Here is a 55,678-nt window from a genome sequence, read left to right as displayed (position 1 = left end):
CGGGCGTGGGCTCGCGGTGCAACAGCGCGGCCGCTGCGCCGTTGTCCTTCAGCGTGGCGGTCAACTGCGCCAGCGCCTCGGGCGTCCATTCCTTGTCGTCGTGCGCGAGGGTATCGATCAGGTCAAGGTTGAACTCCGACACCAGGTAGGGCAGGCGCTCGGACAGGCTCACCACGGACACATTGCTGGCGGCGGCCAGGCCCTTCTGGCTGCGGGCGTTCAGCGTCACCAGGCGGCGCTTGATGGCGGCCAGGTTGGTCTCGATGGCCTTGTCATCCGAGGGCGACAGTCGGCCCAGGTCGGCGGCCACGATATCGGCCATGCGGCCCAGGTTCACGACGCTCAGCCACGGATGCGCGGCGAACTGCGCGCCAGGATTGCCGCCCTGCAGCGCAATGCCATTCAGCGCGCCATCCAGCGGCCGGGCGGCATCGATCTCGACGATGCGGATGTTGCTGCGGCGCGCGACCGGGAAGAGCGGGTCATCCGCCCACAGCGAGCGCAGGCCCACCACGGCGTCGGCCGTGCCGGCCGCCTTGGCCAGCGCGGGGCCGCCGCGGCCACCGAAATACGAAGCCAGGCGGGTGGGCGGCAGGTTGGCGGGCGCGGCGCGCTCGACACGGATCCTGGTGCCCTTGGCCAGGCTCTCGGTCAGGGCGTGCACCACGGGATGCGCGGTCAGCACGGTGGCCGAGGCGTCGCTGGCGGCCGGACCGCTGGCCTGCGCCGCAGCGCGCGAAGCGCGCGTCGCACGGCCTTCCTGGGCATGGGCGGGCACGGCGGCGGCCGCGGCGCCCAGGGCCAGCGCGACCACGGCAGCCAGGCGGCTCAGGGAGAGGGGGAAAGTCTGGGAAGTCATCCTGCATTTCCTTTCAAGCTGGGCAGGACGCCGCGCGCCACTGCCGAGGCCGCAAACAAGACGCCTGCGACCAGAATGATGGCCGCGCCCGAAGGCACCGGCAGTTCGAGTTCGATGGGCAGCATGATGCCGGCCAGCGTGCTGATCGTGGCCAGCAGCACCGACAGGCCGAAGAAGCCCTTGAGCGATTGCGACAGCAGGCGCGCGGCCGCGGCCGGAATCACCAGCAGGGCGCCGACCAGGATGGCGCCGATCACCTTGACCGAGGCCACCGTCACCAGCGTGACCAGCACCACGAAGAGATAGTCCATGGCCTTGACCGGCACGCCGCGCACGGCGGCCAGCTGCGGATTGAAGCTGGCCAGCATCAGGCGGTTGTAGTTCGGCAGCGCCAGGGCCACCGTCAAGAGCGCCACGCAGGCCAGCACCGCCAGATCCTGGCCGTTGACGGTCAGCACCGAGCCGAACAGCACGTTCTCCAGGATATGGATATTGATGCGGCCGGCCAGGATCAGCAGCAGGCTTGCGCCCAGCGCCAGCGACACCGACAGGAACACGCCGATCAGCGTGTCGGGCGTCAGGCCCGTGCGGTTGCGCAGGTAATTCAGCAGGATGCCGAACATCAGGCAGTAGCTGAACAGGCTGCCGTAGGGACCGGTGTAGGGTTCGCCCAGCAGGATGCCGATGGCCACGCCGGTCAGCGCCGCGTGCCCCACGGCCTCCGAGAAGAAGGCGTAGCGCTTGACCACCACCAGCGTGCCCAGGCCGCCCAGGATCGGCCCGATGATGAGCCCGGCCAGCAGGGCATTGACCACGAAGCCATAGGTGAGGGAATCCGGCAGCATGCCGGCTTGCGCCCAGCCCTGGATCAGTTGGCGCAGGGTATCGAAGAAAGCGCTCATGCCGCGCGCTCCTCGGCCACGTCACCCACCAGCGGCCGCGTGGAGAACAGCGCCAGCAGCCGGTCAGGCGTCAAGACCTGCGCGGGCGGACCGTCGCACAGCACCTGGCGGTTCAGGCCGGTGACGCGATCGGCCAGACGGCCCACGGCCGCCAGGTCGTGCTCCACCCACAAGACGGTCACGCCTTCGGCGCGCCAGTCGGCCAGCAGTTGCTCGAACACGCGCATGCCGGCCTCGTCCAGGGCGGACATGGGTTCGTCCAGGATCACCAGCGAGGGCATGGGCACGAGGCCTTGCGCCAGCAGCACGCGCTGGCGTTCGCCGCCCGAGAGCGCGCCCATGCGGCGATGGCGCTTTTCCAGCATGCCCACGCGTCCCAGCGCGGCGTCGATGTCCGCCGAGCGCGTGCGCGACAGTCCCAGGAAGGCCGGGCGGCGCTGGCACATGGCGGCCATGAAGTCGTTCACCGTCATGGGCAGGCCGCGATCGAACTCCAGCGCCTGCGGCACGTAGCCGATGACGCCCGCGCGTTCGCCAGGCCAGGTCACCGACAGCTGGCCGCGGTGCGGCATCTGGCCCAGCAGTGTCTTGATCAGCGAGCTCTTGCCGCCGCCATTGGGGCCGACCAGGGCATGCACGCTGCCGGGCGCGACCGTCATGCTGACATCGCGCAGGATGGGCGTGCGGCCCAGGACCAGCGAGATCTGCCTGAACGCCAGCGCCGGGCCGCGCGGGCCGGCGGGCAGGTCCTGCGTCATGCGCCGGCCTCCTTGATGGCGCGCACGACGGTGTCCAGGTTCTGCTTCATCTCTTTCTCGAACTGGTCGGCGCCGTATTCACCATAGGAAATGTGCGACAGCGAATACAGCTTCACGCCGGTCTCGCGCTGGATGGTCTCCACGTAGGCCGAGGGGAAGTTCAGCTCCGAGAAGATCACCTTCACGTTCAGCTTGTTCAACTGGTCGACGGTGGTCTTCAATTGAGCCGGGCTGGGCTCGATGCCATGGGCGGGCTCGACCACGGCCGTCACTTCCAGGCCGAATTCGCGCAGCAGGTAGTCATAGGCGCCATGGATGGTGGCCACGCGCAGGTCCGCATTCGGGGCCGAGACCAACTGGCCCAGGGCATCGGCGCGCAGCTTGCGCAGGCGCTGCCCATAGGCGCGGGCATTGGCGGTGTAGGTCTGCGCATTGGCCGGGTCGATGCGGCCCAGCTCGCGGGCGATGGTGTTGACCTGGGCGATCGAGGCGGTGATCGACAGGAAGGTGTGCGGGTTCACCACCTTGCCCGAGGCGTCCCCGCCCCGCGCGGCCATGCCGACGGCGGCCAGCAGCGGCACCTGGGCATTGGCTTCGATGACGGGCATCTTGGGCTTCTCGCTGGCGGCGATCATGCGGTCGGCGAAATCGTCATGGCCGATGCCGTTCAGCACCACCAGGTCCAGCGAGCCGATGCGCTTGATGTCCTCGGCGCGCGGCTCGTACGCGTGCGGATTGAAGCCCACCGGGATCAGCGGCACGACCTCGGCCTTGTCACCCACGATGTTGGCGACGTAGCTGTAATAGGGATGCAGCGTCACGCCGATGCGCAGGCGCTTGTCGGCCGCCTGGGCGGGCCCGGCCACGGTGAACGCGGCGGCAAGCAGCAGCAGGCTGGCCAGTTGCCGGGCGCGGCGGCGCAGGAACATCGGGATAGCGGTGAATGCGTGCATGGATCTCGGGTATCGGAAGGAACGCGGAAGACGGGAGCGGGGAAGGGGGCGGCGATGGCCTGCTAGGGCCGGCCCTGGCGGGTGACGCCGCTGTCGAACTGCGCCACCACCTGGCGCCAGCCGGCGGCGGCCAGTGCGGCGTCGCTGGCGGGATCGGGCAGGCTGGCCGAGGCCTCGCGGCTGAGCCAGACGTCGGGCTCGCCGTGGGGCAGGCCGTGGCTGGCGCCGGCGTGGCCGTGGCCGTCGGTGGCTGGCGCGGCAGTTGCCGCCGACGGCACACGCAGGATGAAGGAGCCCGCCACCTCGGTGTCGGCGCTACGGCCCACGTAGAGCGTCTGCGCGGCTTGCGGCTGGGCAGTCCAGGCATGGCCGCCCCGGACGGCGGTGCTGTTGTCGACGACGAAGGGAGGCACGCCCAGCTCGGCCAGGCCGGCCACGCCGGGCAGCGCGCCCTCGGCCTGGGCGGCGTAGCGGATTTCCTCGCTGGCCACGCGCAGGTCGGCATAGATGCCCTGCTCGGCAGGCGTCAGCGCGCGGCGCGCATCGATCTGGTTGGCCGAGACCGCCTGGGTCTCGACGGCTGCCGGACGCAGCCCGATGTAGCTGGCGGCCAGCGCGACGATCAATGCGCAGGCGCCCAGGACGGCAAGGGTTTCATGGCCGGCGCCTGCCGGCCGTATCACTTGGGTGGACGGCATGCCTTACTGGATGTCCACGTGGTCGATTTCCACCACGTGGCCAGGGCCTGCGTCGAACAGCACGTAGAAATCGCCCTCGGGACGCTTGAACGTCAGTTGCGAATTCTGGTCGAGCTTGCCGGGCACCAGGATCTGCTCGTCATAGGAAATGACGTCCATGGTGACACCGGGCGCGCCGCTGCCGTCGGAGAAGCCGCCGGTGCACTGGATCTGTTCGTTGGCCGCGGACTTGCACTCGGCCATGGGGTTGTGGGCCAGCGCCGGCGCGCCGGCGCCCAGCAGGGCGAGCAGGGCGGCCGCGCGCAGCAGGGCGGGACGAAGGGAAGTCAGGAAGGTGTTCATTGCTTGGCTCCTTGCGTGTTCAGCCATGCGACGGTGGTCGGGGAGGCCGCGGACAGCGGCCACGGCGCCTGGTGCATGCTGCCGTCCCAGCCTTCCGCGGTCAACCAGAGCTCGTCGTCGGGCTTGGTGCGGGCGGGAATGGGCACGGTGGCGAATGCGCGGTGCGGGCCGCCGAAGAAGATGGCGCCCGCGGCGCGCAGGCTGCGGGGCTTGCCGACGCGCAGGTAGACCGCGCGGATTTCATTCTCGCAGCCCTGGCACAGCGCCATCGTGAAGGTCTTCACCCTGCCGGCCGGGTCGGACTTGGGGGCGCCCACTTCGAACTCGGCCATCTGCATCTTCCAGGTGCCCACCTGGACTTCACCGGCAGGACGCTGGCCCAGGCCGGCCGCGCCGCGGAACAGCGCCAGCTGGTCGAAATAGGGCTGCAGATAGAGGAGGGGCAGGACGAACAGCAGCCCGCTCAGATAGAAGCGGTAGCGGCGCCAGAGGCTGCCGGTGGGCGGCGCGGGATTGAGCGTGGCGGTCTTGCTCATGATTGCGGACCTGCTTGGAAAAAGACGGGGAGGGCGGCGTGCGTGGGGCTCGTCATTCGGTCACCTCGCGCGCGGTCGCGGCGCCCGGGACCGGATCCGCGGCACGCGCGGGTTTGCCGGCGGGACGGCGGGCCGTCTGGGGACGTTCGCCACGCACCGCCTTCACGGTGGCCTGGGTCGTGCGCTTGGTCCAGATCAGCAGGCCGCTCAGGCTCATCATCGTGAGCAGCAGGCCGAAGAGGAACCAGACCAGCTTCAGCCAGAAACCGCCGAAATCCCCCGTGTGCAGCGGGCGCATGGACTCCGTGAAGAACTCCAGGCCGTTGCGGTCCGACAGGCGGCGCAGGTCTTCGGTCTTGCCGTCATAGGGATTGATCTGCGCGTACTGGTACATCAGCGGGTAGGCGCCGCGCCCGGCCACGGTGACCGGGTCGTAGGCATTGCCCGAGAAGAAGATCTGCTGCGTTTCCATGCCGGGCAGGTCGCGTTCCGCGTTCGCCACGACCTGGTCCAGCGACAGGCGCGGCACGGCTTCGCCCGGCGTCTTCACCGTCGGCACCTGGTCGCGCGCCACCACGGCGGGAATGCCCTGGGTGGAAATGGTGGTGTGCGTATCGCCCAGGATGGCCTGCACCAGGAACCACATGGCGCTGATGGAGATCAGCAGCACGAACCAGATCGACCACAGGCCCGCCAGGCGATGGAAGTCGCCCCAGAAGATCCGCGAGCCCTGGCCGGTGCGCAGGCGCGGCTTCTGGAAATAGGCGCGCCAGAAACGCTTGTAGACCACCAGGCCCGTGACCAGCGACACCAGCATCGGGATGGACAGGATGGACACCAGGTACCAGCCCCAACTGTAGCCGTTGGTGAAGGGGATGAGCAGCCAGCCGTGCAGCGCCCGCATGAACTGGCGCAGGTCGAACGACAGGGCAGGGCCCTGCACGGCGCCGGTGTAGGGATTGACGTACAGCGAGGTGCTGCGCGCGCCCGGATAGGTGACCGAGGCGGTCAGGGCGAACTGCGATTCCTCGGGCCAGGAGAGGCGGTTGATGTGCGCCTGCGGTTCCTGCTTCCTGATGGTGTCCAGCAGTTCCTGGTAGCCCATGCGGGGCGTATTGGCGTCCGGCGCCTGGGCACGCACCGCAGGGTGCACCAGCCAGACGATTTCCTGGCTGATGACTGCGATCGTGCCGGTGGCACAGATGAAGAACATGAAGAGCCAGATGGGCAGGGCCGCCCAGCTGTGAACGAGGAACCAGAGTTTTGAGCGCGACGGTTTGGACATGGGATTTTGCGTGAACGCGCGAATGAAACGCGGCGTAGCCACGGCCGGCCCTGCACGTTTCGGCTGAAACGCGGCGCATTCCTGACCGTGAATAATCTGCAATTGTTGCAAATAGATCGCATTTCGGCAAACGATTTCTTAACGAATCTTGAGGAAACCCCGCTTGAATCACCAAGCATGGTGCATGCTTGCCACGGCAACTGATATGGTGTTTTCCCGCCTTCTTGATTCTGTTCTGCGGCGACTCGGCCCCCTACAATCGCGGCATGCCAACCCGGAGCAGCAGATGACAAGGCTGAGGAGGTGGGGCTGCCCGGACACCGGGCGCCTGGAGAAGAGACAGCAGCGCTGCGCCAGCCTGGCCGCCGCGCTGGCGGGCATGCTGGCAGCGTTGCTGGCGCTGGCCTGTGCGCCGGCCGCGGCGCAGGACCCGCGTATCGACCCCGACCACGCCTTGCCCGTGCTGTCCGACACGCCGCGGCCGCCGGCCGGTGACGACGAACGCGGCCTGCGCGCGGGCACCATGGCCGCTCGCCTGGCCGCCTGTACCGGCTGCCATGGCGCCCTGGGCGGCGGCAGCGCGGATGGTTATTTCCCGCGCATCGCCGGCAAGCCCGCCGAATACCTCTACAACCAGTTGACCGGTTTTCGCGACGGCCTGCGGCCTTACCGCGCCATGGAGGTGCTGCTGGCCCACCAGTCCGATGCCTATCTGCGCGAGATGGCGCAGTGGTTCTCGGCGCAGGCGCCGGCCTATCTGGCGCCGCGCAGCACCGCGGCCCCCTCGCAGGCCCTGATGATCGCGCGCGAGCTGGTGCTGCGCGGCGACGCCTCGCGCGGGCTGCCGGCCTGCGTGGCCTGTCATGGGGCGGCGCTGACGGGCGTGCTGCCTGCCTCGCCCGGCCTCATCGGCCTGCCGCATGACTACATCGCCGCGCAGTTCGGCGCCTGGCGCACCGGCACGCGGCGCGCGCTGGCGCCCGACTGCATGGCGGACATCGCCGCCAAACTGCGGCCCGACGAAGTGGCGGCGGTCTCCGCCTGGCTCTCGTCGCAGCGCATGGCGGGCGCGCCGCCGCCCGAGCCCGCGCCCGAGGGAAAGCTGCCCATGGCCTGTGGCAGCCAGCCCGGTCCTCATGCCGGGGCAGGGGGGCAGCCATGAGTCCCGCCGTCTCTCGTACCGCGCGCCGCATCGGCCTGGCCTTGCTCATGCTGCTGCTTGCGCTTGCCGGCCTGGGCTATTGGCTGGGCACGCGCGAACCCGCCGACCCGCCAGCCCGCGCGGCCGCTGCCGCGCCTGGCACGGCGCATGGCCCCGACGAATCAGGCCAGATCACCCGCGGCCGTTACCTGGCTGCGCTGGGCAACTGCATGGGCTGCCACACCGCCGCACGCGACCCGGGCCAGCCCTCGGGCCGCGGCGCCCTGTACGCAGGCGGCGACGCGCTGGTCACACCCTATGGCCGCTTCCATGCGCCCAACCTGACCCCCGACCGCGAACACGGCCTGGGCAACTGGACACAGGACGATTTCTGGCGCGCGCTGCGGCACGGCAAGCGTCCGGACGGCAGCCTGCTGTATCCGGCATTTCCCTACACCAGCTACCGCCACCTGACGCGCGCCGACGCCGACGCGCTCTTTGCCTACCTGCAGTCGCTGCCCGCCGTGCCGCGCCCGAACATCGATCACGAACTGTCCTTCCCGTATTCCCTGCGCCCCTTGCTGGCCTATTGGCGCGCGCTGTATTTCCGCGCCGACGCGCCCTTGCCATCGGCAGGCGACACCGAGGCGTCGCCGCAATGGCTGCGCGGCCGCTACCTCACCGAAGGCCTGGCCCACTGCGCCGAGTGCCACACGGCGCGCAATCCATTGGGAGCCTTGCGCGGCGACGCGCCCTTGGGTGGCGCGATGATGCCGGGCCAGGGCTGGTATGCGCCGCCGCTGACGGGCGAGCCCGGCACGGGGCTGGGCAACTGGGCGGAGCAGGATATCGCCGAACTGCTGCGCACCGGACTGTCGCAACATGGCTTCGCGGCCGGCCCCATGGCCGAGTCGGTGCGCAACGGCTTCCAGCATGCTTCCGAGGCCGACGCGAAAGCCATTGCGCATTACCTGAAGCGCCTGCCTGCCGGGCCGCCGCCCGCGCCGTCTGCCGTACCGGACTACGGCGTCATGGCCCAGGGCCGCAAGCTGTATGAAGGGCTTTGCCTGCAATGCCACCAGGCCAAGGGCGAAGGACTCATGCCGGCCTGGCCCGCTCTCGTCGGCAATCCCGGCGTGCTGGCAAAGGCACCCGACAACCTGATCCGCCTGGTGCTGGATGGCGGCTTCGCGCCCGCCACCCCCGCCCATCCGCGCCCGCACGGCATGCCGCCTTTCGGCCCGACACTGAGCGACGCGGACATTGCGGCGGTGGCCACCTACGTGCGCAACAGCTGGGGCAACAGCGCCAGTCCGGTCACGCTGCCCGAAGTCCGGCGCGTGCGCGACCGCCTGCGTTGAGCACGGCCACGCAGCGGGAGCCGGCGGCATGAAACGCTACGAAGCCCTGGCCGAGGACATCGCGCAATCCATGCGCCAGGGCGTGCTGGCGCCGGGCGACCGGCTGCCGTCGGTGCGGCAGGCCAGCAAGCAGCGCTGCGTCAGCCCGTCCACGGTGTTCCAGGCGTATTACCTGCTGGAAGCGCGCGGCCTCATCCGCGCCCGCGCGCGGTCGGGCTATTACGTGCTGGGCCACGCGGCCGTCTGGCCACCCGAGCCCGACGCCGCGCTGCCGGCGACAGGCACGCGGGCGGGCGCGGAGATCGGCCATGCCGCCTCCGTGGAAGTCAGCGACCGCGTGTTCGACGTGCTGGAAGCCAGCCGCGCGCCTGGCGTGGCGCCCCTGGGCTCCGCCTTTCCCGAGGCCGGGCTGTTTCCCCTGCAACGACTGGGGCGGCTGTTGGCCCACGCCGGCCAACGCATGGACCCGGCCAGCACGCTGGATGACCTGTCGCCCGGCAATGCCCGGTTGCGCCGCCAGATCGCCTTGCGTTACCTGGCGGACGGGCTCACCGTGCATCCCGACGAGATCGTGGTCACCAACGGCGCATTGGAAGCCCTGAACCTGTGCCTGTCCGCCGTCACCCGGCCCGGCGACACCGTGCTGCTGGAGTCGCCCACGTTCTATGCCGCCCTGCAGGCGCTGGAACGCCACGGCCTGCACGCGGTCGAGGTGCCCACGCATCCGCGCGAAGGCATGGACCTGGCCGCATTGGCGCAGGCCCTGGCGCAGCACGCGCCGGCTGCCTGCTGGCTGATGACCAATTTCCAGAATCCGCTGGGCAGCCTCATGCCCGAGGCGAAGAAGCGCGAGCTGGTGGCGCTGCTGGCGCGCCACGGCGTGCCGCTCATCGAGGACGACGTCTATGGCGAACTGTATTTTTCCGTGCGCCGTCCCTTGCCCGCCAAGGCCTACGACAGCCAGGGGCTGGTCATGCACTGCGGCTCGTTCTCGAAATGCCTGGCGCCGGGCTATCGCGTGGGCTGGGCCGCGCCCGGGCGTTTTGCGCGCGCCGTCACCCGCCTGAAACTCAGCACCACGCTGGGCACCTGCGCGCCCGCGCAGGCGGCGCTGGCGGCCTATCTGGAGAAGGGCGGCTACGACCGCCACCTGCGCCGGCTGCGCGATACGCTGGCGGCCCGCCAGCAGGCCTTCGTGCAGGCCGTGGCACGGCACTTTCCCGAAGGCACGCGCGCGACGCGGCCCGAGGGCGGTTATTTCCTGTGGCTGGAACTGCCGGCCGGCGTGGACGCGCTGATGCTGCACCGCCACGCGCTGGCGCAGGGCATCAGCGTGGCGCCCGGCCCCATCTTCTCGGCGCAGGACCGCTACCGGCACTGCCTGCGGCTGAACTACGGCCATGCGGACGGCGCGCTGGATGCCGTGGAAACCCTGGGGCGCATGGCCCACGCCCTGGCCGGCCAGCCCAGGCGACGACCCGCATGATCCCCCCCGCGCAATTGCCACCAAAGCGCCACCGGTAGAAACCGAATCCCCCACGTGACGGCGGTTTCCCAGGGAGGCCGCGGCGCAGGCGAAATATGAAATTACCCTTGCTTGCCGATGCATAAACCGCTGTCCTCGCGGCGCGCGGACACTGCAATCTCCATCGCGCGAACGGCGTTCCTGCGCGCGCGCCGCAACAGGAGGCAGGCATGACACTCTCGCTCAAGCAGCACCACATCGCCATACTCGCGCTCGACGGCTTCGAGCAATCCGAACTCGAGTCTCCCCGTGACGCCCTGAAGGCCGCCGGCGCGAAGGTGTCGGTCGTGTCGACCGAGACGGCCCCCATCCAGGGCATGAAGCACGACGAAAAGGGCAGCAAGGTGCCGGTGGACCTGACCTGGGCGCAAGCCGACCCGGCCGATTTCACCGGGGTGATCCTGCCTGGCGGCGTGGCCAATGCCGATGCGATCCGCACGGATGCCAAGGCCCAGGCTTTCGTGCGCGCCATCGACAAGATGAACAAACCCCTGGCGGTGATCTGCCACGGCGCCTGGCTGCTGATCTCCAGCGACCTGGCGCGCGGCCGTACGCTCACCAGCTGGCCCTCGCTGCAGGACGACCTGCGCAACGCCGGCGCGCAATGGGTCGACCAGGAGGTCGTGCAGGATGGCAACTGGGTCAGCAGCCGCAAGCCGGACGACCTGCCCGCGTTCAACGCGGCCTTCATCCGGCAGTTGAGCGGCCCCCACGCCTGACGTCCGGCCAGGACGCGCCGGACAGCGGGAAGCGACTGACATGGCGGCCTCCCTGCGACACGCGGCGCGGGAATCGCGCTACAGTGGCCGGGCCTCGTGCCCGACCCCGCGCCGTCTTGTCTTCCGATACCTCACCTCCCTCCCTGGCCAGCCGCCACGACATCGACCCCTCCATCCCGGCGTTCATCGACGCCCTGTGGCTGGAACACGGCCTGTCGCGCAATACGCTGGACGCCTATCGCAACGACCTGGCGGGCTTCGATCTGTGGCTGCGCGAGGCCGGGGCAGGGGGCTTGCCCCAGGCCAGGACGGCGGACATCGAGCGCTGGTTCGCCGCCATGCATGCGCAGACCCGGCCCACCACCGCCAACCGCCGACTCTCCACGCTGCGGCGCTATTTCCAGTGGGCGCTGCGCGAACACCAGGTACAGGCCGACCCATGCCTGACCCTGCGCTCGGCCAAGCAGCCGCCACGCCTGCCCAATACCTTGTCGGAAGCGCAGGTGGAAGCCCTGCTGGCCGCGCCCAGGCCCGAGACCGAACTGGGCCTGCGCGACCGGGCCATGCTGGAGACGCTGTATGCCACCGGCCTGCGCGTCTCGGAACTGGTCAACCTGGGCCTGCTGCATGTCAGCCTGAACGAAGGCGTGCTGCGGGTCGTGAACGGCAAGGGCGGCAAGGACAGGCTGGTGCCGCTGGGCGCGGAAGCCGCGCACTGGATCGAACGCTATACCGCGCACGCGCGGCCCTTGCTGCTCTCCGGACGGCGCAGCGACGCCTTGTTCGTCACCGCACGCGGCGATGCCATGACCCGGCGCAATTTCTGGCTCATCGTCGACAAGCATGCACGCCAGGCGGACATCCACGCCCCGATCTCGCCGCACGTGCTGCGCCACGCCTTCGCCACCCACCTGGTCAACCACGGCGCCGACCTGCGGGTCGTGCAGTTGCTGCTGGGCCACGCGGACATTTCCACCACGCAGATCTATACCCACGTGGCACGGGAACGGCTGAAGCTGCTGCACGCCCAGCACCACCCCCGGGCCGGGGCGCCTGCCGTGCCGGCCAGCGACGACTGATCCGGTTCCTGGCCGCGGCTGGCGCCAGCCTTTGTTCAGGAACCTGTCAGCCTTTCCCCGGTCTTACCCCCCTGACGCGGGCCCCGGCCGCAAGCCGGCGCGCAACGCCAGGCATCCCGCCCGGCGCGCCCACCCGCGGCAACTCTCAGAAGCAGGAGCACACACATGAACAGCCAGGACAAAGCCGCCATCGACAGCGTGTTTGATCGTCTCAAGGGCGTGCAGGCGCAAGGCGGCGCGCGCGATACCGAGGCCGAGGCGGAAATCCAGGCCCGCATGGACGCCCAACCCGGCGCCGCCTATTACCTCGCCCAGACGGTGGTGATCCAGGAGCAGGCGCTGAAGGCAGCGCAAGCGCGCATCGCCGACCTGGAAACGGGCAAGGGCGCCGCCTCCGGCGCCGCGGGGGCTTCCGGCCTGGGCCGCCAGTTCTCCAGCGACCGTCCGGTGCCCGGCGGCAATGCGGCGGTTCCGCCCGCGCAGGCCCCAGCCGCCAACCAGGGCCTGTCCGCCAATGCGGGCTTTGGCCGCAGCGCCGGCGGTGGCGGCGGCTTCTTGGCCGGCGCCATGCAGACCGCGCTGGGCGTGGCCGGCGGCCTGATGCTGGGCAACTTCCTGGGCGGTCTGCTGGGCGGCAATGACGCCCAGGCAGCCACGCCCGAGGCCGATGCCGGCGCGCAAGACGCGCAGGATGCCGCGCCGCCCGCCGAGGAAGGCTGGGATGACGGCGGCGGCGATTTCGGCGGCGACATGGGCGGCTTCGACGACATCTGAGCCTGTACCCCTGGCTTGGGGCGGCGCCGTGCCGCCCCAGGGGGCAAGGCCTTATGCCAGCGCCACGCCACGCGCCGGGTCCAGCCTGAACTGCGCCAGTTCCTGCGCGCTGCATTGCCCGATCAAGGCCGTTTCCCAAGCCAGATAGGCCCGCGCCGCGTCCAGGTTGCCGTCGTGCCGGTCGTGGACGAAGAACAGCGTGTCGATGGCCGCCCGGTCATCCGGCACGCCGGGACTGGCAGCGCGAGGCAGGCCGCTTGCCTGCCACGCCGCCCATGTCGTCCAGCCCTGGACGTTGGCGCCAAGCGCCTTGAGCGTGGCTGCCAGCAGCGCGGCCACGGCGGCATCGGGCGCAAGCAGCAACACGCTTGATTCTCCCTGCAAGGCTTGGGCCGCCCGGCTGCGCGTCGTCCAGACAGCCCCGGCCGGATGCGCGCGGCGATACGCGAGGCTGCCGCGCGCATCCAGGATACGGGGCAGGGCCTGCGCGCGCAGATCCCCGGCCTGCCATTCCCCAGGCGCCACAGGCAGCCGCGCCGCCTGCCTGTGCGGCACGCGCAAGGCCGCATGAATGCCATCCTCGACGACCGCCGATTCGAATCCCAGCCTGCGCAGCCACGCTGCCGCCAACGGGGCGCGGATGCCGTCGTCGTCCAGCAGCAGCACGCGTGCGTGGCGCACGGCGATGTAATGGTCGGTGGCCTGCACCAGCTGGCCGCCGGGCGCATGACGGGCGCCCGGCAGGGTCGCCGCCGCGAATTCGCTGTCCGTCCGGACATCCAGCACGTAGGTCGTGCGCGTGGCGTCGTCCAGCCAGGCCTGGGCCTGTGTAACGTCCAGGCCGGGAACGCCGTATGTCGAGGCGAGCGCCCTGGCACGCACCTGGCCGCTCAAGACAGCGCTGGGCCGCGCCGGCACCTCGCGCGTGCTGCCACGTTCCAGCGCGAAGCCCGCCAGCTGCCATCCCTGCGTGCCGTTCTCCAAGGCATACACCGGGTTCGGCAGCCCCAGGTCGCGCAAGGTCTGCGCGCCGATGATGCTGCGGGTGCGGCCCGCGCAATGCACCACGACGGGTTCGTCCGGCCCGCTCAACAGCGCGCCGATGCGCAAGGCCAGCTCGCCGTTGGGCACCGGAATGGCGCCGGGGATCGTCTGCTTGCGGTGCTCCGCCAACGTGCGGCCATCCAGCAGCACGTGGACACGCCCCTCGGCCTGCCAGGCCCGCAGCGTCTCGGCGCTCACCTGCGGGGTGCCCGCGTGGTGCTCCACCAGTTCACCGAAAGTCTTGGACGGCACGTTCACGCCCTTGAAGAGCGTGTGGCCGGCGGCCTGCCAACCCGGCGCGCCATCCTGCAGCAGGTGCAGGTTGCCATAGCCCTGGACTGCCAGGGCCGCCGCCGCAAGCTCTGCCACGCCGTCGCCGTCATCCAGCAGCACCAACCGTGCGTCCAGCCTGGGCAGCAGGGCGGGCGCCTCGATTTCCAGGCGGCTATAGGGCAGGTTCACCGCCAGGAAGGGATGGCCTTCGCCGTACTGGCCATGCTCGCGCACGTCCAGCAAGGCGATTTCCTGGCCATCGGCAAGCCAGGCGGAGACGGTATCCGCGTGAAGATAAGCAGTCATGGAAGGGATCGGGGTTCGGCGATGAAAGGTCAATAGAGGTAGCTGACGGGCGGCGCCACGTCGTTCAGCAGCGCGTTGCCCACTGCCTTGAGCTTGTAGGCCACCGGGTCGTGCGTGGCGTGGGTGCGGGCATTGCGCCAGTGCCGGTCGAAATTGTGTTCGCGCAGCGTGGTGGCCGCGCCGCCCACGTCGAATAGCGCCTGGCCCGCATGCAGGCCGGCCTGGGTGGCGATCACCTTTGCCTGCGCCGTCACGACCGAGGCATGCGCCGCCAGGCGGGCCACGTCCTCGGCCGAGGCCTCGTCGCCAAAGCGGGCGCGGGCAGCGGCATCGACCTGGTCGGCGGCATGCAGCGTCAGCGCGCGCGCCGCCTCGGCCTGCGCCGAGATGTCGCCCAGCACCTGCAGCACGTAAGGATCGTCCTGGGGCTTTGCCACGCCGCTTTCCTTCACGCCGCGCAGGCCGCGCCGGCCCCATGCCACCGCATCGCGCAGCGCGGCCAGCGCAATGCCGACCTGGATGCCGCAATGGACGATCTGGGAAGCCGCCCCCGTGTGATGACGTTCGGTGGACCAGCGCTGCGTGCGCAGCACCTCGTGCCCGGCCACGGCCACGTTCTCGAAGTGGCTCGTGCCGCTGACCGTGCCCCGCTGGCCCATGCCGTCCCAGTCGTCCAGCAGGCGAATGCCCTCGCGCCCGGCGGGCAGCACCACCAGGACGCTGTCGCCGGCGTCGTCGACAGCGGTCACCTTGACCAGGTCGCCGATCAGCGCGCCGGTGCTGTAGTGCTTGATGCCGTCCAGGCGATAGCCATTCCCCTCGCGCCGCAACAGCGTGCGCACCTCGCCGCGCACGCCGGTGCCACGTTCGGCCGAGGCGCCGCCCACCAGCACGCCGCCGGCGATCCGGCCCAGGTAATCGTCCACCTGCGCGGGCGTGGCCATGAGCAGCGTGCGTTCCACGAAGACGAAATGCGGCAACAGGGCCTGGGCCACGCTGGAATCGCCCGAGGCCAATGTGATGACGAGCGTCGCCAGGTCCCGCACGCTGCCGCCTGCGCCACCCAGGCGAGCGGGCACGCGCAGCGCGCCCAGCCTGTCGGCGCGGATGCGCGCATAGGCGTCGGCATAGGCCTCCCGGGCCGGCTCGCCCGCAAGGTCACGCGCGGCAGCATGGGCGGCCAGGTCGCGGGCCAGGCGCTCGGCCCGCGCCAACAGGGACGCCGGCGACAGGACCGCGTTGCGGGCGGCCCTTTCCTCGACCTCGGTCACGGCGCTCATGATTGCAGCCACGCGTCGGCCAGCGTGGAATAGAAGGTCAGCGGTCCGGCGCGCAGCCCCTGCAGCCGCTTGTTGTAGATGCCGTAGAACTGCAGTTCCAGCAGGGTGATGGAGGCCACATCCTCCTGGGCGATGCGCTGCATCTCGAAGATGTGCGCCTTGCGCTTTTCCACGTCGCCTTCCTCCTGCATGGCTTCGATGGCGCGATCCATCTCGGGCGAGCTGTAGCCCGAGCCATTGCTGGACGGCGAGCCCGGCTTGATGTTCTTGCTCCAGAAGCGGCGCTGCACGCCGATCTGCGGATCGGGATAGCACGAGTACCACATGGACGAGGTGTCGAACTCGTAGTCGGTGAACAGCTTGCGCACATAGGTGCCCAGGTCGTAGTTGATCAGCTTGACCTCAACGCCGATCTGCTTGAGCTGCTGGCGGAACAGTTCGCCCGCCCGCACGTACACCGGACCGTAGGGCGCGCAGGTCACGTGCGTGATCGACAGGCGCACGCCGTTGGCGTCACGCTTCAGGCCCGCGTCCTCCAGCAGTTGCTCTGCCTTCCTCGGGTCGTACTCGTATTGCGGCAGGTCCGGGTTGTGGAAGGCTTTCTGGTAGCTCGGCACCGGGCTGGTCGCCACCGTGGCCAGGCCGTACCAGACGTTCTCGGCCAAGGCCTTGCGGTCGATGGCATGGGCGAAGGCCTTGCGCACGCGGATGTCCCGGAAGCGTTCCTGGCGCCAGTTGAAGTCGAAGAAGAAGATGGGCGCCGGGGCCTGCCAGCCCTCGGTGTTCACCACCAGCGACGGATTGGCCGCCAGGCGCGCCACGTCGCTTTCCGGCACGGGGTTGTTCGCCGCCAGCAGGATCTCGCCGTTCTCCAGCGCCACGGCGCGGGCGCCCGCATCGGGAATGGCCTTGAAGATGACGCGGTCCAGGTAAGGCTTGCCCTGGTCCCAGTAGTTGGGGTTGCGCTCGAGCAGGATGTGGCTGCCGCGCACCCACTCCTTGAAGACGAAGGCGCCGGTGCCGATGGGCTTGCTGTTCCAGGGGTTGGTCAGCGGATTGGTGCCCTCGTACAGGTGCTTGGGCACGATCTGCGTCTCGGTGCCGAACAGCGCCGACCAGATGACTGGCGAAGGACCCGACAGGTTCAGCACCACGGTGTGCGCGTCCGGCGTATCCACCGAGGTGACCTTGGCGAAGGTGGAGCCGCCACGCGGGTGGGTCTTCTTCACCACGTTCAGGATGGAGTACTGCACGTCCGCCGACGTGAAGGGCACGCCGTCGTGCCAGGTCACGCCACGGCGCAGGCGGAAGGTGATCGTCTTGCCGTCGGCCGACTGTTCCCATGATTCCGCCAGCTGGGGCTGGGGCTTGAAGTCGCGGTCATAGGTGACCAGGCCGTCGAAGATGCTGGCGGAAATGGGCAGCACCGGCGCGGAGATGTTGATGCCGCCCACCAGGCCCGCCGAGGGTTCGGGGCTGACGTTGGCGATGAGCGTGCCGCCGCGCACGGGCTGGCCGGCGGCCGCGGCCTGGGCGGCCAGGGCCGACGGCAGCATGCCGGCGCCCATGCCTGCGGCAAGCAGTTCCAGGAAATGGCGGCGGTTGAAAGCGGGACGATCGAAGGACATGTCTTTACCTTGTGGAAACGCGGGGAGGGCGGGCGCGTGTCGGAGCAGGAACGGGTGGATCAATAGGAGAACGTCAGCGGCGGCGCCTGGTCGTTGAGCAGGTAGTCGCCCACGGTCCTGAACTTGTAGGCCAGCGGGTCGTGGGTGGTGTGGGTGCGCGCGTTGCGCCAGTGGCGGTCGAAGTTGTGTCCGCGCAGCGTGGTGGCCGCGCCGCCCACGTCGAACAGCGCCTGGCCGGCGTGCAGGCTGGCGCGCGTGGAGATGATCTTGGCCTGGGCCGTGGCGATCGACGCGTCGATGGTCAGGCGCTCGATGTCCTCGGGCGACGCCGTGCCGAATCGCGCGTCGGCGGCGGCATCGATCCGGGCCGCGGCCGCACGCACCATCGCCTCGGCGGCGGCGGCCTGGGCAGCGATGCCGCCCACGGTCTGCAGGACATAGGGGTCGTCCTGGGGACGCGCCACGCCACTTTCCTTCACCGCGCGCAGGCCGCGCCGGCCCCAGTCCACCGCGTCGCGCAGCGCCGCCTGGGCAATGCCCGCGTCCACGGCGCAATGGAAGATCTGGGCCAGCGCCCCCGTGTGGTGGCGCTGCGCCAGCCAGGGCTGCATCAGCAGGATCTCGTCAGCCTCGACACGCACACGCGCCAGCCGGGTCGTTCCGCTGGCGGTGCAGCGCTGGCCCATGCCGTCCCAGTCGTCGATGCGCGTGACGCCCTCCCGGTCCGCCGGAATCATCGCGGCCACCATGCGGCCTTCGTCATCCAGGGCGCGGATCTTCAGGATGTCGGCGAACAAGGCGCCCGTGCTGTAGTGCTTCAGGCCATCCAGCCGATAGTGATCGCCGTCGCGGACCAGGCGCGTGGCCAGCTCGCCGCGCGTCTTGCCGCCGCGCTCGGCGGCCGCGGCGCCGAACAGCGTGCCGCGCGCGGCCTGGGGCAGGTAGCGCGCCTGCTGGGCGGGCGTGCCCATCAGCCGCAGCCGTTCCAGGAAAACGAAATGCGAGAGGAAGGCCTGCGCGACATTGCTGTCGCCGCGCGCCAATGCCAGCGCCACGTCGACCATCTGGACCACGCTGCCGCCCGCGCCGCCGTGCTCGCGCGGCACGCGCAGCGCGCCGATGCGCTCGGCGCGCAAGCGCTGGAACGGCGCATGCGGCAGCGCCCGCTGCGCATCGCGGTGCGCGGAAGCGCTCGCCAACGCCTGGGCCAGCCCCTGGGCAGCCAGCACCAGCGCATCCGCCTGCGGGGCATCGTCGGGATCGGAAGGCGCCGCGCTCAGACGGCGATGGACAGCTTGGGCGTGGGACATGGATCGGCCTGCGTAAGAATGCGGACGGGAAGGGGCCGCAACGCAGACGGCGTCGCGGCGTGATGACAGGCCACCGCCTGGCCCGGGCGCAGCGGCGACAGCGCCGGGTCCTCGCGGCGGCACAGTTCGGTGGCCTGCGGGCAACGCGACTGGAAGCGGCAGCCCCGGGGCAGGGCGTAGAGGCTGGGCAGCTCGACGGCGGGCGCGGCCTGTTGCGGCAGGCGCCGCGCGCCCGGATCCCGCCCCGGCACCGAGGCCAGCAGCAGGCGCGTGTAGGGATGCGCCGCGGCCTGCCAGAGCTGGCCCGCCGGCAGCACCTCGACGATGCGTCCCAGGTACATGACCGCGATGCGGTCAGCCAGGGCTTCGACCACCGAGATGTCATGGCTGATGAAGAGATAGGCCACGCCCAGCGTGTCCTGCAGCGTGCGCAGCAGGGCCAGCACCTGCGTCTGCAGGGTCACGTCCAGCGCCGATACCGGCTCGTCGCACACCACCAGCCGGGGCGAGGTCGCCAATGCCCGCGCGATGTTCAGGCGCTGGCGCTGCCCGCCCGACAACTGGTGGGGCAGGCGTTCGCGCAAGGACCAGGGCAGGCCGACCTGCTCGAACAGCGCCTGGGCGCGCGCCGCCCGTTGCGCGCGCGGCGTGCCGTGCAGGGCCAGCGGCGCCTGCACGATGCGCAGCGCCGCGTGGCGCGGATCCAGGGCCGCCAGCGGATCCTGGAAGATCATCTGCAGGTCGCGCCGCAAGGGCTTGAGCCTGCGCGGCGGCAGGGCCGCCAGGTCGGCGCCCTGGAACAGGATCCGGCCCGACGTGGGCGCCATCAGGCGCAGCACGGCCTTGCCCAGCGAGGTCTTGCCACAGCCCGACTCGCCGATGAGCGCCACGGTTTCCCCGGCCTGCACGCGCAGGTCGACGCCATCCACGGCGGTCAGGACGCCGCGCGGCGTCCGGTACCGGACCTGCAAGGCCTGGATGTCCAGCAAGGGCTCGATCATGGGGTTTCCTTCGGGCCGCGCACGCGCGGCGACGTTCTGGATAAGAGGCGTGACGCTCATGCGAAGGCCTGCCATTCGGCGCCGATGGCGGCCGCTCCGGGCCGCGACGCCAGCAGGGCGCGCGTGTAGGGGTGTTGCGGATCGGCATACAGCGCCGCGGCGGGACGGCTTTCCACGCAGACGCCGTCACGCATCACCGCCACGCGATCCGCCATTTCCGCCACCACGCCCAGGTCGTGGGTGATCAGCAGCAGGCCCATGTCCAGCTCGCGCTGCAGGCTGCGCAGCAGCGTCAGGATCTGCGCCTGGATGGTCACGTCCAGCGCGGTGGTGGGCTCGTCGGCCACCAGCAGCGAAGGCCTGCCGGCCAGCGCCATGGCGATCACGATGCGCTGCCGCATGCCGCCGGACAGGCGCTGCGGATACTCCCGCATGCGCCGCGCCGCTTCCGGGATGCGCACGCGCTCCAGCAGCGCCAGGGCTTCGTCGCGCGCCTCGCGTGCCGAGCAGCGGCGGTGCAGGCGCACCGCCTCGGCCACCTGGTCACCCACGCGCATGATGGGATTGAGCGCCGACAAGGCATCCTGGAACACCATGCCGATGCCGCCGCCGCGCACCGACCGCAGCGCGCGTTCGTCCAGCGTCAGCAGGCCGCGCCCTTCGAAATCCAGCCGGCGGGCGCGGATGCGGGCCGAGGCCGGCAGCAGGCGCAGCAGGGCAAGCCCCGTGGTCGACTTGCCGCAACCCGATTCGCCCACGAGGGCCAGGGTTTCGCCGCGATGGATCTCGAACGAGAGGCCATCGACGGCGACGGCGTCCGGCCGTCCCTGGCTGCCCTGGTAGGCGATGCGCAGGTCCTCGACCCGCAGCAGCGGCGTGGCGGAGGGGCTCATGACAGGCTCCCGCGCCGGGCGTTGACGAGGTCGTTCAGGCCGCTGCCCAGCAGGTTCAGCGCCAGCACGGTCAGGAAGATGGCCGCGCCGGGCAGCGCCGTCATGTACCACGCGGTGCGCAGCACTTCACGGCCCGAGCCGATCATGCTGCCCCAGGACATGGCGTTCGGGTCGCCCAGGCCCAGGAAGGCCAGCGCGGCCTCGGTCAGGATGGCCTGGCCCGTCAGCAGGGACAGCAGCGCCACCACGGGCGACAGGGCGTTGGGCACGACGTGGGTGGCGACGATGCGCAGATGGCCCATGCCCATGACGGTGGCGGCTTGCACGAAGTCCGCCTCGCGCAGCTTCAGCGTCTCGCCGCGCGCCAGGCGAGCGACGTTCGGCCAGCTGGTCGCGGCAATGCCCAGGGCGATGCTCTGCGCGGTGGGCGACAGGATGGCGACGATGACGATGGTGAAGATCAGCGCCGGCATGATCTGGAACAGTTCGGCCAGCCGCATGATGGCGTTGTCGATCCGGCCGCCGAAATAGCCCGCCAGGCAGCCCGCCGCCACGCCCAGCACCGAGGCCGCCAGCCCGGCCTGCAGGCCCACCGACAGGGACACGCGGGCGCCGTGGGCCAGGCCGCTCCAGATGTCGCGGCCCATCATGTCCGTACCCAGCCAATGGGCCGGGTCCGCGCCCGGCCACAGATAGGGCCGCGCCACCATGGCCATGGGGTCGGGGCTGGACACGAATCCGGCCAGCAGGGCCACCAGGCCGATCAGCGCCAGGCTGCCCGCGCCCAGCCACAGGGCGGGGTGGGCAAGCCGGATGCGGCGCGCTTGCGCGTGGGCCAGGGTATTCATGCGCGGCCTCCCGTCATGTCGATGCGCGGATCCAGCACCGCATAGAGCAGGTCGGTGAAGAGATTCACCAGCACCACGAAGAGCGCGCTGGCCAGCAGGATGCCCAGCAGCAGGTTGATGTCGCGTGCCGAGACCGCCGACAGCGCCAGCTGGCCCAGCCCGGGCCAGGCGAACACCGTTTCCACCGTGACCGAGCCGCTCAGCAAGGCGCCGAACTGCAGGCCGGTCATCGTGACCATGGGCAGGAGGGCATTCGGCACGATGTGCCGCCACACCAGCCTGCGACGGGAGGCCCCTTTGGCGCGCGCCGTGCGCACGTGGTCCAGCTGGCTGACGTCGCGCACCGATTCCCGCATGAGGCGGATGTAGACCGCCGTGTAATGCAAGGTCAGGCACAGCACCGGCAGCGCCAGGTGGCGCGCCAGGTCCCAGGCCCTGGCCCAGCCCTGGTGCGAGGCGCCCAGCTGCTGCATGCCGCCCGAGGGCAGCCAGCCCAGCGTCACGGAAAACAGCACGATGGCCATGAGCCCCAGCCAGAACAGCGGCACGGCGAAGCCCAGCGCCCCCAGGGCGGAGATCAGGCGGTCCAGCCAGCGCCAGCGCGTGACGCCCGCCACCGCGCCCAGCCAGGCGCCCAGGAGCGCGGACAGCAGCAGGGCGGTGCTCATCAGCGCCAGGGTGGCCGGCACGCGCTCGGCAATCAGCGTGGCCACCGGCGCGTTGTGGCGAAAGGACCAGCCGAGGTCCAGCGTCAGCACCTTGCCCACGTAGCTCAGGAACTGGCTGGGCAAGGGCTGGTCGCTGCCGAACTGGGCCCGCAGCTGCGCCATGAATTCCGGCGTCGCGGCGCCCGCTTCGCCGGCGATCACGTCGGCCATGTCGCCCGGCACCGTCTTCATCAGGATGAAGTTCAGCACGATGACGAGGAAAGCCACCGGCAGCACCTGGGCCGTGCGCGCCAGCACGTAGCGCAAGGAGGAAAGGGAAACCCGCAAGCGTCTCTCCCCGTCATCCGATGCGCAGGCCGGCCTGCTTCAGCAGCGGCAGCACCGCCTCGCCGAAATACGCCAGGTCGGGCGCGAAGTCATAGAAAGTCAGTTGCACGCCATCGCAGCCCGCCGCCTTCAGGCGCAGGAAGGCGTCCACGACCTGCTCGGGGCTGCCCACCACCTGCACATTGCCGCCGACCGCGCGCTGGTCGCGCTGGTGGCCGCGATGCGCCTGGCTGTCGCGCGCCGTCGACGAGGCCTGGAAGGCGTCGACCGCCTGGCGGTCCTGCGCGGCCACGATGGCGTCGTGGTACTCACGCGCCTCCTTCTCGGTCGGCCGGCAGATCACCATGGGATTGATCAGCGTGCGCAATGCCCGGCCCTCGGCGGCGCCCGCCTGGCGCAGTGCAGCGATGTGCGCGGGCAAGGCCTGCAGCGCGGCCTCGATCTCGGCGCCGGCCGGGCTGGTCACGAACACCAGGTCGGAATGCCGGGCCGCATACCGCATGCCGGCGGGCGAGCCCGTTGCGTTCACCAGGATGGGCCGGCCATAGCGCGGCCGCGGCGACACATAGGCGTCGTGCGTCTGCCAATAGCGGCCCGCGCGGCTCAGGTTCTCGTCCTCGCCCCACAGCGCCGTCAGGAAATCGGTGAACTCCTCGGCCATCGCATAGCGCTCGTCGTGCGCGATCTGCTCGCGGCCGAACATCAGCGCCTGCGTGCGAAGGTTGCCGGTGACCATGTTCAGTCCCCAGCGCCCGTCCGTGATGTGGTCCAGCGTGGCGCCGAACTTGGCCAGGTGCAGCGGGTGCCACGGGCCATAGAGGATCTGGATGGTGGAGATCAGCAGGATGCGCGAGGTCAGGGCCCCCAGGGCGGCCGTGGTCACGAAGGGGTCGAGCGATTCCTCGCGGTAGCGGATCTGGCCGCCGTGGCCGCCCTTGGGCAGCCATTGCGCCAGGCCGAACACCAGGTCGAAGCCCAGCGCCTCGGCCTGCAAGGTCAGGCGCGCGTTGTAGTCGAACTGCCAGTCCGTCCCGCGCGGCAGGGTGGACGGGCTCCAGCCGCCGCTTTGCACCGGCAGGAACAGCCCCAGCAACAGCGGCTGCTTCAGCACCTCGTGCAAGGGGCTGCCCGGGATGTCGGCCGGCGAGGCGAACACGGGCGGGAGGGCAAGGCGCGGCGCGGCGGAGGGCATGGCGATTCGTGTCCGGTGCATGTCCTCGCCAGGCAGGCAAGGATCAGGAGGAAGGCACGAATGATGGCGCTGCGCGGCGCACCGGGAAAATCAAAATCAGCGATATGGTTATGGGTCGCGGGCGCTTCGTCCACTGCCGCGCGCCAGGCCATGCCTCGCAAACCCTTGTCCAGCAAGGCTTTAGGCCAGGGGCGGCACCGCTGACCCGGCATTTATCGAAGCATCAATTGATAAGTTCTGGTGATGTGTTCGTATGCAAGACCTTATCAACCCCGCGGCATCGCGGCCTGCGGCGCGGGATGGTGCGCGCGGCTGTCGCCGGGCGCTTCGGCACGCTCGTGCAGGCCGTAATCGCGCATGACCGATGCCACCCGCAGGCGGTAGTTGGCGAAGACGCCGCCGCGGCCGTTCTCCTGCGCCTGCCGATGCGCCTGGCGGTTGCGCCACGCCTGCACCGCGGCCTCGTCGCGGAAGAAGGACAGGGAGAGATACTTGCCCGGCTCCGAGACGCTCTGGAAGCGCTCCACGGAAATGAAGCCATCGATCCGCGCGAGCTCTTCGCGCAGGTCCGCGGCAATGGAGAAATAATCCTGGCTGCGGCCCTCGGCCGGCCACAGTTCGAAGATGATCGCGATCATGCCGTCACCGCCTGCTCGGGGTGGGACGGCGTACAGCGGAAGGACGGACGGCGCATGCGAAAACTCCAGGTGGGGGCGACATGCCCGCACTGTAGCCCGGCCACCGCGCATGACGGTTCGCCAGCCGCCGAACCGTCGCCGGCCGCGTCCCTCAGCCGACGGCCGCCACCGGGGCATAGCGGCCCGCGCGGCTCAGCAGGTCGAATGCCTGCCGCACCAGCGGATTGACCGTGTTCGGGCGGATCCACAGGTAATAGGTCACGTCCGGCAGCTTGGGCAGCCCGTCCCGTTCGCCCAGCACGCGCATGTCCGGCCCCAACAGCTCCATGCTGCGCGCCGTCACCCCCAGGTTGGCGCGGATGGCGGCCTTCACGCCGATCAGGTTGGAAGACAGGTAGGCCTGCTTCCACGGCACGCGGGCCCGGTCCAGCGCCTCGATGGCCAGCCGCCGGAAGATGCTGGGTTCGTCGATGAGGATGAGCGGCAGCGGCTGCTCGCGCGCATGCACGTATTGCGATGCGCACACCCACACCGTGGGCGAGCTGCGCAAGACCAGGCCTTGCAAGGAGCGGTCATGGCGCGTGGACAGCGTCATGTCGATCTCGCCGCGATGCAGCGCTTCCATCAGGAAAGGGCTGCGGCCCACGTCGATCTCCAGGCGCAGGCGCGGCGCCGAGCGCGCGATCTGCTCCAGGATGGGCGGCAGCAGCGTGTCCGCGACATCGTGCGGCGAGCCGATGCGCAGCGACCCGTGCATATCGCTTTCCCCCAGCGCGCGGGCCGCGTCGTCGTTCAGGCTCAACATGTCGCGGGCGTAGCGCAGCAGCTTGGCGCCGTGCTCGGTCAGCCGCTTGTGCCGGCCCTGGCGGCTGAAAAGCGGCAGGCCCACCTGCGCCTCCAGCCGCTGCATCTGCTGCGACACCGCCGCCTGGCTGCGGCCCGTGTGCCGCCCCGCGCCCGCGAAGGTGCGCTGGTCGGCCACGGCAACGAAGGTGCGCAGCAGGTCGAGGTCGAAGGTCTGGATCACGGCGAGGAGGGCGGTGGCGCAAAGGCGCCCACGATAGCAGTGATCCCCGCCGGCGCGCCGCATAACCGTATGCTGGAAACCGCAGTCGGCCGCGGCATGCACCGGGCAACGGGACTTACAGTCTGCAACCCGATGCGTCGTTTCAACTGCTATCGTTCCCGCATCCCATCGTCCATCGAGGTCACCCATGCGCGCTGATGACACCGATCCCTACCGCACCGTTGCCAGCTACGACAGCGTGATGCTGGCGCACATGGCCGCCGGCAGGCTGCAAGCCGAGGGGCTGGACGCGAACATTGCCGATGCGAACTACGTCTCGGCCAACTGGTTGATGGCGAACGCCCTGGGCGGCGTGAAGATACGCGTGCCCGCGCCCCAGGCAGCGGCCGCGCGCGAAATACTCGCCCGGCTCGATGCCGGCGATTACGCGCTGGAAAGCGCCGACACCACGCAGGCATCCGAGCCCGCCGCAGGCATCGCATGCCCGGCGTGCCAGGGCGCCGCGGAGCCGTATCACGGCTGGCGCTGGCGGCTGTCGATGCTGCTGGTGCACGCGGCGCAACTGCCCGTGCCGCCTGGCGACCAGAACGTCTGGCGCTGCACGGCATGCGGCAATCGCTGGCGCGCGGACTGACACGCGCCTGCGCCCGCCCGCCTGCCTAGAACAGGTCGGCCAGGCGATAGAGCGCCGGAATCAACAGCGAACCCAGCACGACCTGCAGGCCCAGCGCCAGGCCGGCGTAGGCGCCGGCATCCGCGTTCACCTGCATGGCCCGCGCCGCGCCGATGCCGTGCGAGACCACGCCCAGCGCCATGCCGCGCTGCATCCAGCCCGCCTCATCGCGCGGGATGCGCAGCAGGTCGAAGAGCGTCTTGCCCGTCAACGCGCCCACCAACCCCGTCAGGATGGCGATGACCGCCGCCAGCGCGGGAATGCCGCCGATGGCTTCGGCAATGCCCATCGCCACGGGCGCCGTCACGGACTTGGGCGCGAGGCTGCGCAGCATCTCGGCAGGCAGGCCGAACAGCCAGCCCAGCAGCAGCGCACTGACGCTGGCCACCGCGCCGCCCAGCGCGGCGGCCAGCCCGATGCGACGCCATTGCGCGCGCAAGGCCGGCCAGCGCTGGTACAAGGGCCACCCCAAGGCCACCACGGCCGGTCCCAACAGGAAGTGGATGAATTGCGCCCCGGCGAAATAGGTCTGGTAAGGCACGCCAGTGAGGAACAGGCCCAGCGCGATCAGCACCACGCTCCACAAGACCGGATTGGCCAGCGGGTTTTGGCCCAGGCGCGCATAGACCGTCCCGGTCAGCAGATACACCGCCAGCGTGGCCGTCAGGCCGAAGAGCGGCGTGGACGACAGGTAGATCCAGAGTTCGACGAAGTCGTTCATGCCTGTCCGCCCCCGTCACGGCTGCGCCAGCGCAGCGCCCACAAGGTGGCCGCCATGCCCGCCCACGTCGACAGCGCAATCACGGCCAGCAGACGGAAGCCGTGGTCGGCCAGCAGGCCCACATAGCCCATCACGCCCACGCCCACCGGCACGAACAGCAAGGCCAGGTGCGCCAGCAGGAACTGCGCGGCGGGCACGACCGCGGCGCGCACCCAGGCGCTGCGCAGCGCCGGCAGGAGCAGCATCATGCCCACCACGGGCCCGGGAAAGGGCAGGTGCAACAGGCGCGACAGGGCTTCGCCGACGGCCTGGCACAGGAGCAGCAGGGTAAAACCCAGCAGGGGAAGATTGGCCGCGCTCGGCACGGCAGGACGGGCAGGGGTCGTATCGGGGCGGACGGGAACGGACATGGCGGCGCAAGGCGTGGAAAGCCGCCGGCGGCGGATACGCCGCCAGCAAAGGCGCCACTGTACTCCGAGCGCCGTTCCCGCGCCGCCCGTGGCGTCCCGTCAGGGCAACAGCAGGATGGCGCCCGTGCTGCGGCGCGCCTGCGCATCCTCGTGCGCGCGCACGATATCGGCCAGCGGATAGCGCGCGCCGATCTCGGCGCGCACCGCGCCCGAAGCGATCGCCTCGAACAGCTCGGCCGCATTGGCGCGGAACACCGCCGGGTCGGCATTGTGCGGGAAGACCGAAGGCCGCGTCAGGAACAGGCAGCCCTTCTTGTTCAGCAATTCGGGCGAGATCTCCGGCGCCGGGCCGGAGGCGGCGCCATACAGCACCACCAGGCCGAAAGGCGCGGCACAGTCCAGCGAGTGCAGGAAGGTGTCGCGTCCCACCGAGTCATAGACGACACGCGCCTTGCGCCCGTCCAGGCGATCCAGCAGCGTCGCCACCCAGTCAGGCTGGCGGTAGTCGATGGCCACGTCGCAACCCGCCGCGCGCGCCTGCTCGCATTTCTCCGCTGAACCCGCGGTGCCCACCACGAAGGCACCCAGGGCCTTGGCCCAGCGGCAGAGGATCTGTCCCACGCCCCCCGCTGCGGCATGCACCAGCACCACGTCGCCCGGCTGCACGCGATGCGTCTTGCGCAGCAGGTACTGCGCGGTCATGCCCTTGAACAGCACGGCGGCCGCCATCTCGTCCGACACGCCATCGGGCAGGCGCACCAGCTTGCTGGCCGGCACATTGCGCGCGCTGGCATAGGCGCCCACGCCCGCGTTCATGTAGGCCACCCGGTCGCCCGGCCGGAACGCGTCCACGCCCGGCCCCACCGCCTCGACGACGCCCGCGGCCTCGTGGCCCAGGCCCGTGGGCAAGGGCAGGGGATACGCGCCCTGGCGCTGGTAGATGTCGATGAAGTTGAAGCCGATGGCCGTCTGGCGGATCTGCGCCTCGCCCTTGCCGGGCGCGGGCAGCGCGTGCGACGACAACTGCATGACGGACGCGTCGCCGAACTCGGCGATGCTGACGCTGGTGGCCTGGGTCATTTGCCTGCTCCTCCTTGTTCTGGGGTGTCGCCCGGTGGGCGCGTGGCCCACGCTAACACAGCAGGGACGGGACGGGCCGCTTGACCCTGCCCGGGCCCGGGACAAGCCGCTCAGCCGTCCTTCATCAGGCGGTCGATGATGCCGCGGATCTGCAGCGCCGCGTCCTCGATGTGACGGGTCAGCAAGGCCTGCGCGGCATCGGCCTGCCGCGCGCGGCAGAGTTCGATCAAGGCCAGGTGTTCCTCGCGCGCCTGCTGCTTGATGGGCGCGTTGAACACCTGCAGGCGGAAATAGCGTTCCGATTTTTCATGCAGCGAACGCACGATGTTCATGGCCGTGGCGCGGCCCGCCGGGCGGTACAGGAGTTCATGGAAGTCGCGGTTCAACCGGCCCCAGTCGGCATCCTGCGCCTCGTCCATGGCGCCCAGCATCGCCTCGGCCTGGCGCAGGGCAGCCTCCGGAATCACGGGCGCGGCTTCGTGGATCAGCCAGGGTTCGATGCGCAGGCGCAGGTCGAAGAGCTCCTGCACTTCGCCGGGCGACAGGGTGGAGACATAGGCGCCCTTGTGCGGCACCAGGTCCGCCAGGCCTTCGGCGCTGAGCAGCCGGATCGCCTCGCGCACGGGGATACGGCTCACGCCCAGGTCATCGGCCAGGGCCTCCTGGCGCAGGGGCTGGCCGGGCGCCAGCTGGCCCGACAGGATGCGGGCGCGCAGGGCGTCCACGACCAGTTCCACGGTGGTCTTGCGCACCAGGCGGCCGGGGGCTTGCGCGGGGAGGGTGTCCAGTTCCATGTCTCGTCGTCTTCTGGGCGGCAGACGCATCAGGGTTATCCCGAGTGTTGCCGCGGCCATGCTTGCGTGTAAGGTTCGATTATATATTGGATCCAATGTTCAGCCGATCCGGACAGACCCGCAAGTCCGACGCGGACCGGAAAGGTGCCTGGATGCCGAAAACCCGCCGCCCATCGCGGCATTTTTCTTGATCCCTCAAATTGGATCCAATATATTGTTCACGAAAAATCCCATACAAACCAAGAAAGGAAGACAACATGACGATCCAGTGGAAAGGCGTATTCCCCGCCGTCACCACCAAGCTCAAGGCCGACGGCGCCCTGGACCTGGACGCGATCCGCCAGGGCCTGGAACGCCTGATCGAGAACGGCGTGGCCGGCGTGGTGATGATGGGCATGGTGGGCGAGAACGCCCAGCTTTCGCCCGAGGAAAAGCTGACCGTCCTGCGCACCGCGAAGGAAACCGTGCGCGGCCGCGTGCCCGTGATCTCCGGCCTGGCCGAGACCAGCACCGAGAAGGCCGTGGCCTATGCCCGTGAAGCCGAGAAGATCGGCGTGGACGGCCTGATGGTCTTTCCCGGCCTGACCTACAAATCGGACGACGCCGAGACCATCGCGTTCTACAAGACGGTGGCCGCCGCCAGCCGCCTGGAGATCCTGCTCTACAACAATCCGCGCGGCTACGGCGTGGACCTGCGCCCGGACGTGGTGGCCGACTTGCTGGCGGCCCCCACCATCGTCGCCATCAAGGAAGAGTCTTATGACACGACGCGCGTGACCGATCTGATCTCGCGCTTCGGCGACCGCCTGGCGGTGGTCTGCGGCGTGGATGACCTGATCGTGGAAAGCGTGGCGCTGGGCGCCCAGGCCTGGGTCTCGGGCATGGCCAATGCCTTGCCGCGCCAGTCCGTGCAACTGCTGGACCTCGCCATCGCCGGCGATTTTGCCCAGGCCCGCAAGCTGTACGCGGCCCTGACGCCGCTCTTCCACCTGGACACCGTGGTCAAGCTGGTGCAGCACATCAAGCTGGCCGAGCACCTGATCACCGGCAGCGCCGAAACCGTCAAGGCGCCGCGCCTGGCGCTCACCGGCGCCGAACGCGAGCGCACCATCCAGATCACCCGCCAGACCCTGGCGGACCTGAAGGCGCTGGGCTACGACTGAAGCCCAGGCACGACCCATCCATAACATCCAAGGGGAAATACCATGACCACGCTGTTCCGCGCCCCGCGCGCGCTTGCCACGCTGCTGCTCGCCGGCCTGGGGGCATTGCCCGCCGCCGCCCAGGCCGACCCCTATCCGACCCGCGCCATCGAACTGATGGTGGCCTATCAACCCGGCGGCGGCAGCGACAACACCGCGCGACTGATCGCGGATGTCGCGCGTCCGCTCATGCCGCAACCCGTGGTGGTGCTGAACCGTCCGGGGGCCAGCGGTTCCATCGGCTGGGCCTATGTGGCCAATGGCCAGCCCGATGGCTATCGCACGGTGCTCATGACCACCGAGATGCTGGTGGTGCCCTTGATGGGCATCGGCAAGACCACGGCGGACGACTTCCTGCCCATCGCGCGCTTCACCGACGATCCGTCCTCCGTCACCGTGCGCGCCGATGCCCCCTGGAAGACGCTGGAGGAGTTCCTGGCCGACGCCAGGAAGAAGCCCGGCAACGTGGCGATCTCGAACGCGGGCATCGGCACCGTGCCGCACCTGGCGGCCGCGGCGCTGGGCGAGGCCAGCGGCGTGCAGTTCACGCATGTGCCTTACCAGGGTTCATCGCCGGCCATCATGGGATTGCTGGCCGGCGACGTGCAGGCCACCACCGTGGCCTACGCCGAACTGCGCCAGCACGTGGAAACCGGCAAGCTGCGCACGCTGGCCGTCATGGCCGACCAGCGCGTGCAGGGCCTGGACAGCCCGACGCTGAAGGAAAAGGGCATGGACCTGCAGTTCAGCGTGTGGCGCGGCATCGGCCTGCCCAGGCAGGCGCCGGCGGAGGCAGTGGCGAAGTGGCGTGAGGTGGCCCGCCAGATCTCGGAGTCGTCGACGTTCGACGCGGCGTTGCGCAAGCAGAACCTGACGCCTGCCTATGCCGACAGCGACGCCTTCGCCGCCGACATCGCCCGCCAGGCGGCAGCCTTCAAGACCCTGGTGCCCAAGCTCAACCTGAAGGACTGAGTCCGGCGCGCCCCGGGGCCGGGCTCAGTCCGGCCGGCCCTGGATGGCACGCTTCCTGGCGACGGCGTAGCCCACGCCCAGCAACAGGAACCACAAGGGGGCGACGAAGAGCGCCTGGCGCGTGTCGGCCTCCAGCAGCAGCAACACCACGATGAAGGCGAAGAATGCCAGGCAGGCGCAGGCCATGAACCGTCCGCCGGGCATCTTGTAGCGCGAGGCCGCGTGCAGGGCGGGGCGCTGCTTGCGATAGACCAGGTAGGACAGCAGGATCAGCGACCACACGAACATGAAGAGCGTGGCCGACACGGTGGTGACCAGCGTGAAGGCTTCGACCAGGTCGGGAATCACATACATCAGCGCTGCGCCGCCGAGCAGGCAGATGCAGGAGAACATCAAGCCGCTGGCCGGCACGTGGCGGCGGGAGAGCACGGCGAACCGCCTAGGGGCGTCGCCTTTCTCGGCCAGGCCGTACAGCATGCGGCTGGTCGAGAACACGCCGCCGTTGGCCGATGACGCCGCCGAGGTCAGCACCACGAAATTGATGATGCCCGCGGCGGCCGGCAGGCCCGCCAGCACGAAGAGCTCGACGAACGGGCTCTTGCTGGGCACGACGTCGCGCCAGGGCGTGACCGCCATGATGGCCACCAGCGCCATCACATAGAAGATGACGATGCGCACGGGAATGGAGTTGATGGCGCGCGGCAGCGTGCGCTCGGGGTCACGCGCTTCCGCCGCCGTCGTGCCCACCAGCTCGATGCCCACGAAGGCGAAGACCGCTATCTGGAAACCGGCGAAGAAGCCCATCATGCCGTTGGGGAAGAACCCGCCGTCATTCCACAGATTGGACAGCCCCGCCACCCGGCCGCTGGGCGCCACGAATGCGGAATAGGCCATGAAGAGCCCCGTGCCCACCAGCGCCACGATGGCCACGATCTTGATCATGGCGAACCAGAACTCGATCTCGCCGAAGAGCTTCACGGTCAGCAGGTTCAGCGACAGCAGCAGGCCCACGCAGGCCAGCGCCGGCACCCACTGCGGCAGGTCGGGGAACCAGAACTGCATATAGGCGGCGATCGCGATGACGTCGGCGATTGCCGTGATGATCCAGCAGAACCAGTAGGTCCAGCCCATGAAGAAGCCCGCCCACGGGCCCAGCAGGTCGGACGAGAAATCGATGAAGGACTTGTATTGCAGGTTGGAGAGCAGCAGCTCGCCCATCGCCCGCATGACGAAGAACAGCATCACGCCGATGATGAGATAGACCAGGATGACCGACGGGCCGGCCAGGCTGATGGTCTTGCCCGAGCCCATGAAGAGGCCGGTGCCGATGGCCCCGCCAATGGCGATGAGCTGGATGTGCCGATTCGAGAGATTGCGCTGCAGATGGGAGGAATCAGGGTCTCGGTGACCGGACTGCGGTGCCACGGGGTGTCTCCGGAAACAGCGGCAGCCTGGACGTCCAGTCAGGACCGCCGGCTGCGCGCGGATCATGCGAAAGGGCGACAACATACCACGCCGACCGGGCGCATCCGTTCAGCTGAAAGTCAGGATCCATGCGGCCTGGCGGGCCACCGGGGCTCAATCGCCCAGCAGGTTCTCGCGCACGTGCACCAGGTGCCGGCGCGCGCAGTCGGTGGCGCGTGCCGCATCCCTGTCGGCCAGGGCCTCGACCAGTTCACGATGCTCGCGCTGATAGGCCAGCCTGCGCTCAGGCGTCAGGCTGCGGCGCTTCAAGGCGCCCCACGAGGCGTGGGAACGCGCCGCGTTCATCAGGCGGAAGACGCTGTCGATGAAGGGATTGTGGGTGGCGGCCGCGATGGCCTCGTGCAGGCGCCCATCCCATACCTCGAAGGCCTCGAAGCTGGTCGCGGCCTCGGCCTCTTCGCAGCAATGCCGCATGTGCGCGAAATCGGCCGGCGTGGCGTGCTGCACCACCATGCCCACGATGGCGGGCTCCAGGGCCACGCGCGCGGCCATGAGCTGGGCAGGGCTGGTCGTGGCGGCCTCGTCGCGCAAGGCTTCGGCCGCATCCGCGGGCGCGGCCGGATCGCTGACATAGGTGCCGCTGCCCACGGTCTGCACGATGAGGCCGCGCGCCTTCAACTCGGCCAGCGCGCGCCGCACCGTGGAACGGCTCAGGCCGAATTGCTCGCCCAGCGCACGCTCGGTGGGCAGGCGATGGCCTGGCGCCCAGGCGCCGGAGCGCAATTGTTGATGCACGTGTTCGCGCAGCGTCGCGGCCTTGTCCATGGGATGCCTGGCTGTCCTGGTATCTGGAATCAGAGTGGAAGGGTGAGCGGGATGATACCAAAAAATGCCAATCTGGCCAGCGGGGAAAACTCAGCGCCATTGCCCCTTACCCCAACAATGCCGCGGCTTCCCGTCTGGCTTGAATGAAACCATTCAAGTGCCAATCCATTGATTAGGTATTTTTTGGTATTGACGATAAAGAACATTGGTCCTAGCCTGGTTTCCACGCAAGGTGAGGGCCGGCACTCGGCGGGCCCGCCTGGACGACGAGGAGCAAGCATGAGAATCGCGGTATTTCGCGCCGGCGGCGCGCGCAAGGTCGGCCTGGTGTCGAACGACGGCAAGACCGTCAGCGCCCTGGACTTTCCCCCCGAGCAGGCGGCCGGCGGCGCATTGGCCGTCATCGACGCGCTGGCGGCCGGCAAGCCCTTGCCCGCCACGGTGGGCGAGGCCTACGCCTGGGACCAGGTCCAGCACGAAGCGCCACTGCCCGCGCAGCGCCGCAACCTGTTCTGCGTGGGCCGCAACTACCGTGACCACGCCAAGGAACTGTCCGACTCGGTGTTCAAGGGCAATGACGCCAATCCCGAGTCCTGGCCCATCGTCTTCACCAAGGTGCCGCAGACCGTCGTGGGACCTCGCGATGACATCCACCTGCCCGCGGGCATCTCCGACAAGATCGACTACGAGGCCGAACTGGCCGTGGTGATCGGCAAGCCCGGCCGCAACATCTCGCGCGGCGAGGCGCTGTCGCACGTGTTTGGCTACACCATCGTCAACGACGTCACGGCGCGCGACGTGCAGATGCGGCACCAGCAATGGGACCTGGGCAAGTCCTTCGACACCTTCTGCCCCATGGGGCCCTGGCTGGTCACCGCCGATGAACTCGATGGCACCGATACCCGGGTGCGTTGCTGGGTCAACGGCAGCGCGCGCCAGGACGGCCGCACGACCGACCTCATCTTCGACATCCCCACGCTCATCGAAACCTGCTCGCGCGGCATCACGCTGTTGCCGGGCGACGTGATCGCCACCGGCACGCCGGCGGGCGTCGGCATGGGCCTGACGCCGCCCACCTACCTGAAGCCTGGCGACGTCGTGCGCATCGAGATCGACGGCATCGGCCAGATCGAGAACCGCTGCGTGTAGACCACGCCCGCGACCCACAGCGCCACGGCCACCGCAACGTACGGGGCCGGGCCGACACTGGAGAGAGACATGAAGACAGACGCGTTTTTCCCGGCGCGGGCCGCAGCCCGCCTGCTCGCCGCAGCCACGCTGGCCGCCTGCGCCTGGCCCGCCCTGGGGCAGGGCGCTTATCCGGATCGCCCCATCACGATGATCGTGCCGTTCCCGCCCGGCGGGGTGGCCGACACCGTGGCCCGGCCGCTGGCCCAGGCGCTGGGCAAGGAACTCGGCCAGCCGGTGGTCATCGAGAACAAGGGCGGGGCAGGGGGCGGCATCGGCATCGCCCAGGCCGCGCGCGCGCAGCCCGACGGCTACACCCTGCTGCTCAGCCTGTCCTCCATTTCGATCCTGCCCGCCGCCGATCGCGTGCTGGCGCGCAAGCCTGCCTATCAACTGGACCAGTTCGTGGCGGTGGCGCGCATCACCGCCGACCCCACCGTGCTGGTGGTGCGGGCCGACGCGCCCTGGGCCACCGTGCAGGAGTTCGTGGCGGCGGCGAAGGCCAGGCCCGGCGCCATCAACTACGGCAGTTCGGGCATCTACGGCACCATGCACGTGCCCATGGCCATGCTGCAGGACGCCGCCGGCATCCAGATGACGCATGTGCCGTTCACCGGCGCGGGGCCGGCCGTGCAAGCCTTGCTGGGCGGCCAGGTGCAGGCGGTGGCCACCGGCCCCTCCAGCGTGCGGCAACTGGTGGAGGCGGGCAGGGTGAAGGCGCTGGCGCACTGGGGCAGCGCGCCGCTGGAGAGCCTGCCCGCCGTGCCGACGCTGCGATCGCAAGGCCTGGACGCGAACTTCGTGCAATGGTCCGGCGTCTTTGCCCTGGCCGGCACGCCCGCGCAGGTGGTGCAGCGGCTGCGTGACGCCCTGCGCACGGTGGCCGGGGACGAGGCCTTCCGCAAGCAGATCGCCGGCGCGGGCAGCCCGGTGCTGTACCAGGACGCGCCCGAATTCGACGCGTATTGGAAGGAAGACTCTGCAGCCCTGTCCCAGGCCGTCGCGCGCATCGGCAAGCTGGAGTGAAGGCGGGCGAGGCGGGCGGAAACGACAAAGTCGTCAGCATCTCGTTAGCCCGGCGGGAGTAGTATTAGCGCTTTTCCGCTACGCCGACGCCTTGCGGCGCCCAGTCGTGACCCCACCCGCCCAGCCTCCCGCCGCGCCCAGTCTTTCCCACCACACCGGTTTCATTGCCTTTCTTGGCGCGCGCGTCCTGGCGCTTTTCGCGCAGCAGGTCCAGGCGGTCGTCGTGGCCTGGCAGGTCTATGACCTGACCCGTGAACCGCTCTCGCTGGCCTATGTGGGCCTGGCCCAGTTCCTGCCCATGCTGTGCCTGCTGCTGCCGGCAGGCGACCTGATCGACCGCTACAACCGCCGCCACATCCTCATGGTCAGCTGGACCGTGTCGGGCGTGTGCAGCGCCATGCTGTGGTGGCTGTCCGGCCACGGCCACGCGGGGGTCGCGGGCATCTATGCCGTGCTGGTGCTGTTCGGCTGCGCGCGGGCCTTCGGCGGTCCGGCCATGCAGAGCCTGCTGCCGCAGATCGTCCCGCGCGCGCAACTGGCCCAGGCCATCGCCACCAACATGATGATCATGCGCGTGGCCAGCATCGCCAGCCCCGTGATGGGCGGCGTGCTGTATGCCACGGGCGGCGGCGAACTGACCTACGCCGTCTGCCTGGGCGCGTTCGTCGTGGGGGCGCTGCTGCTCATGCTCGTCACCACGACATACGCCTCGGCCCGTGCCGCGGCGGTGGGCACGATGTGGCAACGCTTCGGCGCGGGCATCGTCTTCATCCGCACGCGTCCCATCATCCTGGGCACCATCTCGCTCGATCTCTTCGCGGTGCTGCTGGGCGGCGTGGTCGCCTTGCTGCCCATCTACGCGGCCGAGGTCCTGCACGTCGGGCCCGAAGGGCTGGGCGCGCTGCGCAGCGCCATGGCCATGGGGGAAGTCGTGGCGGGCGTGATCCTCAGCGTGCGGCCGCTGCAGCGCAAGGTGGGCGCCCGCATGTTCCTGGCCGTCGCCATCTTCGGCCTGGCGAACCTGGTGTTCTCGCTCTCGACCTGGTTCTGGCTGTCCTTCGCGGCGCTGGCCGTGGCGGGCGCGGCGGACATGGTCAGCGTCTACATCCGTGGCGCATTGGTGCAGTTCTCCACGCCCGATGAGATGCGCGGGCGGGTGAACGCCGTGAACATGCTCTTCATCGGCTCGTCCAACGAGCTGGGGGAGTTCCGCGCGGGCACCAGTGCCGCCGCCGTTGGCGCGGTGCCGGCAGCCGTGCTGGGCAGCCTCTGCACGCTGGGCGTGGTGGCCGCCTGGACGCGGATCTTCAAGCCGCTGCGCACCGTGGACCGCTACGAGGAAGCCAGCCCCAAGGGTTAAACGCCGCGCCAAGGCGGTTTTTCGGTACCATCGGCAAGCAGGCTGTTCCGCCTGCTTGCCCCCTGCGACGGTACCCGCCATGACTTCTCCCATCAGCGTCGACCAGGCCATCGAACTGGCCGGCGTCGGCCGCTTCCAGAAGCGCCTGCTCGGCATCTTCGGCCTGGTCTGGACGGCGGACGCCATGCAGGTCCTGGCCATCGGCTTCACCGTCGCCTCCATCGCCGTCACCTTCGGCGTCGGCATCCCCGAAGCCTTGCGCACCGGCACGGCATTTTTCCTGGGCATGCTGGTGGGCGCCTTCGTGCTGGGCCGGCTGGCCGACCGCATCGGCCGGCGCCCCGTGCTGCTGGGCGCCATCGTCATCGACGCCGTCTTCGGCATCGCCTCGGCCTTCGCGCCCGATCTCACCTGGCTGATCGTCCTGCGTTTCCTGACCGGGGTCGGGGTGGGCGGCACCTTGCCGGTCGACTACGCCATGATGGCCGAGTTCCTGCCCGCGCAACGGCGCGGCCGCTGGCTGGTGGGGCTGGAATCGTTCTGGGCCGTGGGCACGGTCGCCCTGGCGCTGCTGGCGCTGGCCGTGTCCGGCGATCCGGAATCGTGGCGCACCATTTTCCTCGTCACCAGCCTGCCGGCGCTGGCGGGCATCGTGCTGCGTCTTTCCGTGCCGGAATCACCGTTCTACCTGAACAAGCAAGGCCGCACGGCCGACGCCCACGCCGTGCTGCGGCGGGTGGCGCGCAGCAACGGCCAGCCCGACTACCTGCCGCCACTCAAGCCCGACACGGCCGAAAGGCAATCCGCCGCCGCGCTGTTCTCGCCCAGCCTGCGGCGCCGCTCCATCCTGATCCTGCTGGCCTGGCTGCTGATCTCGATGTCGTACTACGGCGTCTTCGTCTACCTGCCGGTGCAGCTGGCCAGGCAGGGTTTCGGTTTCCTGCGCGGCCAGGAATTCCTGGTGGTCATCGCGCTGGCGCAACTGCCGGGCTACGCCCTGGCCGCCTATGGCATCGAACGCTGGGGCAGGCGGCCCACGCTGACCGGCTTCCTGTTGTTCAGCGCGGCAGGCTGCCTGCTGTATGGCCTGGGACAGACCACCACCGTGGTGGTGGCCGCCACGCTGCTGATGAGTTTCTCGCTGCTGGGCTGCTGGGCCAGCATCTATGCCTATACGCCCGAGATCTATCCCACCACGCTGCGCGCCACCGGCATGGGCAGCGCGGGCGCGGTGGCGCGTTTCGGCGGCCTGCTCGCGCCTTCGGTGCTGGCGCCGGTCATGGCAGCCAGCTTCGGGCTGTCGCTGGTGGCGTTCTCAGTCCTGCTGGTGCTGGCCGCGGGCTTCATCGCGCTGATCGACGTCGAGACGCGCAACAGCGCACTGCGCTGAAAAAACGCCGACGTCACTCCCCGTCGGCCTGTCCCGCGTCGTCCTTCGCCGGCCAGGCAGGCGCCAAGGGCGCCGCCAGCGCGCGCTGGCCCGTCATGGCCGCGCAGACATCCTCGATATGCGCCGCCTGCCGCGCCACCGGCTCGGGCACAGGCAGGCGCCCCGCCAGCACTGCCTCGATATACGCCGCCTGGGTGGCGGGCGACAGATCGGTCGGCCAATCCGCCACGGCCTGCATGCGGGTGTCCCGCGCCTCCTGCAGGCGATACGCGGTGCCGGCCACATAGGCATCGATCTGCTGCAGCTTGCGGCCGTCGGCCACCGGCTCGCCTTCGATACCGCGCAGCAGCATGGCGTCGGCGCCCGTCAGGCGATAGCTTGCGTCCATCATGCCCGCGTAGGGGGCGTGCGTATAGCTGCCCACCACCAGGGCCCGGCCGGCGCACGGGTTCAGGATCTTCACCAGGCTGTGCGCCGGATTGCGCACGCCAACGATCTTGCGCACGCCCAGCAACCAGGCAAGCTGCGGCGCGAACACGTGCAGGGGCAGCACGTTGATGGCGTCGTCGCGCACCGCGCCGACGCTGTCCAGCGCGGCGTGTCCCAGCGCCGCCAGCACCTGGGCAGTGGTGATCCGGGCAAGGTCAGGTTCGCCCGCGTGCGTCACGACGCGCAGGCCGCGCGCCACCAGCATCAGGCCGAGCAGGGGCGTCAGCACCGGCAGCCTGCGCGAGCCGTTGTAGCTGGGCAGCACCACGGTGGCGCGGCCATCGGAGGCGGGCGGCACCGGCGTGATCCGGGCTGCCGTGGCCGCCAGGAAGCCCGCCATCTCGGCCGGCGTCTCGCTCTTGAAGCGCATCGACAGGCAGAAACCGCCGATCTCCAGGTCGGAGGCCTCGCGATCCAGCACCTGCCCGAACAGGTCCTCGGCCTCGATCTCGTCCAGGCTCTTCGCGCCGCGCGCGCCCCGGCCGATCTCTTTCAGGTAATGGCTGATGCCCACTGCGAATTCTCCTCATCCTGCCCGCCGCGGGCCTGCGCGGCGGACAGTCCCCGCAAGCTAGGCCGCCTGTCTGGCGGGCGTACCCTGGCGAGTGTAGAGGAAGTCGATCACCGCCTTGCGCGCCTGCATATAACGCGGATCGTCGGCCAGCGTCTTGCGGTCGCGCGGGCGCGGCAGGTCCACGGCCAGCACTTCGCCGATGGTCGCGGCCGGGCCGTTGGTCATCATGACGATCTTGTCCGACAGCAGCACGGCCTCGTCCACGTCGTGGGTCACCATGACCACGGTGGCGCCGGTCTGCGCCACCAGGGCCAGCAGCTCGTCCTGCAGCGTGGCGCGCGTCAGCGCGTCCAGCGCGCCGAAAGGCTCGTCCATCAGCAGCACCTTGGGTTCGATGGCCAGCGCCCGGGCAATGCCCACGCGCTGCTTCATGCCGCCGGAGATCTCGCCCGGGCGTTTCTGCGCCGCATGGCTCAAGCCCACTTTTTCCAGCGCCGCCGCGGTGCGGGCCTTCAGTTGCGCGCGATCCTCCTGCGCGCCGAACACCCGCTCGACCGCGAGCATGATGTTGCCCTCGCAGGTCAGCCAGGGCAGCAGGGAATGGTTCTGGAACACCATGGCGCGGTCGGGGCCGGGTCCGCCGATCTCGCGCCCCGCGGCGATCAGCGTGCCCGCCGAGGGCAGCGTCAGGCCGGCCAGCAGGTTCAGCAAGGTCGACTTGCCGCAGCCCGAGTGGCCGATCAGCGCGACGAACTCGCCGCGCGCCACGTCCAGGTCGATGTCGCGCAAGGCCACGTAGTCACCCTTGGCCGTGGGAAAACGTTGCGCGACGCCGCGGATCTCGATGTAGCGATGGTCGTTGATCATGAGAGGTCTCCCTGCGCTCAGGACGCGGTGTCTTCGAAGGTGAGGCGCGCGGCCAGCTTCACGAGCAGCAGCTCCAGCAGCAGGCCCACGATGCCGATGACGAAGATGGCGATGATGATGTGGGCCACGTTCAGGTTGTTCCACTCGTCCCATACCCAGAAGCCGATGCCCACGCCGCCCGTCAGCATCTCGGCGGCCACGATCACCAGCCAGGCCGTGCCCACGGCCAGCCGCACGCCGGTCAGCACATAGGGCAGCACGGCGGGCAGCAGGATGCGCGTGACGATCTTCCATTCGGACAGGTCCAGCACCCGCGCCACGTTCAGGTAGTCCCGCGGCACGCGCTGCACGCCCACGGCGGTGTTGATGATCATGGGCCAGATCGAGCAGATGAAGATGGTCCAGATGGCCGCCGGATCCGCCGACTTGAACACCAGCAGGCCGATGGGCAGCCAGGCCAGCGGCGACACGGGGCGCAGCAGGCTGATCAGCGGACCGACCATCCGGTTCAGGAAACGGAAGCGGCCGATCATGAAGCCCAGCGGAATGCCCACCAGCGCCGCCAGGCCAAAGCCCAGCGCCACGCGCTGCAGGGAAGCCAGCACGTTCCAGCCGATGCCCTGGTCGTTCGGCCCGGCTTGGTAGAACGGCTCGGCGAAGAGCGCCACGGCCGCCTGCCAGGTCTGGCCCGGCGTGGGAATGCCGCCGCCGGTCTGGGCCAACGCCTGCCACAACAGGCCCAGCAGCAGGAAGCCGAAGGCGGGCGGCGCCACGGCGTGCAGCAGGCGGCTCGTCCATTCCTTCGAACGGGCGGGCAGGGCGGGCGCCGCGGCAGAGGCGGAGGGGGGGGACGAGGTAAGGGCTCGGGCCATGTCGGACTCCTGAAGCAAGAACGGATGGGTAAGGCGCGGCCTCAGCCGTGGACGGAGAAGCTGTCTGCATAGGCGGCCGGGTTCTTGCCGTCCCACACCTTGCCGTCCATGAGCTTGCTGCTGCGCAGATCGCTGGCGGGCAGGGGCGCGCCGGCCGCCGCCGCGGCGTCGCGGTAGATCGCCGTCCGATTCACCTGCCTGGCCAGCGCCTCGTAATCGGGATGCGCGTTGAGCAGGTTCCAGCGCTTGTGCTGGGTCAGGAACCACATGGCGTCCGACAGATAGGGATACGAGGCCTGGCCCTCGTCATAGAACTTCATGTGGTTGGGGTCTTCCCAGCGCTTGCCCAGGCCGTTCTGGTAGCGCCCCTGGATACGGTCGATGATGGCGGACTTGTCGGTGTTCACATAGGCGCGCGCGGCGATCACCTCGGCCATCTTCTCCTTGTTGGCGGCGCTGGCATCGATCCAGCGGCCGGCCTCCAGGATGGCGGCCGTGACCGCGCGGCAGGTGTTGGGATACTTGTCGGCGAAGGCCGCCGTGGTGCCCAGCACCTTCTCGGGGTGATCCAGCCAGATCTCCTGCGAACTGACGACGTGGGCCGAGACGCCATCCAGGATGCCGCGATGGTGCCAGGGCTCGCCCACGCAGAAGCCATCCATGTTGCCCACGCGCGCATTGGCCACCATCTGGGGCGGTGGCACGGTGATGACCTTCACGTCCTTCATCGGATTCACGCCGCCGCTGGCCAGCCAGTAATACAGCCACATCGCGTGCGTGCCGGTGGGGAAGGTCTGCGCGAAGGTGTATTCGCGCGGCTCGCGCTTCATCAGCGCCACCAGGGATGGCAGGTCCACCGCGCCCGCATCGGCCATTTTCCTCGACAGCGAGATGGCCTGCCCATTGCGGTTCAAGGTCATGAGCAGCGCCACGTCGCTTTTCGGGCCGCCGATGCCCGCCTGCAAACCCATCAGCATGCCGTACAGGACGTGGCTGAAATCGTTCTCGCCATTGAGCAGCTTGTCACGCACCGATGCCCAATTGGCTTCCTTGCTGGGGGTGATCTTCACGCCGTACTTCTTGTCCAGGCCGAGCACGGACGCCATCACCACACTGGCACAGTCGGTCAGCGGAATGAACCCGATCCTGACCTCTTCCTTCTCCGGCTTGTCCGAGCCCGCGGCATACGCCCCGCGATGTCCCAACGCCGGCAGCAGGGCAGCGGCGCCCACGGCGGCCGACTGCAGCAGGAAGCGGCGGCGCTCGGGGCGCTGCGCGGCGGCCTCGGACGTGACGATGCCAGTGGACGACGGCAGTTCGGGGATGACAGGCTGGCTCATGGAAAGGCTCCGGTAACACCAAGGCGAAAAAAAACGGCGCCCCATCGCGCGCCGTGGCTGGACCTGCCAGCGGGGACGCGCGAGGGACGCCGTTGTCCGTTGCGCGGAACCCGCCAGTGGCTGGCACGGGCGGTTCCTGCGCGGTGCCACGCACACCATCATTGGCGGCTTGGCATGCCTACCCAAGCAAGAGCCGTGCCACACCGATACGGAAGGCCGTGCAGACGGGGCAAAGGACCGGCGCGGTGGCCATCCCGTGCACACAGCCGGCAGCCCAGGCCTGAAAATGGTGCAGTGCCGCACCAAGAGGCAGCACCGGCACGCCTCCCGCCGTTTATGCTGTGGGCCTTCTTCCTTTGCGCCTGTCCATGCCTTCCCACGCCAAGCCCGCCGTGACGCCCGCCATGACCTATTCGGCCGCCGGCGTGGGCTGGGCGGTGCTGGCCGTGGGCATCTTCACGCTGATCTTCACGTCGGGGAAGCTCGCGGGCGGGCAGGTGCCGGCCTTGCAGATCATGGCCATGCGCTACCTGGGCGCGTTCCTGACGCTGGCCGTCTGGTGGCTGGCGCGCGGCGGGCAGGTGGCGTCGCTGCGCACCCAGCGGCCGGGCCGGCATGTGCTGCGCGCCTTCACTGGCGCGGCCGGCACGACCGCGGCCATGTATGCGGCCACCCATCTGCCGCTTGCCTCGGCCAGCGCGCTGGGCCTGCTGGACGGGCTGTTCACCCTGGCGCTGGCCGTGCTGCTGCTGCACGAACGGCCGCCGCTGCGCCTGTGGCTGGCGTCATTGCTATGCCTGGCCGGCGCCCTGGGGGTGGTCGTGGCCCAGGCAGGCCTGCCCAGCGCGCAGGGCGGATCGCTCGTGCCGGTGCTGGTCGCGGTCATGGGCGCGCTCTTCATCGCCTGCGAAAGCCTGCTGCTGAAGACGCTCTCGCGTTCCGAGTCGAGCTTCACGGTGCTCTGGTACGTGAATCTCATCGCGGCGGTCCTGCTGTTGTCCGTGGCCGCCCTGGACTGGACACCCATGAGCGCCGGCATGACCGCGGCCTTCCTGGCGCTGGGGCCCTTGTCGCTGGTGGCCATGCTTTGCAATCTGCGCGCCTTCCGCTTGTGCGATGCCGCCGTCATCGGTCCCTTGCGCTACACCTGGATCGTCTTTGGCCTGGTATTCGGCTGGCTGCTGTTTGGCGAACGCCCGTCAGCCGGCGCCCTGGCCGGTGCGGCGGTGGTCATCGCCGGCGGTGTCTGGATCGCGCGCCTGCGCCGGCCACGCTAGGGTCCCGCGGGCGCCTGTCCACCCAGATAGCTGGACAAGGCCAGCACCGATTCCGCCACGTCCACCAGCCGCCGGTTCTGCTCCATGGCGGTCTGGCGCAGCATCCGGTAGGCGGCCTCCTCGCTCAGTTGCCGGTGCGCCATCAACAAGCCCTTGGCGCGCTCGATCACCTTGCGCTCGTTCAAGGCCGCGCGCACCGTGGCCAGCTCGTCGCTGGTGGCCTGCAGGCGGCGGGCCTGCTCGCGCAGCATGGCCAGGATCTCGCGTTCCATGCGCGGACCGTAAGCCGGCGCGCCCGCGCGGCCCGCACCATCCGAGGCCGCCTGCTCCTCCCGCTCGAAGAATGCCGCCAGCGGCGCGGCGGCTTCGCCGGGCGGGGAGGGCGCATCCGCCTGGCTGACCAGTTTCTGCAGCACCGCCTGGTGCGCATGCAAGTCACGCCTCGCGGCGGCCACGCTTTGCTCGCAGCGCTCGCGCAACTGCTCGCCCAGTGCGTTCTCCACCTGTTTCATGGCGTCGATGCGGGCCGTGCAATGCTCGAACCACGTCATGCTGAGCGCCGGGTCCAGCCGGCCGTCGGCCGGCGCCGTACAGACGATGCGGCGCAGGCGTTCCAGTTCGGCCAGCCTCAAGCCGTCCTGGGCGGCCTGCCAACTGGCCAGGCCCCGCGCATCGGCAAAGCCGCCGAAGGTCTGCAGGCATTCCTCCTGCGCGTCGATGAGCGTCAGCAGTTGCTGCTGGCGGCGGGCGTCGCAACGCCCCGAGGCATAGGCGGCCGCGCCGGCGGCACGTTCCTGTCCGGCATATTCCTTGCCCTGCACGAAATTGAAGTACGCCAGCAACAACCGCGACACCTCGGGATCGGCGGCATTGTCGGTGGCATCGAACACCACCGACAGCAGGCTCGCGATCAGCTTGCAGTACGCCGCCGTCACCGCATCCACGTCCAGCGCAAGCTGGTCCAGGCGCTGGCGCAGCCCCGCCAGCGCGTCCAGGCCGTGCAGGGCATAGGCGATGCGGCTGAAGAGCCGGGCGCGGCTGCCCGGATACCCGGTGGCGCCGGGCAACGGGTCGAAATGTTCGCGCGCGGCGGCGATGGCGCGGTCGGTGTCCTGGCGCGCCGCCAGGCACTGCGGGCCGAAGCCGGCCCCGCCTGATCCCACGAACAGATTGGACAGGCCGCGCTCGCGCTGCAATTGATGCACCAGCTCGCCCAGCGCCTGCGCCAGCGCGATGGTGCCGGCCAGTTGTTCCAGCTCGTCGATCTCGCACTGCCTGGCCGCGACGAGAAAACCCAACCCCGACATCATGATGATTCCCCTTGCTGCCGCGGCATTTTTTATGGCGGCTGACTTTTCGCCATCATAGCGGCGGGGCGGGAAACCTGGGGGAATCAGGCCCCGAACAGCAGGAAGCCATACAGCGCGAACAGCCCCAGGTGCATCACGCCCTGCAGTACCGAGGTGCGCTGGCCCTTGAAGGACAGCGTCGCCAGCCAGACGGTGGCCACCAGCAGCACCGTCTCGACGCCGGAAATGCCCATCGTCACCGTCTTGCCCGTGACGAGGCCGATCACCAGCACCGCCGGCACCGTCAGGCCCACTGTCGACACGAAGGCGCCCAGGCACAGGTTCACGGCCCGCTGCATCTCGTTGTTGAGCGCCGCCTTCACCGCGGTGATGGATTCGGGCGTGAAGACGATGATGGCGATCAGCACGCCCGACAAGGCCACCGGCGCCCCCACGGTGACCACGCCATGGTCGATCACGATGGCCAGGTGATGCGCCAGCAGCACGATGGGCACGATCATGCCGATCAGCAGCAGCGTGCCACGCAGGATGCCGCTGCGTCCCGCCGCGCCTGTCGCGCTGCGGGCTGCGTCCGGGCGACGCGCCACCCGCACTTCCATCTGCCCCAGGGGCGGCTGGATGAAGAGCCTGCGCTCGCCGCGCATCTGCAGCCACAGGAAGACGGCATACAGCCCGCCCGTCAGCGCCGCCACAGCCCAGCCTTGCAGCCGATCGAATTCGCCCGCGCCCGCCAGGAAATTGGGCAGCACCAGCGACACCGCCGTCAGCAGCATGATCATCGACAGATACACGCCGGCGCCCTGCGCGTTGAACTCCTGCTCGCCATGGCGCAGGCCGCCCGCCACCAGGCAGATGCCCATGACCAGGTTCACGATGATCATCATCACGGCGAAGATCGAATCCCTGCCGATGGTCGGGAATTCGCCCGGCCCCAGCAGCACCGAGGCGATCAGGACCACCTCGATCAGCACGATGGACAGGGTCAGGATCAGCGTGCCATACGGCTCGCCAAGCTGGTGGGCCAGGCCGTCGGCCTCGTGCACCACGCCGAAGGACGCCGCGAGGATGGTGAGAAACAGCGCCAGAAAGGCGGCCAGGGCCACCCACGGCGTCAAGGGCGCGGCCAGCCAGGCGGGGCCGAATACGGTGAAGGCGGCCACCATCGCCCAGGCCAATGCCAGGCGCAGCCAGGTGGCGCGGGCGTTGCGGGGATCGGTGGAAGGAAGCGCGGGGGAGGGAGGAAGCGGGGCCATGAACGTCATCCTGTAAGGACGGGGCCGTCCCCGGGTGCACGCGCGTTCAAGGCCGTCCTTGAAGGGCAGGGCGTATAGGTTGCCTGGCGGGAGGATTCTACCTCGGCGGGGCGTGCCCCGCCGCCGACAAGGGTTATGATGAGGACTGGATAAACATCCAGTTTTGTTTTCTGCAATGCGTCCGCCAGGCATGTTCCCCGCCCACCGCTATTACTACCTGCACAACTTCCAGCGCGCGCTGGACTGGCTGGGCACGCGTTACGCGGATGTGCTGGGCCCGGCGGAAACCGCATTCCTGCAGGCGTTTCCAGCCTTGCCCCAGGCTTCCCGGGCCTTGCTGGTGCGCTTGCTCATGCGCCGGCCCACGGTGCACCGCGCGGACCGCCTGCACTACGAGGAAATCGGCCCGGTGGTGCCGGCGGCCGCGCCCCTGCTGGCGCTGGGTTGGCTGCGTGCCGACCCGGTGCTGGACTGGCCGGCGTGGGCAAGCCTGCACACCAAGGACGCGCTCGCCCGGCGCTATCCCCAATCGGGCCTGCGCGCCACCTTGCGCAAGGCGGAGCTGCTGGCCGGGCTGGAAACGTTCCTCGGCACGCCGCCTGCCCAGCCTTGCAGCGCCTGGGGCGCGGCGCCCGGCGAGGCGATCTGGTCCGTCGAGATCGCCCCCCTGGTCCAGCGCCTGCGGCTGATGTTCTTCGGCAATCTCCACCAGGAATGGTCCGAGTTCGTGCTGGCCGACCTGGGCGTCTTCCAATACGAAGCCGTGCGGATCGATGCCAGCACCCGCGCCTTCCAGCAGGCTGCCCACGTCGATGTCTATCTGGCGCTGCAAGCCTTGCGTGACGGTCTCGATGCCCCCGAGCCCGTGCCCGCGCCGGCGCTGCGCGAACAGGTGCTTGCCTGCGCCACGGCCGTGCCCTGGCTTGCCCGCAGGCAAGCCAAGGTGCTGTTCCGGCTGGGCCAGCATTGCGAGCGCGGCGCCGACTGGACCGAGGCCGAGCAGGCCTATCGCGCCAGCACGTACCCCGGCGCCCGCCAACGCCTGATCCGCGTGCTGGAGCGCCAGCAACGCCATGCCGAGGCGCACGCGCTGGCCACGGCAGTGCTTGCGGAAGCAGAGGCGGGCAATGAAGCCGAGCAGCAAGGCGTCATGCGCATGCTGCCGCGCCTGGCCCGCCAGGCCGGGCTGGCCGCCGTCCCCCGGGGCAAGCGGCACGGCGCCGCCCCCGACACCCTGGTCCTGACGCGGCCGGCGGATGCGCCCCGCGTCGAATGCGTCGTGCGCGACCATTACGCCCGCGATGGCGCCAGCGTGCACTGGGTGGAAAACGGGCTCATCAATTCCTTGTTCGGGCTGCTCTGCTGGGAGGCCATCTTCCTGCCCGTGGCAGGCGCGTTCTTCCATCCCTTCCAGCGCGGCCCGGCCGACCTGCACGAACCCGATTTCCATGCCCGCCGCGCCCGGGCCTTCGACGCCTGCCTGGCCTTGCTGCAGAGCGGCGAACACCGTGCCCGCATCCTGGCGTGCTACGACGCCAAGGCCGGCATCCAGTCCCCCTTCGTGTCCTGGGGACTGCTCACGCGCGAACTCATCGAGACCGCGCTGGACTGCATCCCGGCCGGCCACCTGGCACGATGGTTCGCGCGCCTGCTCGCCGACATCAAGACCAACCGCTCGGGCCTGCCCGATCTCGTCTGCTTCTGGCCGGCCGAGCGCCGCTACGAACTCATCGAGGTCAAGGGGCCCGGCGACCGCCTGCAGGACAACCAGATCCGCTGGCTCGACTACGCGCAACGCCACGGCCTGCCCGTGCGGGTCTGCCATGTGCAATGGGCGGCCATGGAGCAGGGCGCATGAAGCTGGAAGTGGCCGTGCGCACGCTGTGCGACTTCACCGCGCGCGCGGGCGACCTGGACTCGCGCTTCACGCCCGCGCCGACAGCGCTGGAAGGCATGGCCGGCCACGCCGTCATCGCCCACCGGCGCGCGGCGCACGTCGAACACGAGGTCACCTTGTCGGCCAACCATGCAGGCCTGACGGTGCGCGGCCGCGCCGACGGCTACGACCCGCGTGCCCGGCGCGTGGAGGAAGTGAAGACCTACCGCGGCGACCTGGCCGCCTTGCGCGCCAACCAGCGTGCCCTGCACCGGGCGCAGGCGCGGGTCTACGGCCACATGCTGTGCGCCTCGCGCGACCTGGCCGAGATCACCGTGGCGGTCGTCTATTTCAACCTCGACACGGAAGAAGAAACCGCCGAGGCCGAAACCCTGGACGCCGCCACGCTGGCCAGCCTCTTCAACGACCTGTGCGAACGCTACGCCGGCTGGGCCATGCAGGAGCGCGCGCACCGCGAAGCCCGCGACGGCGCGCTCGAGGACCTGGCCTTCCCTTATGGGCAGATGCGCGCCGGGCAACGCGAACTGGCCGTGGCGGTGTATCGCGCCGCCCGCGACGGCCATCCGCTCATGGCGCAGGCGCCCACCGGCGTCGGCAAGACGCTGGGCACGCTGTTTCCGCTGCTCAAGGCCTGCGCCACCCAGGGGCTGGACAAGGTCTACTTCCTGTCCGCCAAGGGGCCTGGCCACGGCCTGGCGCTGGACGCCGTCGCGCGCCTGCACGCCTCGCGCGAGGGCGGATTGCCGTTGCGGGTGGTGGCACTGGTGGCGCGCGACAAGGCCTGCGCGGAACCTGACCGCGCCTGCCACGGCGACGCCTGCCCGCGCGCAAGAGGCTTCTACGACCGCCTGCCAGCCGCCCGCGCGCAGGCACTGGCGCGCCCCGATGCCACGCTGACCCGCGAGGCGGTCCGGGCCGTGGCGGACGCGCACGGCGTCTGCCCCTATTACCTGAACCAGGAACTGGCGCGCTGGAGCGACGTGGTGGTGGGCGACTACAACTATTGGTTCGACGCCAACGCCATGCTCCATGCCCTGACCCTGGCGCATCAATGGCGCGTGGCGGTGGCGGTGGATGAAGCGCACAACCTGCTGGCGCGCGCGCGCCGCATGTACAGCGTCACGCTGTCGATGGCCGAGCTGCGTGCCGCGCGCCTGGCGGCGCCAGGACATCTGCGCAAGCCGCTGGACGCACTGCTCAGGTCCTGGCGCGCCGTCCAGAAGAAGCAGGACAGCCCGTACGCCGCCTACGACACGGTGCCCGCCAAGCTGCGCGAGGCCGCGCAGCGCGCCAGCACGGCGCTGGCCGAACACTTCGCGGGCGGCCCCGCCGCGCCGGACGATCCCGCGCTGTCGCTGTACTTCACGCTGCTGCAGTTCGGCCGCCTGGCCGACAGCTTCGGCACCCATGCGCTGTTCGACCTCACCGTCACCGAAGGCGCGGGCCTGCGCGCCAAGCCCGAATCGGAGATCTGCATCCGCAACGTCGTGCCCGCGCCTTACCTGGCCGCCCGCCACGCCGCCGCGCGCAGCACCGTGCTGTTCTCGGGCACGTTCAGCCCGCAGTCCTTCCACCAGGACACGCTGGGCCTGCCGGCCACGACAGGCTGGGTCGATGTCTGCGCGCCGTTCGACCAGGCGCAACTGCAGGTCAACGTCGTGGGCCATGTCTCCACCCGCTGGCGCGACCGGGCCGGCTCGGTCGCGCCCATCGCCGACCTGGTGGCCAGGCAATACGCCGCCCAACCGGGCAACTACCTGGTCTTCCTGAGCAGCTTCGCCTATCTGGAACAGGTGGCTGCGCAACTGGCGGCCGCGCATCCCGGCATTCCCACATGGACGCAAGCCGCGCGGATGAACGACGACGCCCGCGCGGCGTTCCTCGGGCGCTTCACCGAAACAGGGCAGGGCGTGGGGTTCGCGGTGCTGGGCGGGGCTTTCTCGGAAGGCGTGGATCTGCCGGGCCGCCGCCTCATCGGCGCCTTCATCGCCACGCTGGGCCTGCCCCAGGTCAATCCGGTGAACGAACAGATGCTGGCCGCCATGCGCGCACGTTTCGGCGATGCGCTGGCCTATGACTACACCTATCTCTATCCCGGCCTGCAGAAAGTGGTGCAGGCCGCGGGGCGGGTCATCCGGACGGAAACCGACACCGGCACGGTCTATCTCATCGATGACCGCTACCGTCAGCGCAAGGTGCGCGTCTTGCTGCCCGACTGGTGGCGCGTGGCCGAAACGCGTCCGCCTAGGGCTGCCTGACCACCTTGCCGTCGCGGTAGATCACGTAGTTCTCGCCGCCTTCCTTCTGCGACACCAGCTTGCCGTCCTGGAAGCCCGAGGTATAGGTGAACTCCGGCTTCACGATGACCTTGCCTTGCGCGTCCATGATGCCGTGGCGCTGCGGCGCTTCCATGAACCAGAAGCGGTCCTCGCCGGCCGGGCTGATGGGCTTGCGGGTGCTGAACAAGGCCTTGCCCTTCAGGTCCAGCACCTCGTACACGCCGTCGCGCAGCGTCAGCAGGTGCTTGCCGTCGATCAATTCGGCGGCGTCGTAGCGTGGCTTGACCAGTTGTTCGCCCTGGATGGAGTACAGACCGACCTTGTCCCGCTCGCCGTCCCGCACCGAAATGACCTGGCGGGTCGACTCGAACCCGATCTGGCTGTATTCGAGCGGCACGAGGATGTGACCCAGCCTGTCGATCACGCCCATCCCGGCGTCTTCCTTCGAGATCACCGCATACGAGTCGCCGTCGAAAGACGTGAACGGGTAATAGCCGTCCTCGCGCATGATCCAGGCGTCCTGCGACTTGTCGTAGAAGCCGGGCAGCAGCGGCAGGTCCTTGCGGTTGGCCTTCTGGTGCTTGCGTAAGTCCACATAGGCCATCGCCGACGCCAGGCCGGCGCGCTCGCCCTTGGCATGGGGCGACATCGACATCGGCGCCACGGGCTCCTCCGGGCATTCCGGCATCAACGACGTGTCGCCGCCGTTCTTCTTGAAGGACTCCGCGAACCCCGCGCAGAACGGATCGGAATAGGCGGTGACGGAGCCATCTTCCTCGACCACGCCGACGGCGTCCTGGAGGCCGTCCTCGGCGGATTGGGCAAACGCGGCGGCGCCCATCGTGGCGATGGCGACGCCGAGCATCCAGCGCAGCAGGGTCGGGCGGATCGAGGGCAGGGAGGCAGTGGCGGTCATCACAGGCGTGTGGGCAGTCAGGGTGTGCCATTCTGCCAACCCAGCCTTCACGGCCCGGTAACAATTCGCATCCGGACGGACAGCCGCCTCAGAACGCCACCTTGCCGAACATGAACAGCACATTGCCCGCGCCGCTGGCGCCGGGAATGTAGGTGGCGTAAAGGTCGGCCTTGCGATAGCCCACCGACACCAGCGGCAGCGCGCCAGGGAAGGGCGCGCGCCCGAACATGTCCGAGCGCGAGGTCAGGAAGACCGTGTAGCCGGCCCCCACGCGGCCGTTCTCGCCGATGCGGCCGATCTTCTGGAAGGCATAGCCCGCAATCGGCTGCCAGTCGCTGTGCGAATCCAGGAAGGCCATGGCATAGAGCCCGTGCCAGTCGCCATCTTCATCATGGAAGCCCTTGCCCAGGCCGCCGCCCCAGGCCACCTCGCGGAAGGTGTCGACCTTCTCGCGCGTGTAGGTCCAGCGGTTGTGCCAGGCGTAGCCGCTGACATACATCTCGGTGCGGCCTTCGTCCCAGACCTGGTGCAGGCGGTTGCAGCCGGACTGGAACCAGCCGGGGCCGCTGGTGCAGGAGGCGGCGGAGACGGGCAGTGTCGCGGTGCTGACCGCCGCGGCGAGCAAGGCGGGGAAAAGAGGAAAGCAGCGTTTTTTCAAGGACATGGCAACGGGACTGACAATAGGCATGACAGCAATACTACAGACAGGCTGGGCACCGCAGCGACGGGACCCGCACGTTGCCATGCCAGTGGGTGGCCGGGGGGGGCCTGGAATGGATCCAATCCCGAGCGAGTTTTCTCTAACCGCAACTTCTCATAATATACATTATGCGAATACTGGACAAACAGTCCACGCAGGCAAAGACACCGCCAAACCGCCAGTCGACCTTCAAGCCCCCAGCGCCCGACGCACGTCCGCCTCGATGCAGCCGATGCAGCCGATGCCCGCCTGGCACAGCAGGCGCCGGCGGCGGCTGGCCAAGGCCGGCGTGGCGGCGGGGTTCATGTCTGCTGGTAGACGGCGACCACCCGGTCGAACCGCCTGACAGCGAGGTCCTCGCTGCGGATCAGGAAGTACACGGTGCCTTCACCCAGCACGTCGCCACTCCAGTCCGCCAGATCCACCTGCAGCAGCAGCCGCCAGTCCCGCGCGCGCTGCATGATCCGATCGCGCTCGCGCTGCCAGGTCTCGCGATCCAGGAATTCCTGCTTGTAGTCGGTCACGACCACGGCCTGATAACGCGGGTCATCCTGTTCAGGCGCCGGGCTGCCCAGCAGCTGGTGGCGTTTCCATTTTTCGGCGGGCCAGGACAGTCCCTGGTCTTCACGCATGCCTTCGTAGGCATCGGCGAAATCCTCATCCGCATTGCCGGCTGGCCGCAGCCCTGGCAGGCCCTCGCTTTCCAGCGATGCGGGATCGGGCGCCACGAGCATGGCACGCAGCGACACCGGACGGGGCTGGGCGCCGTACACGGTGGCAGGCTGCCTGGCGCCCTGCGCGGCCCGGTCGTATTCGCGGAACACGGCTTCCAGTTCGCGCCATTCCGCCTGGGCGGCGTCGGCCAGGTCAGCGGGCATGGCAAGCGGACGCAGCGCCTCGCGGGGCGTCTCGTCCCAGATCACGCGCACCGTGCGCGCGCCCGACTCCCAGGGGCCGATGGCAAGATCATGGAAGAACAGCAGCCTGCCCTGCGCAGGCAAAGCGGCCGCCGCCGCGCCCAGGCGGCTGGCTTCCTCCAGGTCGATCTGGCCGATGAAGGCGAAAGGCAAGCCCTTGCCCAGGTGCACGCGCATCTCGGCCGCGGCCGACGCGTTGCCGCGTTGGGCGATGGCATCGATATCGTCGGGAATGGACGGGCGCGGCCATTGCGCCCCTGCGGGCATGTCGGGCAGGCCGCCCAGTCTTGACGCGCCTGGCTGTCCTGGGTCAGGCACGGGGCGCAGGGCAATCGCGGGCACCAGGGCCTGCACCACTTCCTGGACTTGCTGCGGCGCGAAGAATGCCTGCATGGCCTGCGCGGCGTGATCAGGGGAATCGAACATGCGTCATCGCTTCCTTGTCGACGGGGTTTGGCCTGGCCGGCTGGCCCGAGGCCGCCAGCCTGGAAGGCTGGCCCGGTCAGGCGCCGGCGCCGGCAAAGTTTATCCAATCCCGCTTGTCGGCAGACAAGCGATGCGCCCTGCCGCAAATCGTCGTCACCCTTTGTCATGCACCGACATGAGTGGGGAAACAATCGGATGCACGCAGGCCTGTCGGGTTTTGCTAGCCTTTGCCCGCCCCATCGACGATCGCCCGCCACATCAATGACACTCCGCATTCCGCTCTTCTTGCTGGCCCTGTGCGTCGGCGCGCCGGCCCTTGCACAGCCTTCCGCCCAGCCTGCTTTCGAACAGGGCTACTCGGCCTACGAAGCCGGCGACTATGCCAGCGCGCGGCAATACTGGCAGCCGCTGGCCGAAGCGGGCCATGCACCGGCCCAGTACGGTTTGGGCCTGCTGCATGCCAATGGCCAGATCGCTGGCCACGATGACGTCTCCGCCGTGTCGTGGCTGCGCAAGGCGGCCGAGCAAGGCGAAGCCGGCGCCCAGTTCAACCTGGGCATGATGTACGCCAATGGCCAGGGCGTGCCGCGGGATTATGCCCAGACCGCGCAGTGGTGCGCGAAAGCCGCCAGTCAGGACGACGCCGACGGGCAATATTGCATGGGCCAGTTGTACGCCAACGGCGATGGCGTCAAGCAGAGCGACGAACAGGCCATGCAATGGTGGCGCAAGGCCGCTGAACAAGGCCATGCCAAGGCGCAGAACAGGCTGGGTGAACTGTATGCCGTCACGGAAGGGCCCTTGCGCGACAACGCGCAGGCCGTGCACTGGCTGCGGCAGGCCGCGCAGCAAGGGCTGCCCGTGGCGCAGAACAACCTGGGCACCCTGTACCTGGACGGCCAGGGCGTGGCGCGGGATCCCGAGGCCGCCATGCACTGGTTTCGCCGGGCGGCCGAGCAAGGCGACGCCGATGCCCAGTACAACCTGGCGGTGGGATACGACTTTGGACGGGGCGTCGCACGGGACATCTCGCAGGCGGTAGCCTGGTATCGCAAGGCTGCGGAACAGGGGTACGCCAAGGCCCAGTCCAACCTGGGCGCGCTGTATGCCGATGGCGATGGCGTCGGCCGGGACGAGGCGCAAGCGGTGGCATGGTGGCGCAAGGCCGCCGAGCAAGGCCACCCCCGTGCCCGCATCAACCTGGGCGTCATGTATGCCGAAGGACGTGGCGTGCCGCGCAACCTGCCGGTTGCCTATGCGCTGCTTGGCACGGCTCGCTTGCCGGAAGACCTGGCCGGCTACCGCGACAGGCTGGCCGCGCAGATGAGCCGGGCGCAGATCGCGCAAGGCCGCAAGCTGGAAGCGGACCTGATGGCCGCTGGCAGCGGCGCGCAAGCCATCCGTCGCGTGGACCGGGCACTGGACGCCGCGCCGCGGTAAGGCCACTGCCTGCAGTCCCCGACGCGTTGGATCAACCGTTTATCCCTGGTCGTCCTGGCCTGCCGGGCCCAACTGCAGCAAATGCCCCGTCTGCCGCACCTTGGCCTGCAGATACGCCAGATTGTGCGCGCTGGAATACACCCCCGTGCGGCGCGTGGCGGCCACGTTGATGCCCAGGCCCGACAACTGCTTGCACTTCTGGGGATTGTTGGTGAGCAGCTCGATCCGCCCCACCCCCAAGGCGCGCAGCATCTGCGCGGCGACGATGTAGTCGCGCTCGTCCGCACCATGCCCCAGCATCACGTTGGCGGCATAGGTGTCCTGTCCCTGTTCCTGCAGGCGGTAGGCGTCGAGCTTGGCGTACAGGCCGATTCCCCTGCCCTCCTGGCGCAGGTAAAGCAGGTAGCCGCCCTCTTCCCGCAAGGTCTTCAGCGACTCTTCCAGCTGGGGACCACAATCACAGCGCAGGGAACCGAACACATCGCCCGTCATGCACTCGGAATGCACGCGCACCAGCGGCACGGCGGCGGGCTCGCCGAACTTCAGCGCGATGTGCTCCTTGCCATCGCTCAGGCCGCGAAAACTGTAGACCAGGGCGGAAGCCTCCGTGCCATCGGCCAACTGGATGGGAAGCTGTACTTCCGAACGTATGGATACGGCGGAGGAAGGCATTGCGGTCGCGGCGGGGGTATCGCTCAAAGGGAACAACTTGAAAAGCAAGGGGCAGGCCCAAATCGGGAATTCTACG

Annotated in this window: 53 protein-coding genes (1 of these 53 cut by a window edge); 17 read left to right on the top strand and 36 right to left on the bottom strand. The window is 69.4% G+C overall.

Annotated features, from left to right (window positions below; all coding sequences use genetic code 11):
- The 8 genes from ODI_RS11930 to ODI_RS11895 form a co-directional block, all read right to left on the bottom strand.
- Positions 1-859, bottom strand: the 5' portion of a protein-coding gene (locus ODI_RS11930; RefSeq protein ID WP_067750266.1) for a metal ABC transporter substrate-binding protein. Its footprint begins 122 nt before the window's first position; 859 of the gene's 981 nt are visible here — the first part of the coding sequence; its start codon is at positions 857-859; its stop codon lies off the left edge, out of view.
- A complete protein-coding gene (locus ODI_RS11925; protein ID WP_067750268.1) occupies positions 856-1,761 on the bottom strand; it encodes a metal ABC transporter permease in 906 nt (301 codons plus the stop codon). The genes ODI_RS11930 and ODI_RS11925 overlap by 4 nt, the downstream gene beginning before the upstream one ends.
- The gene (locus ODI_RS11920) at positions 1,758-2,519 is read right to left on the bottom strand and encodes a metal ABC transporter ATP-binding protein (RefSeq protein WP_067750269.1); all 762 of its coding nucleotides are present in this window, start codon (positions 2,517-2,519) and stop codon (positions 1,758-1,760) included. Before ODI_RS11920 ends, ODI_RS11925 begins: the two co-directional genes overlap by 4 nt.
- Positions 2,516-3,472, bottom strand: a complete 957-nt coding sequence (locus tag ODI_RS11915; protein ID WP_197707093.1) for a metal ABC transporter substrate-binding protein — start codon at positions 3,470-3,472, stop codon at positions 2,516-2,518. The genes ODI_RS11920 and ODI_RS11915 overlap by 4 nt, the downstream gene beginning before the upstream one ends.
- Positions 3,473-3,534: 62 nt before the next feature.
- A complete protein-coding gene (locus ODI_RS11910) occupies positions 3,535-4,170 on the bottom strand; it encodes a DUF6162 family protein (RefSeq protein WP_067750271.1) in 636 nt (211 codons plus the stop codon).
- A 3-nt stretch (positions 4,171-4,173) separates the two neighbouring features.
- Positions 4,174-4,512 carry a hypothetical protein gene (locus tag ODI_RS11905; protein WP_067750272.1) on the bottom strand — a complete coding sequence of 113 codons (339 nt, stop codon included), beginning with the start codon at positions 4,510-4,512 and terminating at the stop codon, positions 4,174-4,176.
- Positions 4,509-5,048 (bottom strand): thiamine pyrophosphate-binding protein, encoded by a 540-nt coding sequence (locus ODI_RS11900; RefSeq protein WP_067750274.1) that lies wholly within the window; start codon positions 5,046-5,048, stop codon positions 4,509-4,511. Before ODI_RS11900 ends, ODI_RS11905 begins: the two co-directional genes overlap by 4 nt.
- 52 nt (positions 5,049-5,100) lie before the next feature.
- Positions 5,101-6,333 carry a PepSY-associated TM helix domain-containing protein gene (locus tag ODI_RS11895; RefSeq protein WP_067750275.1) on the bottom strand — a complete coding sequence of 411 codons (1,233 nt, stop codon included), beginning with the start codon at positions 6,331-6,333 and terminating at the stop codon, positions 5,101-5,103.
- Positions 6,334-6,619: 286 nt separating this feature from the next.
- Between ODI_RS11895 and ODI_RS11890 the strand changes: the two genes are divergently transcribed.
- From ODI_RS11890 to ODI_RS11865, 6 genes are all read left to right on the top strand, one after another.
- Positions 6,620-7,495 carry a c-type cytochrome gene (locus ODI_RS11890; RefSeq protein ID WP_231968041.1) on the top strand — a complete coding sequence of 292 codons (876 nt, stop codon included), beginning with the start codon at positions 6,620-6,622 and terminating at the stop codon, positions 7,493-7,495.
- The gene (locus ODI_RS11885; RefSeq protein ID WP_067750276.1) at positions 7,492-8,835 is read left to right on the top strand and encodes a c-type cytochrome; all 1,344 of its coding nucleotides are present in this window, start codon (positions 7,492-7,494) and stop codon (positions 8,833-8,835) included. The genes ODI_RS11890 and ODI_RS11885 overlap by 4 nt, the downstream gene beginning before the upstream one ends.
- 28 nt (positions 8,836-8,863) lie before the next feature.
- Positions 8,864-10,321: an aminotransferase-like domain-containing protein gene (locus tag ODI_RS11880; RefSeq protein ID WP_067750277.1), complete on the top strand. Its 1,458-nt coding sequence runs from the start codon at positions 8,864-8,866 to the stop codon at positions 10,319-10,321.
- A gap of 209 nt (positions 10,322-10,530) precedes the next feature.
- Positions 10,531-11,079, top strand: a complete 549-nt coding sequence (locus ODI_RS11875; RefSeq protein ID WP_067750278.1) for a type 1 glutamine amidotransferase domain-containing protein — start codon at positions 10,531-10,533, stop codon at positions 11,077-11,079.
- Positions 11,080-11,195: 116 nt separating this feature from the next.
- Positions 11,196-12,158: a site-specific tyrosine recombinase XerD gene (gene xerD, locus ODI_RS11870; protein WP_067750279.1), complete on the top strand. Its 963-nt coding sequence runs from the start codon at positions 11,196-11,198 to the stop codon at positions 12,156-12,158.
- A 165-nt stretch (positions 12,159-12,323) separates the two neighbouring features.
- Positions 12,324-12,932 carry a DUF2076 family protein gene (locus ODI_RS11865; protein WP_067750280.1) on the top strand — a complete coding sequence of 203 codons (609 nt, stop codon included), beginning with the start codon at positions 12,324-12,326 and terminating at the stop codon, positions 12,930-12,932.
- Positions 12,933-12,983: 51 nt separating this feature from the next.
- Here the strand turns inward: ODI_RS11865 and ODI_RS11860 are convergent, their stop codons facing one another.
- From ODI_RS11860 to ODI_RS11810, 11 genes are all read right to left on the bottom strand, one after another.
- Positions 12,984-14,555 carry a rhodanese-like domain-containing protein gene (locus ODI_RS11860; protein ID WP_067750281.1) on the bottom strand — a complete coding sequence of 524 codons (1,572 nt, stop codon included), beginning with the start codon at positions 14,553-14,555 and terminating at the stop codon, positions 12,984-12,986.
- Between the two features lie 29 nt (positions 14,556-14,584).
- A complete protein-coding gene (locus tag ODI_RS11855) occupies positions 14,585-15,835 on the bottom strand; it encodes an acyl-CoA dehydrogenase family protein (RefSeq protein ID WP_067750282.1) in 1,251 nt (416 codons plus the stop codon).
- Entirely contained in the window at positions 15,832-17,463 is a 1,632-nt protein-coding gene (locus tag ODI_RS11850; protein ID WP_082985173.1) for an ABC transporter substrate-binding protein, read from the bottom strand. Before ODI_RS11850 ends, ODI_RS11855 begins: the two co-directional genes overlap by 4 nt.
- Positions 17,464-17,522: 59 nt before the next feature.
- Positions 17,523-18,773 carry an acyl-CoA dehydrogenase family protein gene (locus tag ODI_RS11845; RefSeq protein ID WP_082985174.1) on the bottom strand — a complete coding sequence of 417 codons (1,251 nt, stop codon included), beginning with the start codon at positions 18,771-18,773 and terminating at the stop codon, positions 17,523-17,525.
- On the bottom strand, positions 18,740-19,834 hold the full coding sequence (locus ODI_RS11840; RefSeq protein WP_231968040.1) for an oligopeptide/dipeptide ABC transporter ATP-binding protein: 1,095 nt from the start codon (positions 19,832-19,834) through the stop codon (positions 18,740-18,742). The genes ODI_RS11845 and ODI_RS11840 overlap by 34 nt, the downstream gene beginning before the upstream one ends.
- A complete protein-coding gene (locus ODI_RS11835; RefSeq protein ID WP_067750284.1) occupies positions 19,831-20,667 on the bottom strand; it encodes an ATP-binding cassette domain-containing protein in 837 nt (278 codons plus the stop codon). The genes ODI_RS11840 and ODI_RS11835 overlap by 4 nt, the downstream gene beginning before the upstream one ends.
- Positions 20,664-21,515 carry an ABC transporter permease gene (locus ODI_RS11830; RefSeq protein ID WP_067750286.1) on the bottom strand — a complete coding sequence of 284 codons (852 nt, stop codon included), beginning with the start codon at positions 21,513-21,515 and terminating at the stop codon, positions 20,664-20,666. The genes ODI_RS11835 and ODI_RS11830 overlap by 4 nt, the downstream gene beginning before the upstream one ends.
- Positions 21,512-22,510 (bottom strand): ABC transporter permease, encoded by a 999-nt coding sequence (locus tag ODI_RS11825; RefSeq protein WP_231968039.1) that lies wholly within the window; start codon positions 22,508-22,510, stop codon positions 21,512-21,514. Before ODI_RS11825 ends, ODI_RS11830 begins: the two co-directional genes overlap by 4 nt.
- Before the next feature lie 13 nt (positions 22,511-22,523).
- Positions 22,524-23,723, bottom strand: coding sequence for an LLM class flavin-dependent oxidoreductase (locus ODI_RS11820; RefSeq protein ID WP_082985175.1), 1,200 nt, complete (start codon positions 23,721-23,723; stop codon positions 22,524-22,526).
- 245 nt (positions 23,724-23,968) lie between these two features.
- Positions 23,969-24,340, bottom strand: coding sequence for an antibiotic biosynthesis monooxygenase family protein (locus ODI_RS11815; protein WP_067750290.1), 372 nt, complete (start codon positions 24,338-24,340; stop codon positions 23,969-23,971).
- A gap of 151 nt (positions 24,341-24,491) precedes the next feature.
- Positions 24,492-25,364 (bottom strand): LysR substrate-binding domain-containing protein, encoded by an 873-nt coding sequence (locus tag ODI_RS11810; protein WP_067750334.1) that lies wholly within the window; start codon positions 25,362-25,364, stop codon positions 24,492-24,494.
- A 190-nt stretch (positions 25,365-25,554) separates the two neighbouring features.
- On the opposite strand from ODI_RS11810, the gene ODI_RS11805 reads away from it, so the two are divergent.
- A complete protein-coding gene (locus tag ODI_RS11805; protein ID WP_067750291.1) occupies positions 25,555-26,001 on the top strand; it encodes a putative signal transducing protein in 447 nt (148 codons plus the stop codon).
- A gap of 25 nt (positions 26,002-26,026) precedes the next feature.
- Here the strand turns inward: ODI_RS11805 and ODI_RS11800 are convergent, their stop codons facing one another.
- The 4 genes from ODI_RS11800 to ODI_RS11785 all read right to left on the bottom strand — a co-directional run bounded on the left by ODI_RS11800 (position 26,027) and on the right by ODI_RS11785 (position 29,045).
- Positions 26,027-26,761 (bottom strand): LrgB family protein, encoded by a 735-nt coding sequence (locus tag ODI_RS11800; protein WP_067750292.1) that lies wholly within the window; start codon positions 26,759-26,761, stop codon positions 26,027-26,029.
- Positions 26,758-27,171 carry a CidA/LrgA family protein gene (locus tag ODI_RS11795; RefSeq protein WP_082985177.1) on the bottom strand — a complete coding sequence of 138 codons (414 nt, stop codon included), beginning with the start codon at positions 27,169-27,171 and terminating at the stop codon, positions 26,758-26,760. The genes ODI_RS11800 and ODI_RS11795 overlap by 4 nt, the downstream gene beginning before the upstream one ends.
- A gap of 99 nt (positions 27,172-27,270) precedes the next feature.
- Positions 27,271-28,251, bottom strand: coding sequence for a quinone oxidoreductase family protein (locus tag ODI_RS11790; protein ID WP_067750293.1), 981 nt, complete (start codon positions 28,249-28,251; stop codon positions 27,271-27,273).
- Between the two features lie 110 nt (positions 28,252-28,361).
- Positions 28,362-29,045, bottom strand: a complete 684-nt coding sequence (locus ODI_RS11785; protein WP_067750294.1) for a GntR family transcriptional regulator — start codon at positions 29,043-29,045, stop codon at positions 28,362-28,364.
- Positions 29,046-29,302: 257 nt separating this feature from the next.
- On the opposite strand from ODI_RS11785, the gene ODI_RS11780 reads away from it, so the two are divergent.
- Both ODI_RS11780 and ODI_RS11775 read left to right on the top strand, forming a co-directional pair.
- Positions 29,303-30,208, top strand: coding sequence for a dihydrodipicolinate synthase family protein (locus ODI_RS11780; protein ID WP_067750296.1), 906 nt, complete (start codon positions 29,303-29,305; stop codon positions 30,206-30,208).
- Positions 30,209-30,250: 42 nt separating this feature from the next.
- Positions 30,251-31,219 (top strand): tripartite tricarboxylate transporter substrate binding protein, encoded by a 969-nt coding sequence (locus ODI_RS11775; protein ID WP_067750298.1) that lies wholly within the window; start codon positions 30,251-30,253, stop codon positions 31,217-31,219.
- 24 nt (positions 31,220-31,243) lie between these two features.
- On the opposite strand, the gene cycA is transcribed toward ODI_RS11775, so the two are convergent.
- The 3 genes from cycA to ODI_RS22290 all read right to left on the bottom strand — a co-directional run bounded on the left by cycA (position 31,244) and on the right by ODI_RS22290 (position 33,675).
- On the bottom strand, positions 31,244-32,644 hold the full coding sequence (cycA, locus tag ODI_RS11770; RefSeq protein ID WP_067750299.1) for a D-serine/D-alanine/glycine transporter: 1,401 nt from the start codon (positions 32,642-32,644) through the stop codon (positions 31,244-31,246).
- 153 nt (positions 32,645-32,797) lie between these two features.
- Positions 32,798-33,469, bottom strand: a complete 672-nt coding sequence (locus ODI_RS11765) for a FadR/GntR family transcriptional regulator (RefSeq protein ID WP_067750302.1) — start codon at positions 33,467-33,469, stop codon at positions 32,798-32,800.
- Between the two features lie 29 nt (positions 33,470-33,498).
- Positions 33,499-33,675 (bottom strand): hypothetical protein, encoded by a 177-nt coding sequence (locus ODI_RS22290; RefSeq protein WP_157929753.1) that lies wholly within the window; start codon positions 33,673-33,675, stop codon positions 33,499-33,501.
- Positions 33,676-33,748: 73 nt separating this feature from the next.
- Here ODI_RS22290 and ODI_RS11760 point away from each other — a divergent pair, with 73 nt between their 5' ends.
- The 4 genes from ODI_RS11760 (at position 33,749) to ODI_RS11745 (ending at position 38,433) form a co-directional block, all read left to right on the top strand.
- On the top strand, positions 33,749-34,618 hold the full coding sequence (locus ODI_RS11760) for a fumarylacetoacetate hydrolase family protein (protein ID WP_067750307.1): 870 nt from the start codon (positions 33,749-33,751) through the stop codon (positions 34,616-34,618).
- A 69-nt stretch (positions 34,619-34,687) separates the two neighbouring features.
- On the top strand, positions 34,688-35,683 hold the full coding sequence (locus ODI_RS11755; protein WP_067750309.1) for a tripartite tricarboxylate transporter substrate binding protein: 996 nt from the start codon (positions 34,688-34,690) through the stop codon (positions 35,681-35,683).
- Between the two features lie 91 nt (positions 35,684-35,774).
- On the top strand, positions 35,775-37,043 hold the full coding sequence (locus ODI_RS11750; protein WP_408635826.1) for an MFS transporter: 1,269 nt from the start codon (positions 35,775-35,777) through the stop codon (positions 37,041-37,043).
- Positions 37,044-37,122: 79 nt separating this feature from the next.
- Positions 37,123-38,433 carry an MFS transporter gene (locus tag ODI_RS11745; RefSeq protein WP_067750313.1) on the top strand — a complete coding sequence of 437 codons (1,311 nt, stop codon included), beginning with the start codon at positions 37,123-37,125 and terminating at the stop codon, positions 38,431-38,433.
- 13 nt (positions 38,434-38,446) lie between these two features.
- Here ODI_RS11745 and ybiB read toward each other — a convergent pair whose 3' ends face one another.
- Genes ybiB through ODI_RS11725 form a run of 4 tightly spaced genes read right to left on the bottom strand, consistent with a single transcriptional unit; the run spans position 38,447 to position 42,515 of the window.
- A complete protein-coding gene (gene ybiB / locus ODI_RS11740) occupies positions 38,447-39,436 on the bottom strand; it encodes a DNA-binding protein YbiB (protein WP_067750315.1) in 990 nt (329 codons plus the stop codon).
- Between the two features lie 57 nt (positions 39,437-39,493).
- Entirely contained in the window at positions 39,494-40,303 is an 810-nt protein-coding gene (locus ODI_RS11735; RefSeq protein ID WP_067750317.1) for an ABC transporter ATP-binding protein, read from the bottom strand.
- 17 nt (positions 40,304-40,320) lie between these two features.
- Entirely contained in the window at positions 40,321-41,175 is an 855-nt protein-coding gene (ntrB, locus tag ODI_RS11730; protein ID WP_098020900.1) for a nitrate ABC transporter permease, read from the bottom strand.
- Positions 41,176-41,216: 41 nt separating this feature from the next.
- Entirely contained in the window at positions 41,217-42,515 is a 1,299-nt protein-coding gene (locus ODI_RS11725) for a CmpA/NrtA family ABC transporter substrate-binding protein (RefSeq protein WP_082985413.1), read from the bottom strand.
- A 368-nt stretch (positions 42,516-42,883) separates the two neighbouring features.
- Between ODI_RS11725 and ODI_RS11720 the strand changes: the two genes are divergently transcribed.
- The gene (locus ODI_RS11720; protein WP_098020899.1) at positions 42,884-43,792 is read left to right on the top strand and encodes a DMT family transporter; all 909 of its coding nucleotides are present in this window, start codon (positions 42,884-42,886) and stop codon (positions 43,790-43,792) included.
- On the opposite strand, the gene ODI_RS11715 is transcribed toward ODI_RS11720, so the two are convergent.
- Both ODI_RS11715 and ODI_RS11710 read right to left on the bottom strand, forming a co-directional pair.
- Complete coding sequence (locus ODI_RS11715) at positions 43,789-45,102, bottom strand: nitrate regulatory protein (RefSeq protein ID WP_067756843.1); 1,314 nt, start codon at positions 45,100-45,102, stop codon at positions 43,789-43,791. The two genes, ODI_RS11720 and ODI_RS11715, sit on opposite strands and share 4 nt — an antisense overlap.
- 83 nt (positions 45,103-45,185) lie before the next feature.
- On the bottom strand, positions 45,186-46,355 hold the full coding sequence (locus ODI_RS11710; protein WP_082985414.1) for a calcium:proton antiporter: 1,170 nt from the start codon (positions 46,353-46,355) through the stop codon (positions 45,186-45,188).
- 190 nt (positions 46,356-46,545) lie between these two features.
- Between ODI_RS11710 and ODI_RS11705 the strand changes: the two genes are divergently transcribed.
- The gene (locus ODI_RS11705; protein WP_067756898.1) at positions 46,546-48,213 is read left to right on the top strand and encodes a VRR-NUC domain-containing protein; all 1,668 of its coding nucleotides are present in this window, start codon (positions 46,546-46,548) and stop codon (positions 48,211-48,213) included.
- A complete protein-coding gene (locus ODI_RS11700) occupies positions 48,210-50,510 on the top strand; it encodes an ATP-dependent DNA helicase (RefSeq protein ID WP_067756846.1) in 2,301 nt (766 codons plus the stop codon). The genes ODI_RS11705 and ODI_RS11700 overlap by 4 nt, the downstream gene beginning before the upstream one ends.
- On the opposite strand, the gene ODI_RS11695 is transcribed toward ODI_RS11700, so the two are convergent.
- From ODI_RS11695 to ODI_RS11685, 3 genes are all read right to left on the bottom strand, one after another.
- A complete protein-coding gene (locus tag ODI_RS11695) occupies positions 50,497-51,447 on the bottom strand; it encodes a WG repeat-containing protein (protein ID WP_067756849.1) in 951 nt (316 codons plus the stop codon). The two genes, ODI_RS11700 and ODI_RS11695, sit on opposite strands and share 14 nt — an antisense overlap.
- An 88-nt stretch (positions 51,448-51,535) precedes the next feature.
- Entirely contained in the window at positions 51,536-52,111 is a 576-nt protein-coding gene (pagP, locus tag ODI_RS11690; RefSeq protein WP_067756852.1) for a lipid IV(A) palmitoyltransferase PagP, read from the bottom strand.
- 338 nt (positions 52,112-52,449) lie between these two features.
- Positions 52,450-53,490, bottom strand: coding sequence for a YwqG family protein (locus ODI_RS11685; protein WP_067756855.1), 1,041 nt, complete (start codon positions 53,488-53,490; stop codon positions 52,450-52,452).
- Positions 53,491-53,751: 261 nt separating this feature from the next.
- Here ODI_RS11685 and ODI_RS11680 point away from each other — a divergent pair, with 261 nt between their 5' ends.
- Positions 53,752-54,930, top strand: coding sequence for an SEL1-like repeat protein (locus tag ODI_RS11680; protein ID WP_067756858.1), 1,179 nt, complete (start codon positions 53,752-53,754; stop codon positions 54,928-54,930).
- 39 nt (positions 54,931-54,969) lie between these two features.
- Here ODI_RS11680 and ODI_RS11675 read toward each other — a convergent pair whose 3' ends face one another.
- Positions 54,970-55,602 (bottom strand): GTP cyclohydrolase II, encoded by a 633-nt coding sequence (locus ODI_RS11675; RefSeq protein WP_067756861.1) that lies wholly within the window; start codon positions 55,600-55,602, stop codon positions 54,970-54,972.
- Positions 55,603-55,678 lie beyond the last annotated feature (76 nt).

Source organism: Orrella dioscoreae, from assembly GCF_900089455.2.
In the GTDB taxonomy this organism is placed as follows: Bacteria; Pseudomonadota; Gammaproteobacteria; order Burkholderiales; family Burkholderiaceae_B; genus Orrella; species Orrella dioscoreae.
Note: the sequence above shows the minus strand (reverse complement) of the source record. Positions and strands in the feature narration are given on the sequence as shown.

Excerpts from the sequence above, each read along its gene's own strand:
- ODI_RS11890 (WP_231968041.1), top strand. The coding sequence starts at position 6,620 with ATGACAAGGCTGAGGAGGTGGGGCTGCCCGGACACCGGGCGCCTGGAG.
- ODI_RS11795 (WP_082985177.1), bottom strand. The coding sequence starts at position 27,171 with ATGTCCGTTCCCGTCCGCCCCGATACGACCCCTGCCCGTCCTGCCGTG.
- ODI_RS11925 (WP_067750268.1), bottom strand. The coding sequence starts at position 1,761 with ATGAGCGCTTTCTTCGATACCCTGCGCCAACTGATCCAGGGCTGGGCG.
- ODI_RS11920 (WP_067750269.1), bottom strand. The coding sequence starts at position 2,519 with ATGACGCAGGACCTGCCCGCCGGCCCGCGCGGCCCGGCGCTGGCGTTC.
- ODI_RS11835 (WP_067750284.1), bottom strand. The coding sequence starts at position 20,667 with ATGAGCCCCTCCGCCACGCCGCTGCTGCGGGTCGAGGACCTGCGCATC.
- ODI_RS11915 (WP_197707093.1), bottom strand. The coding sequence starts at position 3,472 with ATGCACGCATTCACCGCTATCCCGATGTTCCTGCGCCGCCGCGCCCGG.
- ODI_RS11745 (WP_067750313.1), top strand. The coding sequence starts at position 37,123 with ATGACTTCTCCCATCAGCGTCGACCAGGCCATCGAACTGGCCGGCGTC.
- ODI_RS11850 (WP_082985173.1), bottom strand. The coding sequence starts at position 17,463 with ATGTCCTTCGATCGTCCCGCTTTCAACCGCCGCCATTTCCTGGAACTG.
- ODI_RS11910 (WP_067750271.1), bottom strand. The coding sequence starts at position 4,170 with ATGCCGTCCACCCAAGTGATACGGCCGGCAGGCGCCGGCCATGAAACC.
- pagP (WP_067756852.1), bottom strand. The coding sequence starts at position 52,111 with ATGTCCTTGAAAAAACGCTGCTTTCCTCTTTTCCCCGCCTTGCTCGCC.
- ODI_RS11900 (WP_067750274.1), bottom strand. The coding sequence starts at position 5,048 with ATGAGCAAGACCGCCACGCTCAATCCCGCGCCGCCCACCGGCAGCCTC.
- ODI_RS11805 (WP_067750291.1), top strand. The coding sequence starts at position 25,555 with ATGCGCGCTGATGACACCGATCCCTACCGCACCGTTGCCAGCTACGAC.
- ODI_RS11790 (WP_067750293.1), bottom strand. The coding sequence starts at position 28,251 with ATGACCCAGGCCACCAGCGTCAGCATCGCCGAGTTCGGCGACGCGTCC.
- ODI_RS11865 (WP_067750280.1), top strand. The coding sequence starts at position 12,324 with ATGAACAGCCAGGACAAAGCCGCCATCGACAGCGTGTTTGATCGTCTC.
- ODI_RS11885 (WP_067750276.1), top strand. The coding sequence starts at position 7,492 with ATGAGTCCCGCCGTCTCTCGTACCGCGCGCCGCATCGGCCTGGCCTTG.
- ODI_RS11720 (WP_098020899.1), top strand. The coding sequence starts at position 42,884 with ATGCCTTCCCACGCCAAGCCCGCCGTGACGCCCGCCATGACCTATTCG.
- ODI_RS11880 (WP_067750277.1), top strand. The coding sequence starts at position 8,864 with ATGAAACGCTACGAAGCCCTGGCCGAGGACATCGCGCAATCCATGCGC.
- ODI_RS11780 (WP_067750296.1), top strand. The coding sequence starts at position 29,303 with ATGACGATCCAGTGGAAAGGCGTATTCCCCGCCGTCACCACCAAGCTC.
- ODI_RS11715 (WP_067756843.1), bottom strand. The coding sequence starts at position 45,102 with ATGATGTCGGGGTTGGGTTTTCTCGTCGCGGCCAGGCAGTGCGAGATC.
- ODI_RS11800 (WP_067750292.1), bottom strand. The coding sequence starts at position 26,761 with ATGAACGACTTCGTCGAACTCTGGATCTACCTGTCGTCCACGCCGCTC.
- ODI_RS11905 (WP_067750272.1), bottom strand. The coding sequence starts at position 4,512 with ATGAACACCTTCCTGACTTCCCTTCGTCCCGCCCTGCTGCGCGCGGCC.
- ODI_RS11755 (WP_067750309.1), top strand. The coding sequence starts at position 34,688 with ATGAAGACAGACGCGTTTTTCCCGGCGCGGGCCGCAGCCCGCCTGCTC.
- ODI_RS11675 (WP_067756861.1), bottom strand. The coding sequence starts at position 55,602 with ATGCCTTCCTCCGCCGTATCCATACGTTCGGAAGTACAGCTTCCCATC.
- ODI_RS11680 (WP_067756858.1), top strand. The coding sequence starts at position 53,752 with ATGACACTCCGCATTCCGCTCTTCTTGCTGGCCCTGTGCGTCGGCGCG.
- ODI_RS11815 (WP_067750290.1), bottom strand. The coding sequence starts at position 24,340 with ATGATCGCGATCATCTTCGAACTGTGGCCGGCCGAGGGCCGCAGCCAG.
- ODI_RS11840 (WP_231968040.1), bottom strand. The coding sequence starts at position 19,834 with ATGAGCGTCACGCCTCTTATCCAGAACGTCGCCGCGCGTGCGCGGCCC.
- ntrB (WP_098020900.1), bottom strand. The coding sequence starts at position 41,175 with ATGGCCCGAGCCCTTACCTCGTCCCCCCCCTCCGCCTCTGCCGCGGCG.
- ODI_RS11705 (WP_067756898.1), top strand. The coding sequence starts at position 46,546 with ATGTTCCCCGCCCACCGCTATTACTACCTGCACAACTTCCAGCGCGCG.
- ODI_RS11710 (WP_082985414.1), bottom strand. The coding sequence starts at position 46,355 with ATGGCCCCGCTTCCTCCCTCCCCCGCGCTTCCTTCCACCGATCCCCGC.
- ODI_RS11860 (WP_067750281.1), bottom strand. The coding sequence starts at position 14,555 with ATGACTGCTTATCTTCACGCGGATACCGTCTCCGCCTGGCTTGCCGAT.
- ODI_RS11775 (WP_067750298.1), top strand. The coding sequence starts at position 30,251 with ATGACCACGCTGTTCCGCGCCCCGCGCGCGCTTGCCACGCTGCTGCTC.
- ODI_RS22290 (WP_157929753.1), bottom strand. The coding sequence starts at position 33,675 with ATGTTCTTTATCGTCAATACCAAAAAATACCTAATCAATGGATTGGCA.
- ODI_RS11845 (WP_082985174.1), bottom strand. The coding sequence starts at position 18,773 with ATGTCCCACGCCCAAGCTGTCCATCGCCGTCTGAGCGCGGCGCCTTCC.
- ODI_RS11785 (WP_067750294.1), bottom strand. The coding sequence starts at position 29,045 with ATGGAACTGGACACCCTCCCCGCGCAAGCCCCCGGCCGCCTGGTGCGC.
- ODI_RS11830 (WP_067750286.1), bottom strand. The coding sequence starts at position 21,515 with ATGAATACCCTGGCCCACGCGCAAGCGCGCCGCATCCGGCTTGCCCAC.
- ODI_RS11725 (WP_082985413.1), bottom strand. The coding sequence starts at position 42,515 with ATGAGCCAGCCTGTCATCCCCGAACTGCCGTCGTCCACTGGCATCGTC.
- ODI_RS11875 (WP_067750278.1), top strand. The coding sequence starts at position 10,531 with ATGACACTCTCGCTCAAGCAGCACCACATCGCCATACTCGCGCTCGAC.
- ODI_RS11765 (WP_067750302.1), bottom strand. The coding sequence starts at position 33,469 with ATGGACAAGGCCGCGACGCTGCGCGAACACGTGCATCAACAATTGCGC.
- ODI_RS11760 (WP_067750307.1), top strand. The coding sequence starts at position 33,749 with ATGAGAATCGCGGTATTTCGCGCCGGCGGCGCGCGCAAGGTCGGCCTG.
- ODI_RS11895 (WP_067750275.1), bottom strand. The coding sequence starts at position 6,333 with ATGTCCAAACCGTCGCGCTCAAAACTCTGGTTCCTCGTTCACAGCTGG.
- ODI_RS11695 (WP_067756849.1), bottom strand. The coding sequence starts at position 51,447 with ATGACCGCCACTGCCTCCCTGCCCTCGATCCGCCCGACCCTGCTGCGC.
- ODI_RS11700 (WP_067756846.1), top strand. The coding sequence starts at position 48,210 with ATGAAGCTGGAAGTGGCCGTGCGCACGCTGTGCGACTTCACCGCGCGC.
- ODI_RS11820 (WP_082985175.1), bottom strand. The coding sequence starts at position 23,723 with ATGCACCGGACACGAATCGCCATGCCCTCCGCCGCGCCGCGCCTTGCC.
- ODI_RS11685 (WP_067756855.1), bottom strand. The coding sequence starts at position 53,490 with ATGTTCGATTCCCCTGATCACGCCGCGCAGGCCATGCAGGCATTCTTC.
- ODI_RS11735 (WP_067750317.1), bottom strand. The coding sequence starts at position 40,303 with ATGATCAACGACCATCGCTACATCGAGATCCGCGGCGTCGCGCAACGT.
- ODI_RS11855 (WP_067750282.1), bottom strand. The coding sequence starts at position 15,835 with ATGAGCGCCGTGACCGAGGTCGAGGAAAGGGCCGCCCGCAACGCGGTC.